Annotated in this window: 58 protein-coding genes and 2 tRNA genes (2 of these 60 running past the window's edge); 35 read left to right on the top strand and 25 right to left on the bottom strand. The window is 60.4% G+C overall.

All coding sequences use genetic code 11. From position 1 onward, the window contains the following. The 9 genes from METLI_RS10230 to METLI_RS10270 all read left to right on the top strand — a co-directional run. Positions 1 to 84, top strand: the 3' portion of a protein-coding gene (locus METLI_RS10230; RefSeq protein WP_004040138.1) for a V-type ATP synthase subunit I. 1,893 nt of this gene lie to the left of the window's left edge; the window shows 84 of its 1,977 coding nt (coding positions 1,894-1,977); its start codon lies off the left edge, out of view; its stop codon occupies positions 82 to 84. Positions 85 to 87: 3 nt separating this feature from the next. Continuing rightward, positions 88 to 345: a H+transporting two-sector ATPase C subunit gene (locus METLI_RS10235; RefSeq protein ID WP_004040139.1), complete on the top strand. Its 258-nt coding sequence runs from the start codon at positions 88 to 90 to the stop codon at positions 343 to 345. A 14-nt stretch (positions 346 to 359) separates the two neighbouring features. Beyond that, complete coding sequence (locus METLI_RS10240; protein WP_004040140.1) at positions 360 to 938, top strand: V-type ATP synthase subunit E family protein; 579 nt, start codon at positions 360 to 362, stop codon at positions 936 to 938. A gap of 12 nt (positions 939 to 950) precedes the next feature. Continuing rightward, positions 951 to 2,006 carry a V-type ATP synthase subunit C gene (locus METLI_RS10245; RefSeq protein WP_004040141.1) on the top strand — a complete coding sequence of 352 codons (1,056 nt, stop codon included), beginning with the start codon at positions 951 to 953 and terminating at the stop codon, positions 2,004 to 2,006. After that, positions 2,007 to 2,312: a V-type ATP synthase subunit F gene (locus tag METLI_RS10250; RefSeq protein WP_004040142.1), complete on the top strand. Its 306-nt coding sequence runs from the start codon at positions 2,007 to 2,009 to the stop codon at positions 2,310 to 2,312. Continuing rightward, complete coding sequence (locus METLI_RS10255) at positions 2,303 to 4,075, top strand: ATP synthase subunit A (RefSeq protein ID WP_048103812.1); 1,773 nt, start codon at positions 2,303 to 2,305, stop codon at positions 4,073 to 4,075. Before METLI_RS10250 ends, METLI_RS10255 begins: the two co-directional genes overlap by 10 nt. After that, positions 4,072 to 5,466, top strand: a complete 1,395-nt coding sequence (locus METLI_RS10260) for a V-type ATP synthase subunit B (protein WP_004040144.1) — start codon at positions 4,072 to 4,074, stop codon at positions 5,464 to 5,466. Before METLI_RS10255 ends, METLI_RS10260 begins: the two co-directional genes overlap by 4 nt. 6 nt (positions 5,467 to 5,472) lie before the next feature. Continuing rightward, on the top strand, positions 5,473 to 6,102 hold the full coding sequence (locus tag METLI_RS10265) for a V-type ATP synthase subunit D (RefSeq protein WP_004040145.1): 630 nt from the start codon (positions 5,473 to 5,475) through the stop codon (positions 6,100 to 6,102). A gap of 381 nt (positions 6,103 to 6,483) precedes the next feature. Next, positions 6,484 to 7,698: a phosphoglycerate kinase gene (locus METLI_RS10270; protein WP_004040146.1), complete on the top strand. Its 1,215-nt coding sequence runs from the start codon at positions 6,484 to 6,486 to the stop codon at positions 7,696 to 7,698. A gap of 31 nt (positions 7,699 to 7,729) precedes the next feature. Here METLI_RS10270 and METLI_RS10275 read toward each other — a convergent pair whose 3' ends face one another. From METLI_RS10275 to METLI_RS10305, 8 genes are all read right to left on the bottom strand, one after another. Further along, positions 7,730 to 7,927 (bottom strand): hypothetical protein, encoded by a 198-nt coding sequence (locus METLI_RS10275; RefSeq protein ID WP_157203266.1) that lies wholly within the window; start codon positions 7,925 to 7,927, stop codon positions 7,730 to 7,732. After that, positions 7,914 to 8,135, bottom strand: a complete 222-nt coding sequence (locus METLI_RS13230) for a hypothetical protein (RefSeq protein WP_157203267.1) — start codon at positions 8,133 to 8,135, stop codon at positions 7,914 to 7,916. The genes METLI_RS10275 and METLI_RS13230 overlap by 14 nt, the downstream gene beginning before the upstream one ends. A 178-nt stretch (positions 8,136 to 8,313) precedes the next feature. Beyond that, a complete protein-coding gene (locus tag METLI_RS10280; RefSeq protein ID WP_004040148.1) occupies positions 8,314 to 9,513 on the bottom strand; it encodes an ABC transporter permease in 1,200 nt (399 codons plus the stop codon). Positions 9,514 to 9,520: 7 nt separating this feature from the next. Continuing rightward, entirely contained in the window at positions 9,521 to 10,720 is a 1,200-nt protein-coding gene (locus METLI_RS10285; protein ID WP_004040149.1) for an ABC transporter permease, read from the bottom strand. Further along, positions 10,717 to 11,394 carry an ABC transporter ATP-binding protein gene (locus tag METLI_RS10290; protein WP_004040150.1) on the bottom strand — a complete coding sequence of 226 codons (678 nt, stop codon included), beginning with the start codon at positions 11,392 to 11,394 and terminating at the stop codon, positions 10,717 to 10,719. Before METLI_RS10290 ends, METLI_RS10285 begins: the two co-directional genes overlap by 4 nt. Further along, positions 11,387 to 12,550, bottom strand: a complete 1,164-nt coding sequence (locus METLI_RS10295) for an ABC transporter permease (protein WP_004040151.1) — start codon at positions 12,548 to 12,550, stop codon at positions 11,387 to 11,389. Before METLI_RS10295 ends, METLI_RS10290 begins: the two co-directional genes overlap by 8 nt. A 100-nt stretch (positions 12,551 to 12,650) precedes the next feature. Further along, positions 12,651 to 13,982 carry an FAD-dependent oxidoreductase gene (locus METLI_RS10300; protein WP_004040152.1) on the bottom strand — a complete coding sequence of 444 codons (1,332 nt, stop codon included), beginning with the start codon at positions 13,980 to 13,982 and terminating at the stop codon, positions 12,651 to 12,653. Positions 13,983 to 13,989: 7 nt separating this feature from the next. Further along, a complete protein-coding gene (locus tag METLI_RS10305) occupies positions 13,990 to 14,928 on the bottom strand; it encodes a hypothetical protein (RefSeq protein ID WP_004040154.1) in 939 nt (312 codons plus the stop codon). Between the two features lie 183 nt (positions 14,929 to 15,111). Here METLI_RS10305 and METLI_RS10310 point away from each other — a divergent pair, with 183 nt between their 5' ends. Then, a complete protein-coding gene (locus tag METLI_RS10310) occupies positions 15,112 to 15,858 on the top strand; it encodes a DUF128 domain-containing protein (protein ID WP_157203268.1) in 747 nt (248 codons plus the stop codon). Here METLI_RS10310 and METLI_RS10315 read toward each other — a convergent pair. Next, positions 15,849 to 16,622, bottom strand: a complete 774-nt coding sequence (locus tag METLI_RS10315; protein WP_004040157.1) for a TrmB family transcriptional regulator — start codon at positions 16,620 to 16,622, stop codon at positions 15,849 to 15,851. The genes METLI_RS10310 and METLI_RS10315 overlap by 10 nt on opposite strands. 101 nt (positions 16,623 to 16,723) lie before the next feature. On the opposite strand from METLI_RS10315, the gene METLI_RS10320 reads away from it, so the two are divergent. Beyond that, positions 16,724 to 17,974, top strand: coding sequence for a COG1361 S-layer family protein (locus tag METLI_RS10320; RefSeq protein ID WP_245529363.1), 1,251 nt, complete (start codon positions 16,724 to 16,726; stop codon positions 17,972 to 17,974). Then, a complete protein-coding gene (locus METLI_RS10325; RefSeq protein WP_004040161.1) occupies positions 17,974 to 18,720 on the top strand; it encodes a glucose-6-phosphate isomerase family protein in 747 nt (248 codons plus the stop codon). Before METLI_RS10320 ends, METLI_RS10325 begins: the two co-directional genes overlap by 1 nt. Here the strand turns inward: METLI_RS10325 and METLI_RS10330 are convergent. Together METLI_RS10330 and METLI_RS10335 are read right to left on the bottom strand one after the other, a co-directional pair. Next, on the bottom strand, positions 18,677 to 19,411 hold the full coding sequence (locus METLI_RS10330; RefSeq protein ID WP_004040163.1) for an NAD+ synthase: 735 nt from the start codon (positions 19,409 to 19,411) through the stop codon (positions 18,677 to 18,679). The genes METLI_RS10325 and METLI_RS10330 overlap by 44 nt on opposite strands. A 110-nt stretch (positions 19,412 to 19,521) precedes the next feature. Then, positions 19,522 to 20,433, bottom strand: a complete 912-nt coding sequence (locus METLI_RS10335) for a TIGR00269 family protein (protein WP_004040165.1) — start codon at positions 20,431 to 20,433, stop codon at positions 19,522 to 19,524. Between the two features lie 33 nt (positions 20,434 to 20,466). On the opposite strand from METLI_RS10335, the gene METLI_RS10340 reads away from it, so the two are divergent. The 5 genes from METLI_RS10340 to METLI_RS10360 all read left to right on the top strand — a co-directional run bounded on the left by METLI_RS10340 (position 20,467) and on the right by METLI_RS10360 (position 26,797). Further along, the gene (locus METLI_RS10340; protein WP_004040168.1) at positions 20,467 to 21,324 is read left to right on the top strand and encodes a serine/threonine-protein kinase RIO2; all 858 of its coding nucleotides are present in this window, start codon (positions 20,467 to 20,469) and stop codon (positions 21,322 to 21,324) included. After that, positions 21,321 to 23,285, top strand: a complete 1,965-nt coding sequence (locus METLI_RS10345; RefSeq protein WP_004040169.1) for a DUF460 domain-containing protein — start codon at positions 21,321 to 21,323, stop codon at positions 23,283 to 23,285. Before METLI_RS10340 ends, METLI_RS10345 begins: the two co-directional genes overlap by 4 nt. Beyond that, positions 23,278 to 24,138, top strand: coding sequence for a thiamine-phosphate kinase (thiL, locus tag METLI_RS10350; protein WP_004040171.1), 861 nt, complete (start codon positions 23,278 to 23,280; stop codon positions 24,136 to 24,138). The genes METLI_RS10345 and thiL overlap by 8 nt, the downstream gene beginning before the upstream one ends. Positions 24,139 to 24,189: 51 nt before the next feature. Then, positions 24,190 to 26,304, top strand: coding sequence for a KAP family NTPase (locus METLI_RS12875; protein WP_004040173.1), 2,115 nt, complete (start codon positions 24,190 to 24,192; stop codon positions 26,302 to 26,304). 292 nt (positions 26,305 to 26,596) lie between these two features. After that, the gene (locus tag METLI_RS10360; RefSeq protein WP_004040196.1) at positions 26,597 to 26,797 is read left to right on the top strand and encodes a hypothetical protein; all 201 of its coding nucleotides are present in this window, start codon (positions 26,597 to 26,599) and stop codon (positions 26,795 to 26,797) included. Between the two features lie 63 nt (positions 26,798 to 26,860). On the opposite strand, the gene METLI_RS10365 is transcribed toward METLI_RS10360, so the two are convergent. After that, complete coding sequence (locus METLI_RS10365; RefSeq protein WP_048104219.1) at positions 26,861 to 27,547, bottom strand: TIGR00266 family protein; 687 nt, start codon at positions 27,545 to 27,547, stop codon at positions 26,861 to 26,863. A 231-nt stretch (positions 27,548 to 27,778) separates the two neighbouring features. Between METLI_RS10365 and METLI_RS12525 the strand changes: the two genes are divergently transcribed. Next, complete coding sequence (locus METLI_RS12525; protein WP_004040198.1) at positions 27,779 to 31,552, top strand: lectin like domain-containing protein; 3,774 nt, start codon at positions 27,779 to 27,781, stop codon at positions 31,550 to 31,552. Between the two features lie 59 nt (positions 31,553 to 31,611). Here METLI_RS12525 and METLI_RS10375 read toward each other — a convergent pair. The 4 genes from METLI_RS10375 to METLI_RS10390 all read right to left on the bottom strand — a co-directional run bounded on the left by METLI_RS10375 (position 31,612) and on the right by METLI_RS10390 (position 34,084). After that, positions 31,612 to 31,683, bottom strand: a tRNA-Ala gene (locus tag METLI_RS10375). Positions 31,684 to 31,820: 137 nt separating this feature from the next. Next, positions 31,821 to 32,831 carry a transcription initiation factor IIB gene (locus tag METLI_RS10380; RefSeq protein ID WP_004040199.1) on the bottom strand — a complete coding sequence of 337 codons (1,011 nt, stop codon included), beginning with the start codon at positions 32,829 to 32,831 and terminating at the stop codon, positions 31,821 to 31,823. Between the two features lie 327 nt (positions 32,832 to 33,158). Beyond that, positions 33,159 to 33,815, bottom strand: a complete 657-nt coding sequence (locus METLI_RS10385) for a histidinol phosphate phosphatase domain-containing protein (protein WP_004040202.1) — start codon at positions 33,813 to 33,815, stop codon at positions 33,159 to 33,161. Then, a complete protein-coding gene (locus tag METLI_RS10390; RefSeq protein ID WP_004040203.1) occupies positions 33,812 to 34,084 on the bottom strand; it encodes a signal recognition particle subunit SRP19/SEC65 family protein in 273 nt (90 codons plus the stop codon). Before METLI_RS10390 ends, METLI_RS10385 begins: the two co-directional genes overlap by 4 nt. A 54-nt stretch (positions 34,085 to 34,138) precedes the next feature. Here METLI_RS10390 and hypB point away from each other — a divergent pair, with 54 nt between their 5' ends. Then, complete coding sequence (gene hypB / locus METLI_RS10395) at positions 34,139 to 34,786, top strand: hydrogenase nickel incorporation protein HypB (protein ID WP_004040204.1); 648 nt, start codon at positions 34,139 to 34,141, stop codon at positions 34,784 to 34,786. An 86-nt stretch (positions 34,787 to 34,872) separates the two neighbouring features. After that, complete coding sequence (locus METLI_RS10400) at positions 34,873 to 35,250, top strand: 30S ribosomal protein S8e (protein WP_004040205.1); 378 nt, start codon at positions 34,873 to 34,875, stop codon at positions 35,248 to 35,250. 22 nt (positions 35,251 to 35,272) lie between these two features. Here METLI_RS10400 and METLI_RS10405 read toward each other — a convergent pair whose 3' ends face one another. Then, positions 35,273 to 35,611: a DsrE family protein gene (locus METLI_RS10405; protein WP_004040206.1), complete on the bottom strand. Its 339-nt coding sequence runs from the start codon at positions 35,609 to 35,611 to the stop codon at positions 35,273 to 35,275. Between the two features lie 168 nt (positions 35,612 to 35,779). Between METLI_RS10405 and METLI_RS10410 the strand changes: the two genes are divergently transcribed. After that, positions 35,780 to 36,205, top strand: a complete 426-nt coding sequence (locus tag METLI_RS10410; RefSeq protein WP_004040207.1) for a hypothetical protein — start codon at positions 35,780 to 35,782, stop codon at positions 36,203 to 36,205. Next, on the top strand, positions 36,202 to 36,663 hold the full coding sequence (locus tag METLI_RS10415; protein ID WP_004040208.1) for a DUF2240 family protein: 462 nt from the start codon (positions 36,202 to 36,204) through the stop codon (positions 36,661 to 36,663). The genes METLI_RS10410 and METLI_RS10415 overlap by 4 nt, the downstream gene beginning before the upstream one ends. Positions 36,664 to 36,671: 8 nt before the next feature. On the opposite strand, the gene METLI_RS10420 is transcribed toward METLI_RS10415, so the two are convergent. Both METLI_RS10420 and infB read right to left on the bottom strand, forming a co-directional pair. Beyond that, on the bottom strand, positions 36,672 to 37,070 hold the full coding sequence (locus tag METLI_RS10420) for a 30S ribosomal protein S6e (protein WP_004040209.1): 399 nt from the start codon (positions 37,068 to 37,070) through the stop codon (positions 36,672 to 36,674). Positions 37,071 to 37,140: 70 nt separating this feature from the next. Then, positions 37,141 to 38,949, bottom strand: a complete 1,809-nt coding sequence (gene infB / locus METLI_RS10425; protein WP_004040210.1) for a translation initiation factor IF-2 — start codon at positions 38,947 to 38,949, stop codon at positions 37,141 to 37,143. Between the two features lie 204 nt (positions 38,950 to 39,153). On the opposite strand from infB, the gene METLI_RS10430 reads away from it, so the two are divergent. Further along, positions 39,154 to 39,226, top strand: a tRNA-His gene (locus tag METLI_RS10430). Positions 39,227 to 39,311: 85 nt separating this feature from the next. On the opposite strand, the gene METLI_RS10435 is transcribed toward METLI_RS10430, so the two are convergent. From METLI_RS10435 to METLI_RS10445, 3 genes are all read right to left on the bottom strand, one after another. Continuing rightward, a complete protein-coding gene (locus tag METLI_RS10435) occupies positions 39,312 to 40,502 on the bottom strand; it encodes an MFS transporter (RefSeq protein WP_004040211.1) in 1,191 nt (396 codons plus the stop codon). Positions 40,503 to 40,591: 89 nt separating this feature from the next. Then, positions 40,592 to 42,901 carry an efflux RND transporter permease subunit gene (locus METLI_RS10440; protein WP_004040212.1) on the bottom strand — a complete coding sequence of 770 codons (2,310 nt, stop codon included), beginning with the start codon at positions 42,899 to 42,901 and terminating at the stop codon, positions 40,592 to 40,594. A 43-nt stretch (positions 42,902 to 42,944) separates the two neighbouring features. After that, positions 42,945 to 43,289, bottom strand: coding sequence for a hypothetical protein (locus METLI_RS10445; protein ID WP_217178678.1), 345 nt, complete (start codon positions 43,287 to 43,289; stop codon positions 42,945 to 42,947). A 484-nt stretch (positions 43,290 to 43,773) separates the two neighbouring features. Between METLI_RS10445 and METLI_RS10450 the strand changes: the two genes are divergently transcribed. The 6 genes from METLI_RS10450 (at position 43,774) to METLI_RS10475 (ending at position 49,312) form a co-directional block, all read left to right on the top strand. Then, positions 43,774 to 44,520 (top strand): TrmB family transcriptional regulator, encoded by a 747-nt coding sequence (locus METLI_RS10450; protein ID WP_004040214.1) that lies wholly within the window; start codon positions 43,774 to 43,776, stop codon positions 44,518 to 44,520. A gap of 71 nt (positions 44,521 to 44,591) precedes the next feature. Further along, the gene (locus tag METLI_RS10455) at positions 44,592 to 45,248 is read left to right on the top strand and encodes a nitrite/sulfite reductase domain-containing protein (protein WP_004040215.1); all 657 of its coding nucleotides are present in this window, start codon (positions 44,592 to 44,594) and stop codon (positions 45,246 to 45,248) included. 85 nt (positions 45,249 to 45,333) lie between these two features. Continuing rightward, entirely contained in the window at positions 45,334 to 46,140 is an 807-nt protein-coding gene (locus tag METLI_RS10460) for an FHA domain-containing protein (protein ID WP_004040216.1), read from the top strand. Further along, positions 46,130 to 47,407: a serine/threonine-protein kinase gene (locus METLI_RS12530; RefSeq protein ID WP_004040217.1), complete on the top strand. Its 1,278-nt coding sequence runs from the start codon at positions 46,130 to 46,132 to the stop codon at positions 47,405 to 47,407. The genes METLI_RS10460 and METLI_RS12530 overlap by 11 nt, the downstream gene beginning before the upstream one ends. Positions 47,408 to 47,522: 115 nt before the next feature. Beyond that, positions 47,523 to 47,783: a hypothetical protein gene (locus METLI_RS10470; RefSeq protein ID WP_004040218.1), complete on the top strand. Its 261-nt coding sequence runs from the start codon at positions 47,523 to 47,525 to the stop codon at positions 47,781 to 47,783. An 83-nt stretch (positions 47,784 to 47,866) separates the two neighbouring features. Next, positions 47,867 to 49,312, top strand: a complete 1,446-nt coding sequence (locus METLI_RS10475) for an aldehyde dehydrogenase family protein (protein ID WP_004040219.1) — start codon at positions 47,867 to 47,869, stop codon at positions 49,310 to 49,312. Here the strand turns inward: METLI_RS10475 and METLI_RS12535 are convergent. Continuing rightward, the gene (locus METLI_RS12535) at positions 49,301 to 51,541 is read right to left on the bottom strand and encodes a PAS domain S-box protein (RefSeq protein WP_004040220.1); all 2,241 of its coding nucleotides are present in this window, start codon (positions 51,539 to 51,541) and stop codon (positions 49,301 to 49,303) included. The two genes, METLI_RS10475 and METLI_RS12535, sit on opposite strands and share 12 nt — an antisense overlap. Before the next feature lie 231 nt (positions 51,542 to 51,772). On the opposite strand from METLI_RS12535, the gene METLI_RS10485 reads away from it, so the two are divergent. Then, a complete protein-coding gene (locus METLI_RS10485; RefSeq protein ID WP_004040221.1) occupies positions 51,773 to 52,141 on the top strand; it encodes an HIT family protein in 369 nt (122 codons plus the stop codon). A gap of 37 nt (positions 52,142 to 52,178) precedes the next feature. Here the strand turns inward: METLI_RS10485 and METLI_RS10490 are convergent, their stop codons facing one another. Together METLI_RS10490 and METLI_RS10495 are read right to left on the bottom strand one after the other, a co-directional pair. Further along, entirely contained in the window at positions 52,179 to 52,415 is a 237-nt protein-coding gene (locus METLI_RS10490) for a DUF3795 domain-containing protein (RefSeq protein WP_004040222.1), read from the bottom strand. Next, positions 52,412 to 52,816, bottom strand: coding sequence for a winged helix-turn-helix transcriptional regulator (locus METLI_RS10495; protein WP_004040223.1), 405 nt, complete (start codon positions 52,814 to 52,816; stop codon positions 52,412 to 52,414). Before METLI_RS10495 ends, METLI_RS10490 begins: the two co-directional genes overlap by 4 nt. Positions 52,817 to 52,990: 174 nt before the next feature. Here METLI_RS10495 and METLI_RS10500 point away from each other — a divergent pair, with 174 nt between their 5' ends. From METLI_RS10500 to METLI_RS10520, 5 genes are all read left to right on the top strand, one after another. After that, positions 52,991 to 53,179 carry a tautomerase family protein gene (locus METLI_RS10500; RefSeq protein ID WP_004040224.1) on the top strand — a complete coding sequence of 63 codons (189 nt, stop codon included), beginning with the start codon at positions 52,991 to 52,993 and terminating at the stop codon, positions 53,177 to 53,179. After that, positions 53,176 to 53,691 carry a nitroreductase family protein gene (locus tag METLI_RS10505; RefSeq protein ID WP_004040226.1) on the top strand — a complete coding sequence of 172 codons (516 nt, stop codon included), beginning with the start codon at positions 53,176 to 53,178 and terminating at the stop codon, positions 53,689 to 53,691. Before METLI_RS10500 ends, METLI_RS10505 begins: the two co-directional genes overlap by 4 nt. 12 nt (positions 53,692 to 53,703) lie before the next feature. Next, positions 53,704 to 54,270, top strand: coding sequence for a flavin reductase family protein (locus tag METLI_RS10510; protein ID WP_004040228.1), 567 nt, complete (start codon positions 53,704 to 53,706; stop codon positions 54,268 to 54,270). After that, positions 54,234 to 55,061 (top strand): nitroreductase family protein, encoded by an 828-nt coding sequence (locus METLI_RS10515; RefSeq protein ID WP_052311195.1) that lies wholly within the window; start codon positions 54,234 to 54,236, stop codon positions 55,059 to 55,061. The genes METLI_RS10510 and METLI_RS10515 overlap by 37 nt, the downstream gene beginning before the upstream one ends. An 84-nt stretch (positions 55,062 to 55,145) precedes the next feature. After that, a protein-coding gene (locus METLI_RS10520) for a nitroreductase family protein (protein WP_004040232.1) crosses the window boundary here: on the top strand, positions 55,146 to 55,960 show its 5' portion. 64 nt of this gene lie beyond the right edge of the window; 815 of the gene's 879 nt are visible here — the first part of the coding sequence; it begins with the start codon at positions 55,146 to 55,148; its stop codon lies off the right edge, out of view.

Below are 55,960 nucleotides of genomic sequence, written 5' to 3' on the forward strand. Positions count from 1 at the left end.
GTTGAGTTCTTCACCAAGTTTTACAATGGTGGAGGAAAGAAGTACAATCCATTTGGAATGATCAGGAAATTTACGGAGGATTAAATTATGGCAGATCCAGTAGTTGCAGAAATGACTCTTGAAATGGTTCAGGCATCGCAGTTCGGACTTAAGGCAGTTGGCGCAGGTCTGGCTGTCGGTCTTACCGGTATCGGCAGCGGTATTGCCGAAATGGGTATCGGCGCCGCTGCAGTGGGTGCGACCGCAGAGAACAAGGACATGTTCGGTCTTGCACTGCTCTTCACCGTTATTCCAGAAACAATCGTCATCTTTGGTCTTGTGGTCGCTCTGCTGGCGCTCTTCTAAGCACGGAGTAGACGATGGGACTGGAAGCTGTCGTTGGAGATATCAAGGAAAAGGGCAAAAGAGAGGTCGCCGCCGTTCAGGCGGAGACCCGGGCAGAGGTGACGCGCATCCTTACGGAGGCGCAGGAGCGTGCAGCAGGGATCAAGCAGCAGGCCAGCGAGGAGGTGGAGCGGGACGTCCAGCGGATCATCAACCAGGAGGTCTCGGCCGCCAACCTTTCGGTCAAACGCGAGATGCTCAATGCTGAGAAGGACACGCTCGGACGGGTCCACGACACCGTCGTCACCAGGATCGCCGGTATGCCTGCCACCTTCCATGAGATGGCCCTTCGCGCTCTCCTTCCGGAGGCGGCTGCAGCCGTCGGGGGTGGCGTGGTATATTGCAACGCCCGTGATATCCCCACCGTAAAGAAGATCCTTGCCGAGAGCAAGGAGCTGGCAGCGTTCTCGATCGGCGAGCCCATATCAGTTGAGGGCGGAGTCGTCATTGAGAGCGCCGATGGCAGGATGAAGATCGATTATAGCTACCGTACGTTCCTGGAGACGGTATGGGAGTCAGGGCTTAAGGATGCGTCAGATATCCTGTTTCCCTGAGGAGGCCGGCAGATGGCTGACGTAGGGGGCCCTGCCCCATATATTTACGTCTCAACGCGCATGCGTGTGCGCAAAGCAAAGTTGATCCCGCGGGAGGAGTACCTGCGGATGCTCAACATGAGCCTGCCCGAGATCACCCGCCTGATCGGGGAGACCGAGTATAAACGGGAGATCGACGAGCTTTCCTCGTCCTTCTCCGGGATCAACCTCATCGAGGTTGCCCTTTCGTGGAACCTCGCAAAGGAATATCAGGAGATCCTGAAGATCACCCCGTCCGGACTGATGCGGTTCGTGCAGATTTACCTGCGCCACTGGGACATCCAGAACGTCCTCACCATCCTGCGCGGGAAGGTGCAGGGCATGAAGCCCGGAAAGATCAAGGAGGTGCTCATCCCTGCAGGTGAACTCGACAGAGCCACGCTCGACCATCTCCTGAACGAGGACTCCCCCGAGCGGATCGTCGATTCGCTCAAAGACCGCCCGTTCGGAGCCGTTCTCGCTGCAGGGATCACCGAGGCGCTGGAGACCGGTTCGTTCGCAAACCTCGAGAACGAACTCTACAAGAAACTCTATGCCCGGATGATCGCCGAAGCGAAAGAAGGGATCAAGGGAGGCTACGAGTTCCTCGGCTACATCCAGATGGAGATCGACCTGAAGAACCTCATCAACCTCTTCCGGTTCCGTGCGCAGAACGCCGGCGAGGAGGTCAGGGAACTGCTCATTCCAGGCGGAAAAGCATTCACGGTCGACGAACTCCAGAGGATGAGTGCCATCGAGGACCTCAACGAGTTCATCGATGCTGCCAGGAAAAAGACACGTGACCCCGAGCTGAACGCACTCTTCGATGAACTCGGCCAGAAACGCCCGGTTCATGAGGTCGAGGTGCTGGTGACGAAGTACCAGCTGAAGCAGATGGAGAGGCTGTCCAAGCTCTACGTCTTCTCGGTCTTCCCGATCCTGGCATATCTCGAGATGAAGAAGTACGAGGTGACAAACCTCCGTGCGATCGCGCGCGGTAAGGAGTACGGCCTGCCAAACGAACGCATTCAGGGATACCTGGTGATGTAAATGGTCGAGATTGCAGTTGTTGGCCAGGCTGAGTTCGTCATCGGGTTCCGGCTTGCAGGCATTCAGAAGACGATCGCTGTCGGAGACGACGAGGCACTGAAAAACACCGTTATAAACGTCCTCAAGGACAGTTCGGTCGGGATTCTGGTGCTGAGCAGCAGCGATATGAACAGGCTCCCTCTAAGGCTGCGGAACCAGCTCGAGGAATCCGTAAAACCGACGGTGATCGCAGTCGGCGAAGAAGAAGGAGGACTCTCCATGCGGGAGAGAATAAAGAGATCGGTCGGTGTTGATCTGTGGAAGTAAAAGGAGAATCGAAAACAGGCACTTCGACAGGGGTGCTCAAGAGAATTTCAGGCCCGGTGGTGACGGCCGTCGGTTTCAACGCCCACATGTACGATGTGGTCAAGGTGGGCAACGAGAAACTGATGGGCGAGGTCATCAAGATCACGGGCGAGAACATCATCATTCAGGTCTATGAGGCCACCGATGGCATCAGACCGGGCGAACCTGTGGAGAACACGGGCATGTCGCTCGCGGTCGAGCTCGGTCCCGGGCTGCTGAAGAGCATCTACGATGGGATTCAGCGCCCGCTCGAGGTGCTCATGGAGAAGATGGGCAGTTTCATCGAGCGTGGTGTGACCGCACCCGGCCTCGACCGCGCCACGAAGTGGGACTTTGTCCCGGTCGTGAAGGCGGGCGACAAGGTCGTGCCCGGCAGCATCCTCGGAACGGTGCAGGAAACCTCGTCGATCCTCCACAAGATCATGGTCCCGCCCAATATGAAGGGCGGCGTGGTCAAGGAGATCAAGGGCGGTTCCTTCACCGTCGAAGAGGTCGTCTGTACCCTCGAAGACGGAACGACGCTCACCATGATGCAGAAGTGGCCGGTCCGCGTGCCGCGCCCGGTGACCGAGAAGATGAACCCGGACATTCCGCTGGTCACCGGCCAGCGCATTCTCGACGGGCTCTTCCCGATCGCAAAGGGCGGCACCGCGGCAATCCCGGGGCCGTTCGGCTCGGGCAAGACGGTCACCCAGCAGGCGCTTGCGAAGTGGTCTGACGCACAGATCGTCGTCTATATCGGCTGCGGCGAGCGCGGCAACGAGATGACCGAAGTGCTGACCGAGTTCCCCGAACTCGAGGACCCCAAGACCGGCAGGCCGCTCATGGAGCGGACGGTGCTCATTGCGAACACCTCGAACATGCCGGTGGCAGCACGTGAAGCCTCAGTTTATACCGGGATCACGATCGCGGAGTACTTCCGCGACCAGGGCTACGATGTCTCGCTGATGGCCGACTCCACCTCGCGGTGGGCAGAGGCGATGCGTGAGATCTCCTCCCGTCTTGAGGAGATGCCCGGTGAGGAAGGGTATCCTGCATATCTCTCCGCCCGTCTCTCAGAGTTCTACGAGCGCGCGGGGCGTGTGACCACCCTCAGCAACGAGAAGGGCTCGGTCACCGTCATCGGCGCCGTTTCTCCGCCGGGCGGCGACTTTTCCGAACCGGTCACCCAGAACACCCTCCGTATCGTGAAGGTCTTCTGGGCACTGGACGCGAAGCTCTCGCAGCGCCGGCACTTCCCGGCGATCAACTGGTTAAACTCGTACTCCCTGTATCTCAACGTGCTCAACCCCTGGTACGACAAGAACATCTCCCCTGAGTGGAACCCCCTCCGCAACTGGGCGATGGCAGTCCTCCAGAAGGAGTCCGAGCTTCAGGAGATCGTGCAGCTCGTCGGTTCCGACGCCCTCCCTGAGGAGGAGCAGATCACCATCGAGGTTGCCAGGATGCTCCGTGAAGTGTTCCTGCAGCAGAACGCCTTCGACCCCGTCGACACCTACTGTTCCCTCGAGAAGCAGTTCGACATCATGAAGGCGATCCGTCTCTACGCCGACCTGGCCGCCACGGCCCACACCGCCGGCGTGATGCCGGCCCAGATCCTGGCAATCAAGGCGAAGAACGACCTGCCGCAGATCAAGTTCACGAAGGACTACAAGCCTGAACTCGAGAAGGTCCTCGCGCAGATGAAGAACGAGTTTGCCGGACTGAAGGCGGGTGCAGCATGAAGGAATATCGAACGATCAAGCAGATTGCAGGCCCGCTCGTCTTCGTCGAGAAGACCGAGCCGGTCGGCTACAACGAGCTCGTGAACATCGCCCTCGCCGACGGCTCGATCAAGCGCGGCCAGGTGCTCGACACCTCTGACGACCTCGTTGTCGTCCAGTGTTTCGAGACGACGGCCGGTATCGGCCGTGACTCCGGGGTAAGATTCCTGGGCGAGACGATCAAGATGCCGCTCTCGAAGGAGATGCTCGGCCGTATCCTCTCGGGCGGCGGTAAGCCGATCGACGGCGGCCCGGAGATCGTCCCGGAAAAGCGGCTCGACATCATGGGCGCTGCGATCAACCCGTACGCCCGTGCGTCGCCGGCCGACTTCATCCAGACCGGTATCTCCACGATCGACGGGACGAACACCCTTGTGCGCGGTCAGAAGCTCCCGATCTTCTCGGCAGCCGGTCTGCCGCACAACGATGTCGCCCTGCAGATCGCCCGTCAGGCAAAGGTGCCGGGCTCGACCGAAGCGTTCGCCGTGGTCTTCGCCGCGATGGGTATCACGAAGGAAGAGGCCAACCATTTCATGGCCGACTTCGAACGCACCGGCGCCCTCGAGAGCGCGGTCGTCTTCCTGAACCTTGCAGACGACCCGGCCGTAGAGCGGATCATCACCCCGCGTCTTGCCCTCACGACCGCCGAGTACCTTGCGTACGAACTCGGCTACCATGTGCTCGTCATCCTGACGGACATGACCAACTACTGTGAGGCGCTCCGTCAGATCGGTGCTGCCCGTGAAGAAGTGCCGGGCCGCCGCGGCTACCCGGGTTACATGTACACGGACCTGGCCTCGATCTACGAGCGTGCGGGTATCGTCAAGGGCAAAAAGGGCTCTGTGACCCAGATCCCGATCCTGACGATGCCGGGCGACGATATCACGCACCCGATCCCCGACCTGACCGGGTACATCACCGAGGGTCAGATCGTGGTTTCCCGTGAGCTGCACCGGAAGGGTATCTACCCGCCGATCAACGTCCTGCCATCGCTGTCCCGTCTGATGAACCTCGGTATCGGCAAGGGCCACACCAGAGAAGACCACAAGAAGGTCTCCGACCAGCTCTACGCGGGCTATGCAGAAGGCAACGACCTGCGCGGCCTCGTGGCGATCGTCGGTAAGGACGCCCTGTCCGAGCGTGACCGCGGTTTCCTGGAGTTCGCCGACCTCTTCGAGGGCAGGTTTGTCACCCAGGGCATCGACGAGAACCGGACGATCGAGGACACCCTCGACCTGGGCTGGGAACTGCTGGCCTCGCTGCCGGTGGAGCAGCTCGTGCGTATCGACCGCGACCTGATCCAGAAGTACCACCCGCTCTACCGCAAGGGCGCAAAATCTGCAGGGGTGTAACCGTCGATGGCGCTTAGAGATGTCAAGCCGACCCGTTCCGAGCTGATCAACATCAAGCGCAAGATCAAGCTCTCCGAGCGGGGCTACAACATCCTCAAGATGAAGCGCGACGGGCTGATCCTTGAGTTCTTCAAGGTGCTGAAGGAAGCGAAGGACACCCGGGGCGAGATGCTGCGCAAGTTCCAGCACGCCCAGGAGATGATCGCCCTTGCAAACACGGTCGAGGGGACGATCGGGGTGAAGGCTGCGGCCTTTTCCGTGAAGGAGAAGCCCGAGATCACCCTGAAGTCCAAGAACATCATGGGCGTCGTCGTGCCCGAGATCGAGGCCTCGAAGGTGAGGAAGAGCCTGGCCGAGCGCGGATACGGTGTGCTCGGCTCCCGTGCGGTCATCGACGAGACGGCCGAAGCCTACGAGGAGCTGGTCGAGGCGATCATCGAGAGCGCCGAGGTCGAGACGAAGATGAAGCGTCTCCTCGACGAGATTGACCGGACGAAGCGGCGTGTGAACGCCCTTGAGTTCAAGGTGATCCCCGAACTGAAGGAAGGCGCGGCCTTCATCAAGATGCGCCTCGACGAGATGGAGCGCGACGAGCTCTCCCGTCTGAAGCGGATCAAGGCGAAGAGTGCGGAGTAGATCCGCCTTCTTCTCCCGTTTCTTATTCCTCTGTTTTCAAATAAAGGCGATTTCCAGACTCTCAGGGATAAAATCAGGATGATGTCCGGGTCGACGCCCCTCCAGGCAGCGTCTTTCCCTATCACGGAGTCATGTCTTCCGGCGTCGGCGCGTCTCGGCAGGGGGAGGGCGGTGATCCCGGTGACCGTGCAGGAGCCCCCTTCAACAGGCGCCGCTCTATGAAGAGGGTGGCAGGTTCGTCCATGCTCAATGGTTCAGGACGGCGCCGACACTCCGCCCTGCGGTGATCCGGTCATTTCCCCACCCCGGATGACAAACAATATCATTTTATGTCTACAACCGTCTAAGGGAAATATACCCTATACGGCGGCAGGTTGTCCTATGACGATTGGAACACTCACTGATCTCGATATCTCCGGAAAGACCGTTCTTTTGCGCGTCGACTTCAACTCTCCGATCGATCCCGCATCAGGCGAGATCCTGGACGACAAACGCTTCCGGGAGCATCTCCCCACGGTCAGGGCGCTGGAGGATGCCCGGTGCGTCATCCTCGCCCACCAGAGCCGGCCCGGAAAGAAGGACTTCACCACGCTCCAGGCCCATGCCGACAAACTGGAGCACCTCCTCGGCCGTCAGGTCACCTATATCGACGACGTCTTCGGGCGTGCAGCACGGGACGCCGTCTCATCCATGCGTGCCGGCGAAGTGCTGATGCTTGAGAACGTACGCTTCAATGCCGAAGAAAACCTGACGCTCTCGCCTGATGCGGCGAAGGGAACACACATCTGCCGGATGCTCTCGTCGATGGCCGATGTCTTCGTCAACGACGCCTTCGGCACCGCTCACCGCTCGCAGCCGACGGTGGTGGGCCTTCCGATGCTGATGCGCTCGGCCGCAGGTCTGTTGATGGAGCGGGAGGTCGCCACCCTCTCGCGGGTCTTTACCGGCGCACCCCGTCCGGTCACCTTTATCCTGGGCGGGACGAAGGTGGACGACTCGGTGGCGGTCGCCGAAAACGTCCTTGAGAAGGGTGTCGCCGACCGGGTGGTCGTCATCGGCGTCGTTGCGAACGTCTTCCTCATGGCGGCCGGCCACGAGATCGGAAAGCCCTCGACCGATCTGGTCGCCCAGCTGAAATACATGGGCGAGGTCGAGAAGGCGAAGGCCCTCCTCTCGCGGTTCGGAGAGAAGATCGTCATGCCCGACCAGGTGGCGGTGCGGGAGGCCGGCGGCCGGGTCGAGTACTCCCTGGACCGGATCCCCGCAGACGCCCCGGTGATGGATATCGGGACCGGAGCGCTCGGCGCGGTGAACGAGGTGATCAGGTCCTCAGGCACGGTCGTCCTGAACGGTCCTGCCGGCGTCTTCGAGGACGCCGCCTTTGCGGTCGGCACCCACGAGATCCTCAGGACCTCCTCGAAGGTGCCGTTCTCGGTGGTCGGGGGCGGGCACACGGCGGCAGTGATCGAGAAGATGGGGCTTGAGTCGGCGTTCACCCACATCTCCACCGGCGGCGGGGCATGCATCGAGTTTCTGACCGGGAAAAAACTCCCGGCCGTCGCCGCACTCGAACGCTCAAAAGAGATATTTGGATAGGCCGGTTTTGATTGCCTGACCCGAAGAAATCTCAGTCTTTTTTCTTCATCTCAACAGATTTGAGGCGTTTTAAGATCTCGACGGCCTCCGCCTCGTGTGTTTTTTCAAGACGCCTGAATATCTCCCTTATATCGTGGTCCGAAGAGTTGAGGACGGTGCAGACCTCCTCAAGGTCGGGATTTTTACCGAGGTACTCTTTCAGGCGTTCAAACCCCTCAGATTCGATCATCATAGCTGTTATGATCACTCCCAGTAAAAACATTTTCTTTTAATAGTTCCGAGTATTTCCCCCCTTTATCACTATAATCATCATTTTTTTCAGATTTGTTGTCCCGCTCTTCGATAAACGCCTTCAAAACTTCCATCGAAAATTTGATATTTTTTCGGTGGAAACGCGGCGCCCGGAGCGATAGTCCGGATGTCCCCTTCTCTGCCATTCGTCCCCCCCAGGACTCTCTGACACGATGATGGATGATGCGATCACTATTATATATTGGTTTCTACTCCCCGGTAAAATGACTTTTTTCCAGGATCAAATAGATATTTTCGACCAATATCGTAAAATAAAAATATACTGCAACAGAGCAGGAACGAAGAGGGTCCGGAAGGGAAGGGTCATTCATAACGCAGCGCATCGATCGGGTCGAGATGCGCCGCCTTCCATGCCGGATAGATCCCTGAGAGAACGCTGGTCCCGATGCCGAAGGAGATCCCGAGCAGGATCGCCCTGAGCCCCGCAGGATCGATGCCTGCCGGCGTGGTGCCGAAGCCTGCGAAGATCGTCTCGGCAACCAATCCCGAGATCGCATACCCGACGCCGATGGAGAGGAGGCCGCCGACCAGACTCCCGGCAAGGCCAAGGACCAGCGCCTCGTACAGGAACATGCTGAGGATCTCGCTGCGCAACGCCCCCAGAGAGCGCATGATCCCGATCTCGCGGGTGCGCTGGGTGACCGAGATGATCATCACGTTCAGGATCGAAACCCCTGCGACAAGGAGGGCGACAAGGCCGATGCCGAGGAGGAAGACCGATATGGCGTCGTAGGTCTGGTAGTAGAGTTCAAGGATCTCCCGCGAGTCCAGCACGTCCACCACCTCTTTTTGTCGGTTCATCTGCTCCTTCACCGCCTCCTTCACCGCCGGGATCTCGTCGAGGACGGCGACCTTGATCACCACCCGGTCATAGTCCTCCTCTCCCCGGCGATCGGTATACCAGTCCCGCGTGACGACGACGGCGTAATCGGGATTGATATCGATCGCCATCCCCCGGTCCTCAAGTACGCCGGCCACCCGCACCTCCTCCCCGTCGAGACCGATCCGCCCCCCGGCCCTGATATCGAACTCTTCGGCAAGGAGGGCACCGACCAGGACGCTGCTCCCGGTGGGAAACGCGCCCTCGGTGACGGTGAGGAGGAGGGGCATATCGCTCCGGCCAAGGACGATCATCGGCACATAACCACCGTCCCTCCCTTTTTTCATCAGCACTGCCGTTTGAATGAGGGGGATCGCGGGGTTCGCCCCTGCAGCCCGTGCAATTCGATCCGCGTCCCGCTCCGAGATCCCGGCGGCGAGGGCAGACCTCGGGTCGAAGGGGTCTCCGCTTGCGGCGGCAAGATGCGGACTGACGACGACCGTGTCCGAGACATCGGCGACGAGGCCGGAGAAGAGAATGATCAGGTTCGATCCGAGGATGCCGAGCGAGGCGATTGCGAGCACGCCGATGACAATCCCGAGCGCCGCAAGCCCTGACCTGACCGGATGGCGCCGCAGGTTCCTGAGGGCGAAGACCAGAAACACTCCCCGCAGCGATCGCATCCCTCTTTCACCCCCGCAACGCGTCGATCGGCGCCATCCGTGACGCCTGCCATGCCGGATACAGCCCCGCTGCCACACTTGTCACCATGCCAAAGCCCATCGCAAAGAGGATATAGGCGATAGAGAGCGGGTCGAAGACGGTCGCCCCTTCACCAAAGGTAGTCCCGGCGGTGAACACCTGCAGGGCGGCGACGCTGATGAGATAGCCCCCGATAAAACTAAAGGCCCCGCCGACCAGGCTCCCGACAATCCCGAGGACGAGCGCTTCGTATATGAACATCAACAGGATCTCGCGGCGCAACGCCCCGATGGACCGCATCACCCCGATTTCTCGGATCCGTTCGGTGACCGAGATGATCATCACGTTCAGGATGGAGACGCCAGCGATCACCAGGGATATCGCACCGATACCGAGGAGAAACCAGCCCATCGCGTCATAGATCTCGTTCACCTGCCGCAGTATCTCTCTGGAGTCCACAACATCCACGGTCTTCTCCCGGCGGTTCATCAGGTTCTCGACCGAACCCTTCACGCCCTCGATCGCCGCCTGGTCGGTGACCTTGATGACGACGTAGTTGTAGCCGACCTTCTCAGGGAACATCTCAAAAAATCGCTCTTTTGTGACGACGATCGCGTAGTCCGGGTTGATGTCGAAGGCAAGACCTCGCTCCTGAAGGACGCCGGCGACCGGGACCGTCTCGCCGTCGATCCCGATCCTGCTCCCGGCCCGAAGGTCGTACTCACGGGCGAGATATACCCCGACCAGACAGGAGCGGGAGCCGGGTCTGAGGTAATTGCCCTCCGAGAGGGAGAGGAGCGGAGGGACGGCATCGTAATCGAGGCCGATCACCAGGGCGTAGCCCCCTTCCTTCCCTGCCGTCAGTTCGGCCGCCCCTTCAAGCACCGGCACCGTCAGGTAACCCCCGGCCGCCCGCCTGATCCGCTCCACGTCCGCCTCAGGGATCGTCGCCGCCACCGCCGTCCTGGGATCGCCGACGATCCCGAGATCGCCGAGGGCGGTGTGCGGGGTGATCACCACCGTGTCGCCGACATCGGCGATCAGGCCGGCGGCAAGCAGATTGATGGCGTTGCCCATCACGCCGAGGGAGGCGATCGCAAAGACCCCGATCACGATCCCGAGGGTCGCCAGCAGGGAGCGTGCCGGGTGCCGCCTGATATTCCTGAGGGCGAACGAGAAAAAGATCATGCAATCCGACCGTCGACGATGTTGATCGTTCGCCGGGCGTATTCGGCGATTCTGGGGTCGTGCGTGACCATGATGATCGTCTTGCCCCGCCTGTTCATCGCCGTGAGGAGTTCCATGATCCCGGTCCCGGTCTTTGTGTCGAGGTTTCCCGTCGGTTCGTCCGCAAGGAGGATCTCGGGGTCGTTGACGAGGGCGCGGGCGATCGCCACCCGCTGCTGCTGTCCGCCCGAGAGTTCGGCCGGGGTGTGGGTGAGGAGTTCGTCCTCAAGGCCGACAGCGCGGATGACGTCCCGGCACGTCTCGCTGCACCCCCCCTTCCGCTCCTTTAAGAGCCTGGGGAACTCCACGTTCTCGAGGACGTTGAGGAGGGGGATCAGGTTGAACTGCTGGAAGATGAAGCCGATATGGTCGCGCCGCAGGGCGGTGAGTTCATCGTCAGAGAGTTTTCCGATCTCTTTTCCCTTGATGGAGAGCGTTCCCGAGCTCGGGGTGTCGAGGCAGCCCATCAGGTTGAGGAGGGTAGACTTGCCCGAGCCCGACGGCCCCATGATCGCAAGAAACTCTCCGGCCGGGACGTCGAGGGAGACGTGGTCGAGGGCGACGACGTCGCCTGCCGGCAGGGGGTAGACCTTGGAGACGTCCACAAATCTGATGATCGGTTCCTGTTCAGTCATGGCGCAGCGCCTCGATCGGGTTCAGATGCGATGCTTTCCAGGCCGGATAAAAGCCCGAAACAATGCTCGTCCCGATGCCGAACGCCATCCCATAGAGGATGTAGACGAGGCTTGATGGGACGAAAAGGTATGACGTATCTTCCAGCATGATGATCACGGCGATATAGCCGCCGATGAAACTGAGGACGCCTCCAATGGCGCTCCCGATGAATCCAAGAATGAAGGACTCGTAGATGAACATGCGCAGCACCTCGCCCTGCCTGGCCCCGATCGAACGGATCACCCCGATCTCGCGGGTCCGCTCGGTCACCGACATCATCATCACATTGAAGATCGAGACGCCAGCGACAACAAGGGAGATCCCGCCAATGGCGACGGTGAACGTCGAGATCCGGTTGAAGGTCTCTATGAGGGTCTCCAGAATCGCGCGGGTGTCCAGCACGTTCACCACCTGCTCTCTCCGGTTGAGTTGCTCATCGATGGCGGCCCTGACCGTGTCGATCTTATTGAGGTCCCTGACCTTGACGATCACCATGCTCCAGTCATCGTCGCCGTAGAGGTCCCGGTAGAAGGCGTCTGAGACGACGACGGCGAAGTCCGGGTTGATATCGAAACCGACGCCGCGCTCCTCCAGGATCCCGATCGTCCTGAGCCGCACCTCCTCATCGCCGATTGCCACCCTGCTGCCCACGATCAGGTCGTATTCGTCGGCAAGACTCGATCCGATCAGCGCTGTTGTCGAGCCTCGCAGGTAGACCCCGTCGCGGATCTCGAGGAGTTCAGGGATCTCTGACGGCCGCATCCCATAGATCTGGGCGGCGCCGATCTCACCGCCGATGACGATCCGGTCGCCACCTGAATAGAGCGGGATCACCACGTTCGAACCGGCGGCCCTCTGGATCTCGATCACCTGCCGATCGGTAATGCCCCTGGACGACACCCCGCCGAACCCGCCCCCGCCCCCACCGGCATGCGGGGTGATGACGATGGTGTCGCCGACGGTGGTCAGCGAGTCAGAGATCGAGAGGACGAGACTGTTGCCGAGGATGCCCATGGAGGCGATGGCGACGACTCCGATGACGATCCCTATGACGGCGAGGAGGGAGCGCAGGAGGTTCAGCCTGATGTTCCTTCGGGCAAACTCAAAAAAGATCATGTCCCATGCTATCCTTGCGGGAAGGACTATATAATAAAATTGGCCGGAGAAGGGGGAGAAAGGACAGGGAGCGCACCTCCCATCCCGGCAGAATACGGTTCTACTCTTTCGGGTGATCCCGCAGCCACGAGGCGGCATAGCCGATCAGCCCGTGGACCCCGTCGGGAATGGGATGGACGTCCAGGAGGCCGTCGAGGTCGTGGACCGTCCGGCGGTGGCGGATGGCGTCGGCCATATAGGTGGCGATGATCCCGGCGCCCGGCGATGCGGCCCAGACGCCGCGGACCTCACCGCTCTCCCGGTCCACACGGATCTTTCCGATCCCGGTGTCGCCTGACGGGACCGACCAGAACGAGCCCGGACCTGCAGGAGCGGGCACGGAGAACTCAACACCGTCATCGTCCCCTGCAGTGCAGAAAGCGAGTTCGTTTGCGAGGCTGATGCTCTGCGGGACGGCCGCAGGATCGAAACGGCGGTCGATGCCCAGGATGTTCTCGGCGGCGACGACCCCCTGCAGGCGGGCGACCGGGGTGAGGAAGGGGCCGCCGGTCACGTCGCCGGCGGCATACACACCCTTCACCGAGGTCTCCATCCGGTCGTTCACCCGCACCTCCCCCTTCAGACCTTTCTCGACCCCTTCGATCATGGCGGCGTTGGGAACAAGCCCGGCCGCAAGCAGGACGGCGTCAGCCCTGCAGGTCTCGGACTCGTTCCCGCCGTAAGAGACGCTTTCAACCCGTTCATTGCCGTTTACGCCGTTGAGTGCGGCACACTCCTTGATATCGACGTCTTTGAGCTCTTTCAGGGCCAGACGGCGGAGACGGGGATCGAGCCCTTTCAGAAAGGCACTGCGTGCGAGCACGGTCACCCGGCTGCCAAGCATCGAGAAAATATAGGCGAACTCGGCCGCCTGGACACCGCCGCCGACGATAACGAGATCTCCGGGCAACGTCTCCATGCGCGGGAGCGTGTGGGCCGTATAGACGCCGGGGAGAGAGATCCCTTCCACCACCGGCACTGCCGGCACCGAACCGGTCGCGATCACGACGGCCTCTGCCTCGACCTCTTCACCGTCGATGAAGACCTTGCGGCCGTCGAGCCGCGCCGTGCTCCCGTAGAGGATCTCGACGCCGGCGTTTTTCGTCTCCTGATCAAGCACGGCCCTGATCTTCTCCTGGACGCGGTCCATGCCCCCCAGGAGGGCCGGGAAATGGATCTCAGGAGCACCGTCCAGGATACCGGCGGCGGCGAACTCCCGGTTCCGCTGCATGTGCCGGGCGGCATCGTTGAGGGCGCAGACCGCCATGCACCCGTAGTTCAGGCACTGGCCGCCGATCGCCCCTTTTTCGACGAGCAGGACCTCACGTCCGGCATTGCCGAGCCGGACAGCCGCGAACCTTCCTGCGGGGCCTCCGCCGATGACGAGGATCATGGACGATCTAGAAGACCTCGACGCCTTCGTCCATCGGCATGGTGAGAATCTCTCCAGTATAGGCGTTCACCTCGACGATCTTGTCCCGCGCCTCGATTTCCCAGACCGGGACATAGACCAGCGTCACCTCAGTCGTGATATTCTTTCTATCCGGCTTGAGCGTCTCCTCCTGGTAATAGATCGTGTCGCCCTCTTCGCGCTTGATACGCACGCGCTGGGTGAGGTTCTCGACCATTGCGGCGACCACCTGCACCTCTGCGTCCTCCTTTCTGATCTTCGGCGTGAGCACCTCGCAGTTCTCGGGCATGCCGGTGTCGACGGCTTCGGAGACCTTCATGTCCATCGTGGAGCCGTTGATGGCGTTCAGCCCCCCCCACTGGTCGGCTTCGAAGGAAACCCGGTGGTTCACCACCGTCTGGGATCCGGTGCTGGTGCAGTGGTAACACCAGTACGGAACGAACCTGCACCGCACCGACCCTCGCTTCCCTGAGATGATCATGGCATTCTTCTCGCTGATCTGAACAGGAAGATGGAGGATGGCGATCCCTTTTCCCCCTCCAGACCGGGGAGCCGCCCGGGCCGGTTGCGCCACCAGTCCGCTTTCGAGTGCGATCCTGCGCCCAAAGATACCGGCAACCGCCGCTTCACCGGCATATCTGGCGATCTCCTCCTCGCCCCAGACGGTGCAGTTCGGTGCCCTCGCACGGGTGAAGGTCACCAGCACCTTTCTGCACTCCTGGACGCCATCCTCTCGTTTAAGGCGGAATTTTCTCGTGTCGAAGCGATCAATCTCATCAGGATTGTCCGATATGAGCACCACAATCCCGTCATCGTCGCCGACACCCGAGAGATCAAATGGCTCGTCGGCGCATTCGACCTCGTATCCCGCGGCTTCCAGGATCATCTTCACAAGATCCTGCGCCCGCTCCCTCAGAACGCCTTCCATCTCTTTTTATATCGGCGTGAGGTATAGAACAATTTTGCTATCTGCACCAGCAGACTGGCCCGGGGCAGCAGAGAGCGGTACGGGTGAGATGAGGAAAAACCGTGCGTAGCCTTCTGGCTGACGTCTGCACACCGCGCCGACCTGCATGGAATGATTTTTCTCTTTCTGTGGCAAGAGTATGGTGTGAATAACCCCCTGAAATTTCTCAACCACCTGATCGAAGAGGAGGCGATGCAGGTGACCTATGACCCTGCGGAGAACGAGGGAAAGGTCATTTACAATCTCTCTCTTGTGGATGCAGACGATCTGGATGCTGTGATTGCAATCATGAAAGAGACCTACAGGGCAGGCATCAGCCCGAGCGGTCTGGTCCAGATCTTTCAAACCGGAGAAAAGGCCGGAGGTTACGCCGTTCCGAAAGGAAAGGCAGGGATCTGCACCATATGCTCGATCACCCTTGACGGCGTGATGATCAGGCGAGGCGCCCCCCTCCATCCGATTGGCGGGGGCGTTGTGCAGATCGAGAATGGAACTCCACGGCGCTTCACCGATATGGTGCTCTATGATGCTACGACCATCGACCCTCTCGAACTGCTTGTGTCCCAGGAGATCACCAACGTCTCAGGGGTCATTGCGACAGGGCGGGGAAACGTCCTCGCCAACCTTCGGGAGTGCCACATGGAGGCCGAGTCCACCGTTGCGGCCGTCATTGAAGACCTGGAGCGGAGCATGATCGCCGGCGTGCTTGAGATCGGACCGCCGAACGCCCCCATCCTCGGCTTCACCTGTTCACCCCAGTATTTCGGCATCGCAATACTCGGCGGGACCAACGTAATGGCAGCGGTAAAAGAAGGCGGATACCATGTCGAGATCAACTCGCTCAAGGGCCTGATCGACGTTTCCAGCCTCGAACCGATCCATCACTTCTGATCCGGGATCCCGCCATAGCCCCGGATCAGGGACCAGTACCGGGAAAAAAAACGGTAAAACCCTTCAGACTCCGAGTACAGGGCGATTGGCATCTCCCCCTCCGAGCCCATCACCACCATTACCTTTGAACCGTCAACAAAGAATATTCCTGCCCTCTCATTGCTCCCCATCTCCTTATGCCAGATCGGCGGGACGATGGCGCTGATCAGAATGCCAGGGAGCAGCGACTCCTCACAGCGATCGGTGATCACCTCCACCCTGACCCTGCCCGCCGCCATGGAGAGGGGTTCGCCGAGATCCTCGATGAGATTCCAGTTCCCCAGCACATCGACCCGATCAGTTGCCTGAGCCATGAGATCCCGGATCCTGCTGATAATGTTTGCATCGCCGGTGATGGTCCAGACCAGTTCCTGGCCGCCCCCATCGGGTGTTTTTCTCCGGTCGTAGAGTTCCTGGAGCGTTTCTTTTGCATACGACGCTTTTTCGCCTATCCCCCGCATGAGGGAGTCAACCGCCTCCGTTGGAGGGAGGGCCGAGAAGCGTTTCGGGGCGGTATGGGAAACCGTCACCAGATTTCTCTGGATGAGCCGGTCGAGGACAGGGTATGCCGATGCGCGTGGCACGCCTGAGAGTTCATGGATCTCGGTCGCCGTTGCTCTGGTGACCTGGAGGAGGGCGACATAGACGAGCGCCTCATATTTTGTAAGTCCAAGCGTTTTAAGGGCATCTGTAATCGTGCCCGAGGATTCCGGAGAGGGGTGCATCACATAACTATTAATAGGATCTGCAGATAAATGTTGTTACAACAATAACAACACGGTGAACCTACATGGATATCAGGAAATTACTCTTTCTCAGTCTTTTTATGGCTGTGCTCACCGTCCCTGCTCTGGCCGGGGTGGAGTCTCTCTACGGCAGTCCGGATCTGTCTGCAGCCGTTTCAGGCACCAATGAGTTCGCTCCCGGCGACGAGGTCACGCTCCAGGTGATCGTCTCGAACACCGGCCTGAACACGGTCATCCAGGTGACATCGTCCACAATATCCCCGCCAGACGCCCCGAACCTGGCTAAACTCGTGCAGGCAGGGCTTTCTGCGGGAAGCGCCCCCTTCACGATCAAATCCGAGCCCCAGCAGATCGGCGATATCGCCGGCGGGACGAGCAAGACCGTGAATTTTGTTGTGAAGATCGACAGGAATGCGCCGGCAGGCTCCTATGACCTCCCGCTCGGCCTCACCTACACCTATGCGGACTGGACCGACTCCGAGAGCGGCACCCTCATCAGGACCGGTTATCTCAAAAAGACCGAAACGATCAACATCCCGGTAAAGGTGACCTCCGATGTGAACCTCGAGGTCGTATCCGCCTCTACTGAGTACCTCAACGTCGGCACCGAGGGCTACCTTCACCTCACGCTCAGCAACACCGGCCATGAACAGGCGACGAAGGCCGTCGCGACGCTGGTGCGGGACAGTTCCAGCCCCCTGATCCCGACCGACGGGAGTGTCTATATCGGCGACTTCAACCCCGGCGATGTCGCCACGGTCACCTTCAAGGTCTCGGCCTCGAGCAATGCCGGGGCCCAGACCTATCCTATCGGCGCCTATGTAGAGTATAAAAAGAGCAACGGTGAGACCTCAAAATCAGATACTGAGACCGTAGGGGTACCAGTCGGCGGCAAGATCGAGTTCGCCGTCGTCTCGGAGGCACCGGTCGTCCGTCCGGGTGAGAAAGCCACCCTGGAGGTCACCTACAAGAACACCGGCGCCGCAATGGCGTATAATGCCCAGTCCAGGATCAGCTCAGTCGATCCCTTCACCTCCAGCGACGACACGGCGTACCTCGGCGACCTCGCCCCTGGCGAGACGGCGGTCGCCCGCTACTCTGTGACTGTCGACGCAGGAGCGACGATCAAGCAGTACGGCCTCGACACCGAGATCAGGTACCGCGACGCCCTTGACAACAGCCAGATCTCCGACACGATGAAACTGCCCGTCTCGGTGGAAAAAACCGGTTCGGCCACAGATATCTTCTCGAACCCGATCGTAATCGTCCTCATCGCCGCCATCCTGATCGGGGCAGGGTATTATATCTTCAAAAAGCGCAAAGCCGAGTAATGTTTCACTGGAACGGACCACTGCCAGAGCCTCACATCCGCACTCTTGCCGATATGAAGGGTGTTCTGGCGGCACCCGACATAGGGGCCGACGATCCCGACCGCCCCCTCTATTTTATGTATAGGGATCTCGCCCTGAATGAAGAAGACCGTTTGTGGCTTTCTGCCCGGTCCCTGCGATATGATATGACCGTGATCCCGCCGGGCGTCATCGGCCCCGAGTTTGTCAAGACAAAAGGTCACTATCACCCGGAAAACCCCGCCGGCGTCAGATATCCCGAAGTCTATGAGGTCATAGAAGGAGAGGCGCATTTTCTGCTCCAGAGGCCCGACGCCTCTGATGTCGTGCTGGTGAAGGCCGGGGCCGGAGATGTCGTGGTGATCCCGCCGGGGTTCGGCCATGTGACGATCAACCCGGGAAATGTCGACCTGGTGATGGCAAATCTGGTCTCGACCGCCTTTTCAAGTGACTACGCCCCCTATGCGGCGATGGGCGGGGCCGCATGCTATGAGATGGCTGACGGCACGTTTGTCAAAAATCCGCGGTATCCAGGCACCGCCACGGTACGGATGGCGGCGCCCCTGCCGGTGCCGGCCTTCTGCACGGCGCCGGGCACGCCGATCTACGGCCTTGTCGGAAGAGAGCGATGTCTCAGCTTCCTGAACCGACCTGAGGAGTATATCGAGGCGTTTAATGCGTGCCTCAGAGATGTGGGGGAGAACTGCGTTTGTGCTCCGAGGCCCTGACCCTTCGGAGCACCCGCTCTTCTACCTCGTTCCCTGCCTTCCAGCCTGAACGCTCCAGCGACTGCAGAGCAGCGTCTATCTCCGGGTAGGTGAGACCCAGCTCGCCCTCGTCGGTTTGCCCTGCCCAGAGCCCGGCCGAAGGCGGTTTTTCGAGGATACGTTGCACGATGCCCATCGCCCGCCCCACCGCAAAGATCTCGGTCTTGTAGAGGTGAAGGATCGGCTGGATATCTGCGGCGCTGTCGCCGTGTTTTGTGCAGTAGCCGAGCATGTACTCGGTCCGGTTCGACGTGCCGCAGACGAGCCGCCCTTCCCGGTTCGCGATCGCATACAGGATCGCCATACGCGTCCTGGCCATCAGGTTGCCGGCGAGGTACGGCGTATCGGTGAGCCCGGGATAGCCGCGGTAGGCCTGGAGCACCGGCTCGATCGAGAGTTCCCGGCACTCGATCCCGATCGATCGGCAGAGTGCCTGTGCGTCTTCGATATCCTCCGATACGGTCACCGCACTCGGGAGGCAGACGCCGACGACCCGTTCGGGTCCGACGGCCCGCGCCGCAAAGGCGGCGGCGACGGCGGAGTCGATCCCGCCGCTGACCCCGACGACGATGCCGCTCGCCCCTGCACTCCAGACTGCATGGCGGATCATCTGATCCACCGCCTCCATCTCACATCCGATTGCTCTCTCCATTGCAACGGGCTCCTTCGCCCTCCACCTCTGGCGCATAGGGGTTAAGATTTTTTCCTATGTATGTGCTCTGGATCCCCGGCACCTCCGTTTTGAGGGCGGAAAAGACCTGCTTATTCTCCCCGCGCCTCCCTGACCAGACTGCAGGAGCGGCAGGTGTCGCCACAGGGCTCCCCGCACTCAGGGCAGACTCTCAGCCGCGAAGGGGTGTCCCCGCAGATGGCGGGCAGGTGCTCGCCGAGATTTTTGAGGGCATATTTTGTGGCCGGGTGGCGATAGGCGTAGTCGTTGAGCAGGGTCCGCACGTCGGCCCTGAGGGCGTTATGGGCGTACGGGCACCCCTTCTCAGTAAACCCGCCGAAGCGGAGGATGGCATAGAGCGCCACCTCCCGCTCGGGGACGGCGGCGAAGGGTTTGATCCGCGGCACGACGCCCGGCACCGGCGCCGACGTCCTGACCATCCGTTCGGCATCCCCCCGCAGGGCATTCATCAGCACCGACTGGGCCTCGTCGTCGAGGTTCATACCCATGGCGAGTCTGGTGGCGCCAAGGCTCCGCGCCGCCGTGTTGAGACAGTGACGGCGGATAACCCCGCAGTAGGTGCAGGAAAGGGCGTCGCCCAGCCTCTGCACGATCTGATCGGTGGTGGTGCCGACGATCTCCTCGAAGGAGACGCAGTGCCAGGTTACGCCGCACTCCTCCGCGATCCGGCGCGCCGCAGCGGTATCCCGATATCCCGCGATCCCTTCGTCCACGGTGAGGGCGATGATCGAGAGGTCACGGCGCTTGCCAAAGGTCTTTGTGAGAAAATAGAGAAGCGCACTCGAATCCTTCCCTCCGGAGAGGGCAACGGCGATCACGTCGCCCGAAGCGATCATCCGCCTCTGTCTGATCTCCCGTTTCGCTTTCGCCTCAAGGTCGGCGATGAAATGCTCGCGGCAGAGATGGAGCCCGGAATAACGCTGCCAGATGATCGCCTCACGTCTGCATTTCGAACACTGCATCGCATCAACCCGGTCATACATTTATCCGTTTGCCTGATATAATCTGTAGTATTTATGCCACTTTCACCGGACTATATCAGGTTACTCCACAAATATGACCTCCGCATCCTTCAGGCCCTTGAACGGATGATGCAGCGTTACGAATGGGTGCCGCTCGACGTCCTGAAAGGGGCGACGAGGCTCTCAGACTCAGAACTCGAGTACCGGTTGCAGCGGTTGATCGAGTGGGACATGGTCAGATACGATGCCGTGCCGTACCAGGGCTATGCCCTGATCTTTCCGGGCTACGATGCGATCGCCCTCCATACGCTCAGCCAGCGGGGGACGGTCTCGGCCCTTGGTTCACTTATCGGGGTCGGAAAAGAGTCCGAGGTCTATGCCGGCCTCGGCCTGGGGCCCGTGGTGCTGAAGTTCCACCATATCGGCCAGCAATCGTTTCAGGCGGCCAGAAAAGACCGCGGCTATATGCCCGAGGCCGGGCACTGCCCCTGGATCTTCGCCTCGGCCCGCTCTGCCGAGCAGGAGTATCTGGCCCTGCAGCGCCTCTCTCCCGATGTCTCGGTTCCGGTGCCGATCGATCGGTCCCGCCATGTGCTCGTGATGTCCGAGGTGCCGGGCGCAAACCTGAACCGCTGTGTGCTCGAGGACCCGGCCGGGGTGCTCGACGAGGTCCTCCAGAACGTGCGGCTGGCGTACCGGAAAGACATCATCCACGGCGATCTCTCTGAGTTCAATATCATGGTTGGGGAGGAGGGCGTCTGGATCATCGACTGGCCGCAGTGGATCTGGACCTCGCACCCGAACGCCGATGCGATCCTCCAGCGCGATATCGAGAATGTGCTCAGGTATTTTAAGAGGAAATACCGGATAGACTATCCCACCGTGGAGGCGGTGGGTGTGGTGGTCGGTTGAAGGTCTTCGGGATCGATATCATCAGGGGGTCGGTTCGGTCGCGGACCCGCCGCCCTGTCTATGCACTGGTCGTCATCGAGGACGGTCAGGTCGTCTCCACCGCGCAGATGACGGCGTTTGCACTCTCCAGACGGATCGCCGCAGAGGAGCCCGATATTCTTGCCACCGACTCGGTGCAGGAACTTGCTCCTGACCAGCACGACCTGGTTTCGTTCATGCAGACCCTGCCGACCGGGACCATGCTCGTCCAGGCGACCGGCGGCGAGCGCAAAGAGACCCTCCAGAAGGTGGCCGCGCGCTACAACATCCAGGTTGAGCGGACCGACCCCTTTGCCGAGGCCGGGGCGGCAGCACGGATCGCCTACCTGGGGGGCGGGGCGGCGGTGATCGCCTTCGAGAAGACGACCGAGATCACGGTTTCACGCCACCGTTCGCCTGGCAAAGGGGGGTGGAGCCAGAACCGCTATATCAGGAAGATGCACGGGGCGGTGCGGGAGCGGGCCCGCGACGTGGAGGGGCACCTGGTGGCGGCCGGTCTCCGCTACGAAAAGACCGAACGCCTTGCCTTCGGCGGGTTTTCCCGCGTCCACTTCACGGTCTATGCCTCCCGCGATGCGATCCCGGTGCGCGCCTCGACCGCGGCAGACGTGCAGGTGCGCATCGAGGGGCGGAGACTCGACCGGATCAGGTACGAGCCCCTGACGAAAAGGCCCAGGTACCTGATCGTGGGCATCGATCCCGGAACCACGACCGGGATCGGGGCGGTGGACCTGGACGGCGAGGTGGTAGAACTCTTTTCTTCCAGACAGATGGGGACGGCCGAGGTGATCGAGCATATCACCGGCATCGGAAAACCCCTGATCATCGCATCCGACGTGCAGCCGATGCCTGACGCGGTGGAGAAGGTGCGGCGGGCCTTCAATGCGATCGCCTATGTGCCCCCACAGGACCGGTCGGTGGAGGGGAAACTGGAACTGACGGCTGGGACCGGGTATGCCAACCCCCATGAACGAGACGCCGTTTCCGCCGCCCTCGACGCCTACCGCTCCCTGAAAAACAAGTTCCAGAACATTGCAAAACGGGTGCCGCCGGGCATCGACCTCGATGAGGTGCGGGCCGGGGTGCTGCGGGGACGGTCGATCGAGGCGGTGCTGGCCGACCTCTCGGGCAGGCAGAAGCCCGCGCCCGCACCGCCGGAGTCGCCGCAGCCCCAGCCGACGCCGCCTGCACAGGCCGACGATCGCCTTGTCCAGCTCGAACGGCAGGTCCGCCGCCTGCAGGCGTTCGTGCAGGAACTTGAAGAGGGGATTGCCGGGAAGGACCGCGAGATCGCGAGCCTGAAACGGCAGATCAGGTACGAACGTTCCGAACGGGGGAAGACGCTCCAGCGGGACACCGATATTGCCACGCGGGAGGCGATCATCGCGAACCTCAGGACGCTCCTGCGGAAGGAAGAAAAACGGAATAAGAGCCTCAGGAAACGGATCGAACGGATGCGGCGGGTCGAGGAATTACAGATCGGCGAGGGGCAGGTCGCTGTGAAGGCGATTGCGTCCCTCACCCACGACGCCGTCCGCAGCCTGGCCGCCGACCTCGGTCTTGTCGAGGGCGATGTGATCGCGGTTGCGACGACCGGCGGCTGGGGGCGGAGCGTGGTGCGGGAGATCGCCGATGCGAAGGCGGCGGCGGTGGTCGTTCCGGGCAAGAGCCTGGAGGGGCTGGACCCGCACCTGATCGCTGCGGCGCTTGCCGCCTCCCTGCCCCTGGTGGCGGCGGGGGCGATCGGGCTACGCCTCTCGGGAAAGATCGGGACCGCCGACGAGGAAGGGTTCGCCGCAGCCCTCGCCGCATGGGGGGAGCGGGTGGAGGAGCATGAACGGGAGAAGAGGGCGGCGATGTTAAACCAGGTCTTCAAGGAGTACAGGAGCGAGCGGGAGAAGGAGGTGCGGCGGCATGGATGAACGTTCGCTGATCCGCTCGCTCGTTCCCGTCCTTGGGGCGGCGGCGACGGCCGACGACTGTGCGACAATCCAGCACGGCGGCGAGTGGCTCGTCCTCTCCACCGATATGCTCCACGAGACGACCGATTTCCCGGCCGGGATGACTGACCGGGAAATCGGCTGGATGGCGGCGGCGGTGACGATCTCGGATATTGCGGCGATGGGGGCGCGGCCCGTCGCCCTGCTCCTTGCGACCGGCCTCGACCGCCCAGAACGCCTGGCCGGGATCACGGCGGGGGCGCTCGAATGCTGCCGGGCCTATGGCTGCGACCTTGCCGGGGGGGACACCGACGCCCACACCGAACTGACGATCGTCTCCACCGGCCTCGGGACCGCTCTGCGGCCGGTCAGGCGGAGCGGCGCGGGGATCGGGGACCTGATCTGCGTCACTGGCTACCTGGGCGGGGCGCAGGCGGCCCTTTCCGGCTATGACCAGTTCTGGGAGCGCTTGATCGCGCCCGAACCACGCGTCGCCGCGGGCCTCGCCCTCAATGCCGGTGGGGCGACGGCGATGATGGACGTCTCGGACGGGCTTGCGATGTCCCTCCACGACATGCTCGGCGTGAACGACTGCGGTTTTACGGTGGAGACGGTCCGTCTCCCCATACCGGACGGTGTCCCTGCGGAGGAGGGTCGGGATTTCGCCCTTTTCGGCGGCGGGGACTTCGAGCTCCTCTTCACGGTCCCGCCCGAACGGTTCCCGGTGGCGGGAGTGGAGGCGACGGCGATCGGGCGGGTCGTGGCGGAGCATGGTGTCTGGGCCGACGGCGCCTCCCTTCCGGCGCGGGGATATGTGCACACATGGACAAAATAAAGTCGCAATCAAAATGCAATCTTAATACCTCATCCTCTCATAATGCCGTTTATGGAGATTTGCTATTCTAATGATGCCCCTCTCGAAGATCCCGCAGATGATGCTCTTGATATTGCTCCATTTGCGAAAAATCTTGCAGATGCTATCCCGGCAATGTTCAATCCTCAGGGTTTTGTGGTTGCAATATATGGGGAGTGGGGATCTGGAAAAACAACCCTCCTTAATTTTATAAAATATTACATTGGACAAATACCTGAATCAAATAAACCATTGATTATTGATTTCCACCCCTGGTGGTTCTCTGGGAGGGAAGATCTCATTCGGAGTTTTTTTAATCAATTTGCCGGGAGTGTAAGCAGGTGGTTTGGAAAGTCTGCAGAATGTGCAAAATTATTAGCGCAATTTGCTGATGCTCTTTCTCCAGTTAAGATCCCTATTGTTCAGACGGTGAATTATATTGCAGATAAGGCAGATCCTACGAAACGCGATGTTCCTGCTTTGAAAGAAGAGATCAAGAGATCTCTGAAGCAGAAGAATCGGCGGATCCTGATCGTCATCGATGACATCGATCGGTTGAGCTCGGAGGAGATACGGTTATTATTCATGGTGATTAAAGATATTGCCGATTTTCCAAATGTTGTTTATCTACTCGCGCTTGATAAACATATCGTAAGTGGAGCATTAGATCAGATCCATGGTTTTGATGGGACGAAATATCTTGAAAAAATCGTTCAAACAGGTTATGATCTTCCTCATCCTGATAAAAAATTACTGAGAATGATTCTTTCCAAAAAAATAGATAGTATTCTTGAAGGTACTCCTAAATATTTATGGGATAAGACCCGCTGGCAAAATATTTACTTTGATGGTATCGATCATTTTGTAAAATCTCCGCGAAATGTGCAACGCTTCTCTAATGCATTATTATTAACGTATCCTGTGGTGAAAGGAGAGGTGAACCCGGTTGATTTTATTGCAGTTGAATATCTGAGACTGTTCTGTCCCTCTATGTATCATTTTATTCAGGGATCTGGAGAAATCTTCGTTGGATCTGTTGATATTCGCTTAGATCCTGATCCTGATAAAAGAATAAAATTAAGGCTGGATACCCAACTTGAACAAATTCCTGAGCAAGATCGAGAATCTGTCAAAAAATTGCTCTTCAGAATATTTCCCAAAACCAATTATTATTTTGGAGGCGCGTCATATGGGAGTGATTGGCTCCCTGGTTGGAGAAATAGTCTTCGAGTGTGTACCTCTGAACATTTTGACACATATTTCAGATTATCTTTGTCCCAGGGTCAGATGTCCCAAACAGAGATTCAATCGATCCTTGAATGTATAGATAAACCTGAGGTTTTTGAACAGACATTGATAAATCTGAATCGTCAAAAACAAAGAAACGGCCTTTCGAACCTATCATATTTTTTGGAATGCCTCTTAGATCATGCCGCTCTCGATATCCTAGAGGGTGCAGCAATCCCTTCTATAATCTCCACATTTTTTAAGGTCGGTGATGATCTCCTCTGCCTGGAAGATGATGAGCAGCGTTTCTCAATTTACGGTAACGATGATCGGATCCTTAGGATTGTATGGAGACTTTTTGATCGTTTGGACGAGGCAAAACACTTTTCCTTGTTAGAAGATGCAATCCGTAGAGGAGATTCTATCTCTTTAATTGTGAAACTGATCACGATTTATGGCAGACAGCACGGAAAATATGGCACAAATGAGGAAACTGATGGAGAACGGATCATAAGCCTTGAACATCTGAGAGTACTTGAGGAGCTTACATTGGAAAAAATCCGACAGGCTTCTCAAGAGGGTTCTCTTATTGATACCCCACTTCTGTGGCGTGTTTTATTTTTCTGGAAAGAGAATAGACATGATGGAGAAGTCAGGTCATGGGTAGAGGAAACAACCCGTAATGATGATAAGTTACTGCTTTTTCTGGATCAGTTTATATCGGCAACATTCACTCAGTCCGCTGATGATGTAATCTCGGAACAACATTGGATTCTTGCTTCAAAGAGCATCAGTGCGTTCATTAATCTGGATGAGTTAAAGGGTCGTGTTCAAAATCTTATTGAATCCAAAATTGATCTAACGGAACGTCAGAGGGAGGCATTGACTAATTTCGTCAGTGGAGTTGAAGAGCCTCTCTGAGGGTGTTGTAATCAGTGAGATTTTGGTGACAATGACCGGTGCTCTGATATGGGCCATAATTCTGACTCTGGCATGCAACAGGAAGATCTTTCATGGCATGTCTCTGTCGGGATGGGGTTGTACCCCCTCCCATGCCCACACCCGCCTGCGATTGGGGCCGATAGGGATCATGCAGATCCGCAGGTTAAGGCATGGCTGTTCCATGATTTGTTTTGAGGGGCGTGTTTAACCATATCTACGAGCATTGAGGGTGCGCAGTTATTTCTCACCTTCCCTCCTAGGTAGATTCGTGATGTACCATCTCTTCAGAAGAGATATCCTCGTCCTCTTCGTCGCAGTCATGGCCGGCATCGCTGCCGGAAACTATGTCAGGGCCCTCTACGGGAGCAGCGTCCTTGCCGTCCTCGCCTCGGCGGCGGCGATCGTCGCCGTCGGGGCCGCGGCTGAGTACCTGCTCCGGCGGTTCTGCAGCCCCATGAGAGAGGGGGAATGACCGGCGCTCCTTCCGGGTTAAGAAAAAAAGGTTGGATCGGGCCCAGATCATGAACCCGCCGTTTCACTTCCCCGACGTGTTCTGGGGGAGGAACGGGATCAGGGAGGAGGCGAGTTTTGCGATGTCCATCGACTGGAGGACCACCTTGCCCGGCCCGGTGAGAGTGGTCAGGAAGAGCCCTTCGCCGCCAAAAAAGACCGTCTTCACGCCCCCGGCCATCTGGATGGAGTAATCCACCGTGGCGTCGAAGCCGACGACGAGCCCGGTCTCCACCTTCACGACCTCCCCCGCGGCCAGGTCCATCTCGATGGTGTCACCGCAGCAGTGGAGGAAGGCGGTCCCCGAACCCGAAAGGCGCTGGAGGATGAAACCCTCGCCGCCGAAAAAGCCCGATCGGATCTTTTTGGTGAAGGCGATGTCGAGGTGCACGCCCTGTTCAGAGCAGAGATATGCGTCTTTCTGGGCGAGGAACTCCCTGCCGGTGACGTCGACCGGGAAGATCCGGCCCGGAACGTTCCCGGCGAAGGAGACGAAACCGCTCTCCCCCTGCGGCGTGAACTCGGTCAGGAACAGGCTCTCGTTCGTGAGCGCCCGTTTCAGACCGCCAAGCAGCCCGCCCTTCAGGTGGGAGTCCATCTGCATGTTCCCGCTCATGTTCACCATGGCGCCGGCCTCGGCATTGACCCGCTCCCCCTGCGCGAGGGTGAGTTTCACCATCTGCAGGTTGTCACCGATGATCTCGTATTTCATGGTCAGTTCCCGGGGAATATTCGATGCCAGGAGGATATCACCCTTCCCCTTTTGATCGGGCGAGAGGAGGCCAGGGAAAAAAGCCAGATAAACCAGATTATTGCACTTTTTGAATCCAGCATGCATGTAAAAAATACAAATCAGATATATTTGTAAACTAATAGATACGATTTATTGATATATCATATCTCAATCATAATTTTCTGAACGCACTCCCATCAGGTGTTCTCCATGAAAAAAAAGACACGATATTATTCTCTGATGCTCTGCGCCCTGATCGCCCTGCTTGCCGTCCCGGGCATATCAGGAGCGACGATCGAGGCCGCACCGCTCAACCCTGCCTTCCTGGAATACCTCGAAGGGCAGGAGGCGGCGGCAGAAGGCGCCATGCAGACCTGCAGTATTGCCTCGTCCCCTGATGAATTCAGATATCCCCTGACCGGTCTCTGCCCGGCCCCTGCAACACCGATCTGGTCAGGGCAATCTGTCGATCCGGTCGGCTCGAGCGCCCTCCCTGCATCCTTCGACTTAAGGGACGAGGGGAGGGTCACGCCGGTGCAGGACCAGGGGAAGAGCGGGACCTGCTGGGCGTTCGCCACCTATGCCTCCCTTGAGTCGAACCTGCTCACCAGGACCGGCACGGCATGGGACTTCTCCGAGAGCAACATGAAGAACCTCTGCTCGAACCTCTACGGAGGTTTCGATTGTGGTCCAGGCGACGGCGGTCAGGCCTTCATGTCCACCGCCTACCTCACACGCTGGTCCGGACCGGTGAACGAGACCGACGACCCCTATCTCCTGCCCGTGCCATCGAACGACTCGCCGACCGATCTTTCGCCGGTGGTCCACGTCCAGAATATCACGTTCCTCCCGCCGCGGGATGGACCGCTCGACAACGGCCTGATGAAGGAAATGATCCGCGAGGAGGGGGCCCTCTGGGTGGGGTTCATTGTCAACTGGTCCTGTTTTGCCGACAACTACCTGACCTACTACCGCCCGGATGACGGCACCTATGAGAATGAAGGCGGTCATGCCGTGGCCCTCGTCGGCTGGGACGACAACTACCCGGCGGAGAACTTCAGTGTCACGCCGCCCGGCGACGGCGCCTTCATCGCCAAAAACTCCTGGGGTGAGGGGGTCGGCGACGGCGGCTACTTCTACATCTCATATTACCAGCCAGAACCTGGCAGGTTCTGGGACAGGAACTCCACCTTTGTCGGGGACCAGCGCGACTACTGTTCGGTTCTCTTCACCGGGGAGGCCGCAAATTCCCTGGGACACGCCTACCAGTACGACCCCCTCGGCTGGACGAACAGCCTCGGCGCAACCGGCTCCACCACCATCTATGGTGCGAATGTCTTCACGGCCGGAGACTACGAGGACCTGCGGGCAGCAGGTTTCTACACCCGTGAACCCGGCACCGACTACACCGTTTCCGTCTTGCGCTCCATCAACACCCCGACAGGCGCCACCCCCGTCCCCGTGGCGCAGGTCACCGGCACCGCCGCCCTCCCGGGCTACCACACCGTCCCGCTCCCCGACCCGGTCTTCCTCTCACCGGGCCAGACCTTCTCGGTGGTGCTGGAGGTCGACGCCCCGACCGACACCCACCCCCTTGTCGTGGAGATGCCGATCGCGGGGTATTCCTCCAATGCCACCGCAGCGCCCGGAGAGAGTTATGTGAGTCTCGATGGCGAGCAATGGGCCGACCTGACCGCGATCTTCCCTGACACCAACGTCTGCATCAAGGCATTCACCACCGACGCCATCGTGGTGCCGCGGGACTACCCCACCATCCAGGCGGCGATCGACGCCGCCGATGACGGCGACACGATCGTCGTGGAGAACGGCACCTATGATGAGCACCTGAACGTCACAAAATCGGTCACGATCGTCGGCATTGGCATGCCGGTCGTGAATGCTGCCGGGAGCGGGTCGGCGATCACGGTCACCGCCGACGGGGTGCACCTTTCCGGCATCGCTGCAACGGGCGCGAGTCCGGTCTTTGAACCGACCGCCTACAATGCAGGCATCCGGGTCTTTGGGGACGACGCCCTCGTCGAGAACTGCTCATCATACCAGAACGGTGCATGCGGCGTCTTTGTATCGGATGCCGCGGGTGCGGTCATCCGGGGCAACGAGATCTCTGAGAACCCCTACGGCATGATCCTGTGGAACTGTTCCAGGGCCATCATTGCCGCCAACAGAGTCCATGACAACGACCGGCTTGGCATCGAGATCGATGAGACCGACGGCGCCATGCTGGAGGGCAACACCGTCCAGGAGAGCGACGGGCAGGGGATCGGTCTCTATTATACCGCCAATACTACGATGCAGGGCAACGTAATGGAAGGGAACGCCTGGAACTTCGTGTATTATGGCGACGACCCGGCGCCCGGGAACAGTGTCGATACCTCCAACACCGTTGACGGACGCCCGATCGTCTACCTTGAGGGGGTCTCAGGGATGACGATCGATCCCTCCAGCAATGCGGGTGCGGTCTGCTGCGTCGGTTGTGACTCGATGAGCATTGAGGGTCTCGCCCTTCAGGAGACCGGTTGCGGCATCAGCCTCCTCTCGACGCGGGAGAGCAGCATCGAGGGGTGCGCCATATCCAACGCCTATGACGGGATCCATCTCTCCAATGTCAGCGGGATCGCCATCGAGGACTGTTCAATCACCGCATCGAGGGTGAACGAGTGGTTGATCAATATCGACAGGGCAGAGAACTGCAGCCTCGTCGGCACCACGCTGACCGGCCTCGGCGAGTCCGGCATGGGGATGTACAACGTCTCAGGGGCTGAGATCACCGGGAACACCATCAATTTCACCTCGACCGGCGGCCCTCTGAGGAGTGTGGATATCAGTTCGCTCACCAACAGCACGGTCAGAGAAAACCTGCTGGATCTCTCCGGGATAGATCTCTCTGTGGACGGCCTCAGAGGCAATCTGGTCTACCGCAATAACATCGTCCTTCCGGCACCGGTTCCAGCAGTTCTGTCCTCTGCTCTGTCCCTGCAGGAAAGATCCCCTGGTTATGCCCGCATCAAGCCAGTCTCCGACCTCCTTGACCGAGATGCCCAGGGTTCAAGCGTTTCTTGTGCGTCCGCAGCAGCCGTCCAGGCCGGGAACACCTGGCATTCGCCAGATCCGATTGCCTACTGGTACCGCGGGATCGGGCAGACGAACTTCACCGGAAACCACTGGAGCGCGTATGGCGGCACCGATGCAAACGGCGATGGTATCGGTGATACGCCGTTTGTAATCGCGGCGGATGAGACCGACCCCTACCCGCTGACGGAGCAGTTCGAAGCATATTCGACCGCACGCCCCTCAGATGGCAGTGAATCCTCCTCAGACGGCGCATCCGGTGCCTCAGGCAACCTGAATCCAGGGGAAACCGCATCGTTGCACTTTTCAGGCTCGGCGGTGACCGAAATCAGCATCGCGGCAGGGCAGCGGATCGACGGGATCATGGTGACCATTGCCCCGGCGTCCTCCGGGCCTGCCGGTCTGGACGCACCTGTCTACCAGTATCTCGTCGCAAACCTCACCTACACCACCGACGATGCAATTGCAGGGGCAGTCTTCACCTTCGAGGTATCGACAGCCTGGCTGGAGGAGCAGGGGCTCTCACCCGGCGATATCAGCCTCTGGCGCTACCACGACGGGGCATGGGCAGCGCTCCCGACTGAGGTGCTCAGGGAGGAGGACGGCCGGGTGTACTTCCGTGCGACCTCGCCCGGGTTCTCGTACTTCGCGGTGGCCGGTGGCCGGACCATGACGGTGGAGCCGGTCGGGACGGTTCCGTCAGAGGAGCCCGGCGATGCAGGAACGGTCAGGAATGTAACGGCAACAGGGAGCGCGATCTCAGGCACACCGGTTTCGACGACCACTGAACCAGGAACACCGACCGAAACGACGCCGCAAAAGAGCCCGGTCTGGTGGGGAGCGGCGCTTGCGGCGGTCGGAGGGATGGCGCTCGGCCTGAAGGGGAGGCGGTGAGCCCCTTCATCTCATTTTTAAGGCTTCACGCTCTCGATTTTTATACTGCAAAAAGCGAGTGGACCCGGCGGGAATTGAACCCGCGGCCTCATCGTTGCGAACGATGCGATCTTCCCCTGATCTACGAGCCCGCGACCGGCACAATGCCTGATCCTGCCTGATAATGTTGCCCCCGTTCCTTTATATCCCTTCCTGATGGTGACATCCGGGCGGTGCAGGTTGATGGGGAGCGCGGCGTACACGCGCGCACGGGCGATAAAAAAAGAGATCAGAGAATGATCTCGATATCGAGTTTCTCTGCGAGTTCCTTGTACCGGTTCCTGATGGTGACCTCGGTCACCCCGGCGACCTCTGCGACCTCGCGCTGGGTCCGTCGTTCTCCCGAGAGGATCGAGGAGATGTAGATAGCGGCGGCCGCAACGCCGGTCGGCCCCCTGCCGCTCGTCAGCTCGCGCTCGCCGGCCTGGCGCAGGATCTCCACGGCACGGCTCTGCACCTCCCCCTTTAAGGTGAGGCCCGAGCAGAACCGCGGAACGTAGTCGATCGGCGAGGTCGGCAGGAGTTTCAAGCCCAGTTCACGCGAGATAAACCGGTAGGTGCGCCCGATCTCTTTCCTGGATACCCTGGACACCTCGGCGATCTCGTCGAGGGTTCGGGGCACCGAGCACTGCCGGCATGCGGCATAGAGGGCGGCGGCGGCGACCCCTTCAATGGACCTGCCCCGAATCAGGTTCTTGTCCACGGCGTCGCGGTAGATCACCGCAGCAGTCTCCCGCACGTTCCTTGGAAGACCGAGGGCCGAGGCCATCCGGTCCAGTTCGGAGAGGGCGAAGGCGAGGTTCCGCTCGGTGGCGTTCGAGACCCGGATCCGCCTCTGCCACTTGCGCAGACGATAGAGTTGCGCCCGGTTCTTCGACGAGATGGCGCGGCCGTAGCTGTCGCGATTGCGCCAGTCGATCATCGTCGAGAGACCTTTGTCATGGATCGTAAAGGTCATCGGAGCCCCGACACGGGAGCGCTTCACCCGCTGGTCGTGGTCGAAGGCACGCCACTCAGGGCCACGGTCGATGAACTCCTCGTCAATGACCAATCCGCAGCTCTTGCACACGAGTTCGGCCCGTTCATAATCATGGACGAGCTGGCGGCTGCCGCACTCAGGGCATACATTTTCCGTCGCCTCCTCGCGCTTCTTTACCTGCTCCGTGACCGCGGTACGCGACCTTTTTTTGAGGGCCTCGCGCTCGCTCTGAAGCATTTTCAGTTTTTCGATTTCTGCCATTTCCCGTCACCTTTTGTATAGAGTTTCTCTCCCAGGCGCCCGCTGCAGCCCCCTCTGCAGGAGACTGCAGCATATGGCGAGGATACATTCCCGAAGATATCCACAACCTTTCCAACTGGCTTGAGGCGCCTATCGAGCACGTCACCATAGAGGCGGGGCAACTGCGCAGCGTCGCATCTGAGGATCAGCGTATGAGAACCGCAAATTTTAATAATGGGCCCCACCAGTTTCAATAGAATACCCCATAAGAACTCCCCCTCAGGTGGAGTGATATTTATAAATGGGAGTTATCAATATTTAAAGATATCGACAAAATATAAATACGGATCATCTCCCGAGTAAATCCGAAACAATTTTTAGGGATAGTGATCTCGTAACTTCTTCCTCTGTTAGCCCTGCCCCGCGTGCTACTGCCACTTTTGCCTCTCGGCCGAGAAGGTCGGAGGGCGCATGGGCATCCGAGTCCACCACGATCATGCAGCCCGCCTCCCGCGCCGCCACCGCCACATAACCGTTCGTCCGGTTATGCCCGTTTCGCGAGGTGATCTCAAGAGCGACCCGGTTCTTCGCGGCGAGACGTGCATCCTCAGGGGTGATGAATCCCGGATGAGCAAGGATGTCCACATCGGCACAGGAGCAGGCGGCATGATTTGTACCCGGGGCGACCGGTTCCACCGGCGACTCGCCATGCACGACGACAATGTCTGCTCCCTCATCGCGTGCATAGGCTGCGAGTTCGGCGATCTCCTCCGGGGGGACGTGGGTGATCTCCACCCCGCTGAGGAGACGGACGCCATAGCGCGCGGCGCTCTTCCTCAGGCATGCGGTGGCGGCGATCACCTGCGCGATATTCGTGCAGTCGACGTGATCGGCGATGGCGACGATCTCGTAGCCGAGCACGCTGAGGCGGCGGACCAGCTCGATGGGGAGGAGTTCGCCGTCGCTCATCGTGGTATGGGTGTGCAGGTCGTAGAGCCCGCTCATCGCTTCACCTCAATGGCCTGCGCCACCTTCCTTATGACCTCGCCCTTCGGTTCAGTGCAGGTCACCGCCACCCGCCCCTCACGTTTGTGCCAGTGTGCCGGGTGGTGTTTCTCCTCGACCCGGTAGGGATAGCCGCATTTTTTCAGTGCTGCTTCGAGTTCCATGAGAGTGAGGCTCTTTACGGCTCGGCCCCGGGGGACGCGCCGCCCCTCAGCCCGCTTCAGCCCGGCCTGAAAATAGCAGGGATAGAGGATGCACAGACGTTCCATTGTTCATTAGGTAGATGGTGAATCTATATAGCCATCTCCCTCATACCCATCTGTATGCACCACATCGACGTCAGGATCGAGAAGGATGTGTACGCGGCGAACGACCGTCTCGCCGCTGCCAACGCTGCCCACTTGAAGGAACACGGGGTCAGGGCGTTCGACCTCCTCGGTGCGATCGGATCGGGGAAGACGGCCCTGATCGAGCGGCTTGTGCCCCTCCTCGCCGCCCGCGGCCTTGCAGCCGGGGCAATCGCCGGCGATGTCTATGGCGACGACGATTTCAAGCGGATCGTGGCCCTGGGCATCCCGGCCGTCAACGCCAATACCGGGACCGAGTGCCACCTCGACGCCCACCTCGTCGAGCACGCAATCGACCACCTGCCTCTCGACAAAATCGACGTGCTCTTCATTGAGAATGTCGGCAACATGGTCTGCCCGACCGACTTTGCCCTCGGGGCCGAGAAACGGATCGTCATCGTCTCCTCGACCGAGGGCGACGATGTGGTGAACAAGCACCCGATGATGTTCCGCGGCGGTTCGATCGGCGTCATCAACAAGACCGACCTCGCCCCGCTGGTTGGCTGCAATATGGACCGAATGGAGGCGGACATGCGGCGGTACAACCCGGAGATGAAGGTATTCAGGACAAATATGAAGACCGGCGAAGGCGTTGCCGCTCTTCTCGACGCCATTATCGAGTGATCGGATTTAAATCCGATGAGCCAGAATATATATAGCACTCTGATAGGGATTATCGGTCTCACAGAACGAACACCTGAGGTGATACTATACAGTGGCAAGGTAGATCAGTCCGGCGCCTGACCGGCGGAAGGAACCACCTGGCGAGCGGCAAGAAGCGCTTTGAGCGCGGTCGCGCACCGGCGGAAACACATGTAGGCGAGAACAGGAACCGGCTTATGCGGGTTCACGGCGGAGACGTGAAGGTACGGGCGCTGCGTGCGAATGTCGCCGCAGTCTCGAGCCCCTCGACCGGCGAAACAAAGAAGGTCGCCATCCAGACCGTAGAGGCAAACCCGGCAAACATCAACTATGTGCGCCGGAACCTCCTCACCCGCGGTGCGATCATCAGGACCGAGATCGGGCGCGCACGGATCACAAGTCGCCCCGGACAGGACGGCGTCGTCAACGCGGTCCTGATCGAATAACCCTTTTTTTGTTTCGCTACTTTTATGGCCGGATATAGGCGTAGCCCTCGGCCTGCCGCCGCACAATCTCCCCGACACCAGAGGGCACCACCCGGATCGCCCGCGGAAAATCATCCCGTGTAAATCCAAGCGCCCGCATACTGTTGGCGCATACCGCAAACTGGACACCCTGCTCCACATATTCACGAAAAAGGCCGGCGTACTGTCCGGTGAGAAGAAAAGCCTTCACCCCTTCGCTGTTCGCCACCACTTCGACGACAACGGATCCGCCGAGGTCATCGAGAAGGTTCCTGACATTCGCAAAGACAAGGGGAACCTTTGCCAGCTCGTCGAGATGGAAGATCGTCCGGTAACCGTTCATGCGTCAGTTCACTCCCGTGGCCGCCGTGCCGGCGGCAGGTCAACGTCCACCCCTACCATGCCGCCCCATATCCACCTTTCGCTTCGTCGGGGTTGCGATGCCTTCCTGGTGGCTGACTCCTGTGCGGACGATCAGCAGAGATTATCTGATCCTGTTGCCCATACGTGTATGATGCGCAGAGTATACTACCGGTTTCCCAGCCGTTTCGATCTGAACTTCACCATCGGCGAGCCGTTCGCACGGGCGATCGGGCGGATCGCCGCCCTTCACCGCACCCATACCAACCAGAGACGCGGCGCCGACCTTTACAAGCACGATATTCTTCTCGAGATCGCCGACGATCGGACACGCTTTCTCCCGGTGGACCTCCTGCCGCGCCTTGCCGACGAGGTGACCGAGTCCGCGGATTTCAGGATCTCGATCCACGAGACGCTTCTGCGGGCCGAAGGACGTCGCCCGGTCTCAGAGATCGTCTTTCTGGTCAGGATCGTCGATCGGGGGGCGCAGTCAGAGGTCTTTGTCGTCAAGGAAGGAACAGCCGGTTCGATGGACGCACTCGGCCTGAAAGATCTCCTGAAGGGTGCCTGCGAGTGAGCCTGAAGGTCACGGTCGCCGCCCCTTTCAAGCAGATGCACCGGGGCGATCTCGACAAAAACCAGTTCGTTTTTTTCCTTGCTCTGGACAGGAAATGGATGAATGTCGATCAGGCACATACGGTCTTGCGTCTTGCCGCGTCTGCAGGGCTTGTCAGGATTGAAGGGGGGAAAATATCGCCGCTCTTCGATGTCTCCTCGGTTTCGATCCCCCTCGGCTTCAGGCCGGGAGAGGAGATTTTCGCCGCCCCAGATCCCTGTAGCGACCTCGTGGCGCGGATCGCCAGGGAGACCGGGCAGAAGGAGCAGGAGGTGGTTGCCGCGATGAACCGGACGATCGAGGAGTTTGATGGGAACCTGAGAGTGGAAGCTGCTGCTGTGCTGCTGGCGCGGACATACGGGGTCGGGTGGTCCGACCTCCTGCCTGCACTCCGCGAGAATCTTCTCAGGGAAAAATAGGATATTTTTTAATTTTCTGCTGCTTCGGCCTTGCCGAGGAGTTCGTCCATGGACTTTTCGCCATAGGCTGCGACGACCGCGTTGATCTGGACGAAGTCCTGCGTGATCTCGTTACCGCGAATAGTCTTTCTCCTCCGCTCACCCTCATGCTCAGGGTGGAAGCCGAACCCCTTCGAGAGAAGGATCTTCCTGCGGCCTGCACCCGGCAGGTCTTTGCGTGCAGCGATCCCGGTCCGGTCGGATCCCCCGGTAATCTGAAGGCTGTATCCGGCAAGGCCGAGAGCCGCGCCCTCGACCTTGTCCCCGATCTTCTTTCCGACGAATGCTGATGCTGCCGCCCCGCTCGCCTCAATATTGTAGGCGCGGCCAGCTTTTCTGTCAGATACGACAACTTTGAAATCGACCATTATCTCTGGCTCCTTCTCGACCTGATGCTATCAGACGTGTCTATAAAATTGGGTACTCGTATATTAAATACTACTTGCCCCAGAAGGGCTCGTCCTTCCTCCGCATCGCGGTGTACTCCTCGAGCACCTCGCGCATGCCCGGCTTCAGACTCCCGAGCATCTCCTTTTCCAGCACTTTTACGTGATGTTCCGGGATATCCGCAAAGAGTTCGTCATTCTCACTGATCTGCCGCCCGATCGTCGGGCCCTCGATGGAAACTGCAACTTCCGCTCCAGCCTCCGCTTCAGAGACGTTTTCTCCCCGGACCTGAATATTCTTCAGCTGCCCGATCCGTTTGCCGTCGCGGCGCACCAGATAAACGCCGTTCCTCAACTTGCCGCCGAGCACCCTGACACCGACGACCGCCGGGTTGCTCTGGCGAAAGACACAGCCCTCGAGGATGGATATTTTCGCCGGCAGCACGATGTGTTCGAAGCGCTGGGCCTCGATCCGGCGCTGCTGCTCCTTAACCCATTCGGTGTAGTCTTCGATGAGCCGATAAATGATGTCACCCGAGAAGAGCGTGACCTTGTTCGAGGGGTCTTTGAGGATCTCGACGGCGTCAGGAAGGATCGGCGTATTGAATGCGAGAAGAACAGCGTGGAATGGATCCTTCACGGTCCCGACCTCAATCAGGTCGTGGCGCGAGACCGGACCAACCTCGGCTTTCCTGATCCCGATCCCATGATCTTCGAGCTCCTTTGCAAGGGCTTCAAGGGCGCCGATGGTGTCGGCTTTGATGAAGATCCCCTCATCGACAAGATTGACGTGGATCTCCTCGACCTCGCGGCGCACCTCCTCGTTGATGGCGTCGCGCCCTGCCGGGTCAGGAATCACCCTGAGGGGAGAACCTGCGATCACGCCCTCGAGGTGGGGAGCAGAGACTTTGATCCCGGCAGCGGCCGTGACGGACTTCACCCGTTCGAACTTCTCCTCAACAAGGATCTCAGACATCGGTCTCGGTTTGAGGAGCGAGCGCACCTTCGGGTTGATCACTCCTTCGGCAGTGGCGACGGCGATCTCGTCGCCGACCCCGATCACGCCGTCGTACAGGATCACGTCGAGGGTCATGCCAAGCCCGCGCTCCTCCTTCACCTCGAGCACCGTACCAATACCGGGACCGTCGACCGATACTGCAAGGGCATCGGTCATATAGCGCTGGGCGAGACCGATGAGCATCATCAGGAGGTCGGGCACCCCTTCGCCGGTGATCCCCGAGACCGGGACGATGGCGATATTCCGGGCGAAGTCGCTCACCCGATCGAAGCGTTCGCAGTTGAACCCCATCTCTGAGAGTTTGCCGATCAACTCGTAGGTCCTGGTCTCGAAGACCTGCTTCACCCGATCGCCCTGGGTCGCAAATGTGGTCTTGAAGGGTGCGTTCTGGTTTACCCGCCAGCCGTGGATACGGTCGATCTTGGTGGCGGCGACAACGAAGGGCGTACGGTAGGTGCGGAGAATCTCAAGCGCCTCGATGGTCTGGGGCTGGAAGCCCTCGTTGATGTCGACGACCAGGATTGCCATGTCTGCAAGGGCGCCGCCGCGTGCCCTGAGCGTCGTGAAAGCCTGGTGGCCCGGGGTGTCGATGAAGAGAAGGCCGGGAACATTGATCTGGAGGTTCTTGAGGGCTCCGCTCATCCGCGCAATGGCATCGAGCGGGACGAGCGTCGCCCCGATGTGCTGGGTGATCGCCCCGGCTTCGCCGGCAACGACCGAGGAACCCCTGATCCAGTCGAGAAGGGAGGTCTTCCCGTGGTCGACATGGCCGAGCACACAGACGATCGGCGTCCTGATCTTCGAACCTTCACTCTCTTTCTCTGCCTTTTTCTTCTTTGCCATCTCCCGCGCCCCCTTATCTCCGGGCCCCGATTCCGGGAAATCCCGTGTATGTGCTGATCTATTAGGGTATGCACCCCTATTAATGCTCTCCCGTGCCCGCGCGGGGCTGCCGGATGGGGCATCAGGGGCCTGATTTCGCCTGCGTGCCCCCGGTTCATCCGATAGGTTAATCTGTGGAGTCATACAACATTTTAAGAGTATTTTGCCGGGGTGGGGTAGTTGGTCATCCTAGGGGACTGTGGATCCCCCGACCCGGGTTCGAGTCTCGGCCCCGGCCCTCTTTCTTTTTGAAAATTCTGTTGAATCCGATCGCTCTGTTCTTTGCCCCGGTATCATCAGATTGTCTGGTCTGGCGTGCGTATTCAGCGCCTCCCCGCTTCCATCATCTGTTTCGCCTGGAAGAAAACGGGCAGGGCCAGGATCTGCGCCCCTGCAGCGAAGCCGATAACGAGCGGAATTGAGACCCCATAGGCCCATCCGAGAACGACGCTGCCCAGAAACCACCCCGCCCCATAAATCGTGTTGAAGATCCCATAGGCCAGAGCGCGCTTTGAGATATGGGTGTAATCGGCGATTGCCGCACGCATTACGGTTTCCTGGATGCCCATTGAGGCCCCCCAGAGGGCGGCACCGGCGAGCGCCCATAAAGGAGAGAGACTGAAGGCGAGAAAGGGGACGGTGATGCCGATCAACGGGACGGCAGCGAGCACAGAGAGACCGACACGGTCGTAGACCCGCCCTGCGGCGAGGGCGACCACGGCGTCGACACCCATCGCAACGGCATAATACAGGGGGATCTGCGCTCCCGGGACGATGCCGGTCGTCGCAAAGTGGTAGGCGACGAGCGGGAAGGCGACAAAGCCGGCCATGGTGAGGGCGGTGAAGATCCCGTAAGGGACGAGGGCCCGGGTGGGCGGGGCCTGCGGCGCCGGTCTGGTTGCAGTCTCGATCGCCGCCGGTGCCGGCGCCCTGCTCCTGGTGAGGGTAAGGGCGAGCATCATCATGGCGAAGGGGATGAGCAGGAGGGCAAATCCGACCCTGTAATCGCCACGCAAAAAAAATGCGGTTGAGAGGATGACAGGACCGATGACCGCACCGATCTGGTCGAGGGCCTCGTGGATGCCAAACCCCCAGCCCCGCCCGATGCCTGCCGTCACGTTCGAGAGGATCGCATCCTTTGCCGGTGCCCGGATCCCCTTCCCGATTCGTTCAAGGATGAACAGGAGGGCGGCCACCTCCCATGAACCGGCAAGGGCAAGGAGGGGCACGGCGATCAGCATGCCGTAGCCAAGGAAGGTGAACGTCCAGTAGCGGCGTGTGGCGTCGGCAAGGCGGCCTGAGACAAGGCGGAGAGCGTAGCCGAGAAACTCCCCCAGCCCTGCCACGATCCCAACAACAAGCGCCGATCCCCCGAGGGCAAACAGGTACGGGCCGGTAACGCTCCGCGCCCCCTCATAGATGATATCACCGAAGAGGCTTACAAGGCCAAAGAGCAGGATGATCAGATATGCCGCCCTCCGATCGAAGGGCGCGGGCGGCGTGGCCTGTGTCATGGTCAGCAGAGGGGCATTCTGCCGGTCTTACATAATAAATACGTCTGCTGATCGGCGACCGCAGCCCCTGCCACCAATAAAAAAAGGAGTTATGCCGCCGGGATCTCAGCGGCGTTCACTGCGTGCGGATGGGAGAAGCGGTACATTACGGCGAGCACGGCCGGCATCACCAGGATCGCACCCACAAGCGAGAACCCGACGGTGATCACCGTCACGATCCCGAAGTTCGAGATGATGTTGAAGGCAGAGAGGGTCAGCGCCGAGAACCCGAAGACCGTCGTCATGCCGGATACGGTGATCGCCATCCCGATCTTCTGGACGGCCGTCTGGATCGCCTCATAAATATTAAGACCGCGCGCAAGCTCCTCCTCGCACCGCTCCATGATCAGGATCGTGTACTCCGAGGCGACGCCGATGGTCATCGACCCCAGGGTGGCGGTCATGGGAGTGTAATCCAGACCGAGCAGATACATGATCGCCCCGTTCCACCCGACGATCATGACGATCGGGATTAAGGGGGTGACGGCGTTGAATTTCCGGTAGACGAGCAGGAGAAAACCGAGGATCAGGACGAAGCCGGCAATGACCATCGTCGTCTTCGAGTTGGTGATGTCGTCCATGAGGGCGGCGAACATCTCGGTGCTCCCGGTCACCCGTACCGTCGTCCCTGGCGGGGCCGGATACCAGGCCGCCTCTTTTACCAGGTTCTCGATCATGGAGCGTGCGGTGTCCATCTCCATGTCCACGGTAGAGAAGAGGATCGCTGCCTCCATATTCCCGTTGAGGTAGCGCCCTTTCGAATCCTCCGGGATCGTTGATAGGACATCCCTCACGCCTGCTTCGGTATCGGGGATCACGCCGTTGTTGTACTGTTTGATCAGGGTTACGATGCTGCTCGCCCCGGTGATCTTGTCGTTTCGTTCCAGTTCGTAGGTGGCGAATCCGTCGATCCACTTCAGGGTGTCGGCGCTGAGGACATCGTCTCCGGTCACCATGACCGGGATCGAGGTGGTGGAGCCCATCGTCCGCGTCACCTTCTCCATGTCGAGAAGGGCCGGCATGTCTGAAGGGACGAAGGTGTCCTGGTCGGCGTTGACCGGGACGCGGGTGTCCATCTGGAACCCGACCAGGGCGACAAGGCCGAAGATCAGCAGCACCGGGACCGGATTCTTCGCGATCTTGAGGGCAACGCTGCCCAGGGCGCGGTTGTAATGTTCGGTCAGGGAGCCGCGGGAACCTTTTTTGTGGAAAGGTTCCGTCTCACACCCCTTCCAGTCGAGTTCGCAGGCCGCCACGTCGTCGAGTACTCCGGTCTTCTCCTTCACGCGATATTTTGTGATGATCCCGAAGAGCGGGACGATGATCAGGGCCGAGAGATAACAGCAGACCACCCCGATGACACAGGTGACTCCGAAGTCGGCGATCATCGGGATGGGAGCGAGAAACATGGCGATAAACCCGAGCGAGGTCGCAAGCATGGCGATCAGCACAGAAGGCCCGGAATTGGCGACGGTCGCCTTCACCGCCTGGGGGATGGTGCCGTGCTGCATCTCCTCGTCAAAGCGGGTATGGAACTGGATCGCATAGTCGATCCCGATCCCGATGAGCACCGGGAACGCCCCGATGACGGTCATGGAGATCGGAATCCCGAAGAGCCCCATCAGCCCGAAGGTCAGGATCACCCCGACGGCAACGATTGCGACCGGGAGGAGGCGGTACCTGACATGGGAGAAGAGGGTGGAGACGGCAAGGAGCATCAGGAGCATCGCCGCCATGATGAGGATGCCCATCGAAGACCCCATCTCCTGCCCCATCTCCTGTGAGAATGCCGGCGTGCCCGAAACGGTGACGGTGAGGCCGGGTGGGGGGCTGGAGATGCTGATGATCGTCCTGATGTTGTCCAGCACCTGCTGCTGGACGGTGCTCTGGATGCCCGGCTCCAGGGTGACGCCCGTGATGGTCATCATCGAGGACGGCAGATACCGCTCAAGCGTCGCCGCAGGGATCGCGCTCTTGATCGCACTCACCTCGGCGACGGAGGACGGCAGGACGCCGCCGTTGATCTGCTTCATCATATCGGTGATGCCCGAGGCCGAGTCGATATACCGCTCCCGCCTGATCGTCTCTTCAAGCCGGTCGATATATTTCAGGACAGCGGGATCGGTGACGTCGTCGCACTCGAAGATGAGCATGATGGCGTCTGAGCCATAGGTGTCTTTGTAGTGGGAGAGCAATGCGCCTCTCGGCGTGTCCTTATCGATATAGGTGTCGTCCCCTGTCTCCATCGTCACCATCGAGAGGCCAAAGAGGGCGATGAGAAATACAGCCATGGCCACGCCGAACACGACGGCGGTATGTGCGTTGATGGCGTCTGCAAGGCGTTCGTAGGGTGTTTTCATGGAAATCTCCTGATGATATGAAGTATTTTTGTGATCCCCGGGATCACGGGGATCTCTGATCGGGCAGATAATCAGCGATGATCGCCCTGGCGATCGCCCGCGCCACGTCTTCCAGTCTCCTGCCGGCGACAGGAACGCCATAGGCGATCGCTGTCCTGATCATCTCTTCCTGATCAGTAATGACACATTCCTCTCGCGACGTGCAGGGATCCTGCATTCTGGCAAGCATCTCATACGCAAGAGTTCTGAAGGCATCGTCCCCCGCATCCTCGGCCATGCCAAGATGATGGAGCAGTTCAACGCCCAGAGCCAGATATCCTGGCGGCCAGAATCCAGATTCGTCCCAGATGGCACAGGTCTCAAGAGGTACAGCCGATAGCGGGTACATTGCCGCATCCGGCCGGCAGACCCCTGTCCCGACGGATCGCTCTTTGCAGGGGGTTATTCCTTCTGTCTCTGTTCCCGAATCGGTCATTCGCCTCAGCCTGTGAGGATCAGATCTGAGGGTCTCTCATATATGGTTGGTGCAACTCGCAGGAGGATTAATCGCCGGTTTCAGTGGATCGGGTCGCGGATCCCGGAGACGACGGATCGGTTATGCTCAAGGATATCCCTGACCCGCCCGATTCTGTACGGAGAAGAGGTAGTGCCCTGCGGCAGTGAGGGCGACAGCGTCATGACAGAAAGGGTTCCCTTGCATCTCCTTGCGTGATCAGGTGATTGGATGGATGATGGTTGACGCCGTTCTCCAGCGCGGTATCCCGGAACCCTCTGTGTCTATCTCATCTCAGCGCCGCCCCCCCATAAATGTGATGCAACCATATAGGGTTGCAGTCGGCAGAATTATCGGCGCCATCTTCCCATGATGATCGATGACAGAAGATCTCATCCCCCTGCTCAAGAACCTCGGGCTCAATGAGTACGAGGCGAAGGTGTATTCCACGCTCGTAGGCCTGAGAAGGGCCACCGCACGGGACATTCACGAGCTCAGCCGGGTGCCGCGGGGGAGAATCTACGAGATCCTGAACGACCTGGCGCGAAGGGGTTTTATCGGGGTAGAGGAAGGATCCCCGACCTGCTATTATCTGCTCGACCCCGACGAGGTGATCGACCACATGAAGGAGGAATATCTCTGCACGCTGGAGAAGACGCGGCGGGCAATCAGGGAGGTTTCGTTCACCCTGCCCAGACCCCCACCGTCGTTTTATATGCTGCGGAGCGAGTGGGCGATCGATAACCATGTCAGGGCCCTCCTGAAGAAGGCGAAGAAACAGATCCTCCTGATATGCCATGACGATCTCTTCCTGAAACGGTATTTAAAAGATCTGAAGGGAGTCGGGAGGAGGGTGGACCTGTGCATCATCGTCCGCAACAGGGGCGATTTTGCCGGGCTGGATCTCCCTTTCGTCGAGGCTAACGGTATCGTTGCCGAACTGCTGGACGACACCGTGACCAGCGCTTCTCACAGCCACCACTTTGACGGTACGGTCATGTTCGTGGACTATGGCGATTTCTTTTTCGTCGCTCTCGGCGGTCAGGAAACCTTCGCGATGACCGGGTCTGCCTCTCCACTGATGCGCTACCTGCAGTATTCACTGGTGGATAACCTGCGCCGGTGAGGAGGACGGCATACCTTTATCTCCGGCACCTCCCAATGGCAGAACCGTTACGTAAGGGGGGGAACAGCACTATGGAAGACGGACCAAGAGGCGCGATTCTCCAGCGCGACCGGGAGACCTATGCGATTGTGCCGAGGACGCCGGCAGGCATCGTCGCACCTGAGGACCTGGAGAACATCGCCAGGGTGGCGCGAAGATATGCGATCCCGGTGATCAAGATCACCTCAGGGCAGCGGATGGCCCTTGTCGGGATCAAGGCAGAGGATGTCGAGAAGATCTGGAACGAGATCGGGATGACGGTCGGGGAGGCGACCGCACCGTGCGTCCATTATGTGCAGGCGTGCCCGGGCACGGCGGTCTGCAAGTACGGCGTGCAGGATTCGCTCGGTCTCGGGCTCGAGCTTGAGAAGGTGTATCAGGACCTGAACCTCCCGGCGAAACTGAAGATGGGGATCTCGGGCTGCCCGCGGTGCTGCGGCGAGAGTTATGTGCGGGACATCGGGGTGCTCGGGACGGCGAAGGGCTGGACCGTGACCTTCGGCGGGAACTCGGGAGGGCGGCCCCGCATCGGCGACGTGATCGCAAAAGACCTCGCAAAAGAAGACGTGATCGCTCTTGTCAAACTTCTTCTCGATTATTATATTGAGAACGGAAAGCCGGGGGAGCGGACGGCGAGGCTTGTCGATCGGGTCGGGATCGACGCGGTAAAGGCTGCTGTCCAGAGTTAGTCGGTGAGAGGTGGCGGGCGGTTCCGGCCCTCGCCTCTCTCGTGAGGCGGAGCCTTATCTATATGCCGCGTCTAATAGTTCCCTGATGAGGGACGGTGACGACGACAGCACCCTCGCCCCGGGACAGGACCTGGACTTTGTCGATGAACTCTCTGAGTATCTCGACGTTCTCAGCAGTCCGACCCGCCTGCGCATCCTGAAGATCATCGAGCGCCGACCCAGGGACGCGAAGGAGATCTCCCGCGCCGTAGGTACGAGTTACGAGAACACGAAAAAACACCTCAACAGACTTCTTCTTGCCGGTCTTATCAGGAAAGAGGCAGGCAGTTCGGCCGAGACGGTGACCGGCGTTCACCCGGTCTGGAAATACTCCCTTGTTCAGGGAGGCCTTGAGATGGTGATCCAGAACCTCGGGATCTTCGGGAACCTCGGGATCGCCGCGGACGGGTCAGGCGTTTCCCTCAGGCTGCGCGAGATGAAAGACCGTCTTTCCTCAGCTTTTTTCGGAGGGACGCCCATCATCCTCGTGGTAGGCGGCGAGGAGGACGGCCGCACCGTTCCCCTCAGGTATGAGCAGTATGCCGTCGGCAGGGCCGATGCCGCCGGAAGCCCTGCCGACGGCGAAACGATCGCGCTCGCCCCGTCATATGCAGCGGTGAGCCGCGTCTCACGCCCCCACTGCCTGCTGAAGCGCCTCGGCGGCACCTGGCATGTGAAGGACGCCGGGAGCACCGGCGGCACGATGGTGAACACTGTGCCGCTGAGAAAGAACGAGATGCGCCCTCTCCTGGACGGCGACCTGATCGACCTTGCCCGCGGGCCGCAGGGGGCGCGCCTCCTCTTCTCTGTGCCGCCGCCCGCGTCCGGGGAGGATGGATTGGATGAGACGTAGCGCGCTCTTCGGGTCGTTCGCCGCGGTCATCCTCGTGATCGCCCTCATAGCCGTGCCGGCGGCAGCGGCGCAGGGTCAGGAGATGAAGGACGCTCATGTCATGGCGAATAAGAGCGCTCCTGCATATGGGAACGACCGGGCGGCATGGCAGGTTCCGATCACGCTCCCGGCGACGGTAGCCGTCGATGATCCCCCTGTGACAACGACAATCGCCGCTGCATCGGAGATCACGGCGATCCCGGAGGCGGCGAGCACACCGTCGGTCACGGAGCAGGCCCGCTTCATGGGACCGAATGGCACCGGGATGCAGGGCGGCAGCGGCGACCGGACCGATCCGATCGTGCTCGCCTTGATCATCGTCGCCGTGATCGTCGCTGCCCTGTACGGTTATTTCCACCTCTCCGCCAGAGGCACGTCCATCGACCCGGACCATACCGTCATCTTCGGAGGGAAAGACCCGCATTCCGACGACGGCGGATTCCCTCCGGCCCTTTCAGCACGCTATACCGGCATCGTCCCCGTCGGGAGCGGCGGGACCGCCCGTGTGTTTCTGGCGACGAGGGTAAGAGACGGGCAGACCGTCGCCGTCAAGGTGCCGCTCAGGACGGACGAGGCGACCGGCCGATCGTTTCTGAAAGAGATCGGCATCTGGCGGGGGCTCGTCCACCAGAACATCGTCAGGGTATGCGCGGTGAACATCCTTCCTTCTCCGTACGTGGAGATGGAGTACTTCGACCGTTCGCTCAAAGACCTCGAAAAACCGCTCTCGCCGGCAAGGGCACGCAGTATCGTCGCCGGGATCGCCGAAGGGCTCGCTTACGCCCATGAAAAAGGTGTGATCCACCGCGATCTCAAGCCGGGAAACATCCTGCTCGCCCCGGACGGCACCCCGAAGATCGCCGACTGGGGACTCGGCCGGGTGCTTGCGGACGGCGACGAGACGACCGCTCCCGGGTTCTCTCTCCACTATGCCGCCCCCGAACAGCTTGCTCCGGCCCGCTACGGCCCTGCCGGTGCAGGGACCGATCTCTTCCAGCTCGGCGTGGTGCTGTACGAACTCCTGACCGGGGCGTTCCCGTATAATGGGGTCGGTCCAGGGGAGTATGCGGCGGCCGTCCTCAGCGACGATCCGGTCCCGCCCTCGGCCGTCGAACCTGCCCTTGCACCCTTTGATCAGATCGTCCTCCGCTGCCTGAAGAAGGATCCTGCAACGCGCTATGCTTCGGCAGAGGCGTTTCTCGCCGATCTCCGGGCGATCGAATGCTGAACCTCCGGGTTATCCTCTGGAACCGGGATCATGACCGTTTCTTATCTTTCCCGGTGCGGACGTTCTGATCAGACCGCCCGGCAGGATGCCGGGGCGGCAGTGAGGAGAGAACCAGATGAAAAGGAATTATGTCTCTATCGGGGCCGCCTGTCTTCTCTGCCTGGCCCTTGTGGCGGTGGTCCCGGCCGCCGCTCTTGGAGGATGGGAGAATGCAGGCGGGCAGCAGGCGACCTCTCAGTCAGGGTGCACCGAAAACCCGCAGGGAGAACTCTGCCGCGGGCCGGCGGCCTGGGCCTGCCAGCACGGCGCCGCCGCAGGGGCCTGCGCATGCAACCGGACCTGCGATCAGGTCCGTAACCGAACCTGCCAGGCATAACCTGCCCACAGGCCCGGAACACCATTTTTCATCTCAGGCGCGTCCGCGGAAAGTTCAATATCTCCGACCTGCCATTCTCCACCATGACCGAACCCAGACCATTCCTGGTCGGCGGGGAGTGGCGGCGGAGCGACACGGTAGAAGAGGTTCGTTTTCCCTATGACCACTCGCCTGTCGACACCTTCTGCCTCGCCAGAGCAACCGACCTCGAGGACGCTGTCCGCTCTGCGCAGGAGGGCTTCGGACGGACACGGCGGCTTCCTGCCCACGAACGCATCCGGATCCTCAAAAGATTCGCCTGGTTGATCGAGGAGCGAAAAGAAGACCTTTCACGGCTCATCACCCTTGAGGCCGGAAAGACGGCGGCCCTCGCCCACGCCGAGGTGGACCGGGCGAAAGAGACGATTCTCCTTTCAGCAGAAGAGGCAGGGCGGATCTACGGCGAGATCCTCCCCCTCGACCTGACTCCCGCGGCCGGGGGCCGGACCGGCTACCTCCGCCGGTTCCCGATCGGCACGGTGCTGGCGATCACCCCGTTCAACTTTCCTTTCAACCTTGCCTGCCACAAAATCGGCCCGGCCGTGGCGGCGGGAAACGCCGTCATTCTAAAGCCGGCCACAAAGACCCCACTCTCCAGCCTCCTCCTCGGATCGCTTCTGATTGAGGCCGGGTATCCTGCAGAGGCGGTATCGGTCCTCCCCTGCACCCCGGACCTTGCCGAATGGCTGGTGCGGGACGAGCGGATCGCCTACCTCTCGTTCACCGGGAGCCCTGGCGTCGGCTGGCGGCTCAAAGAGATCGCCGGGCGAAAACGGGTCGGGCTGGAGCTCGGCGGCAATGCGGCGGCGATCGTCCATGCCGATGCCGACCTTCCCTATGCAGCCGAGCGCATCGTCCAGGGCGGGTTCTCCAACGCCGGGCAGGTCTGCATCTCGGTCCAGCGGGTCTTCCTCCACCGGGATATCTATGACGACTGCCTTGCGATGATCCTCGAGCGCACCGGCGCCCTTGCGACGGGCGACCCCCGCGATTCCCGGATCGATATCGGGCCGATGATCTCCGAGGCTGCGGCGGCAGAAGCAGAGGAAAAGGTACGGGAGGCGGTCTTCGAGGGGGCGAGCGTTCTTGCCGGCGGAAAGCGTGAAGGGACGCTCTTTTTCCCGACGGTGCTTGCCGACACCGTCCCGACGATGCGGGTGAACGCCACCGAGGTCTTCGCCCCGGTGATCACGGTGACACCGTACGACACCTTCGAAAAGGCGCTTGCTCTTGCAAACGACTCAGTCTTCGGTCTTCAGATCGGCATCTTCACCGAAGGCCTCGACCGGGCCTTCACCGCCTTTGAGGAATGCGAGGCCGGAGCGCTGATGGTGAACGACGTCCCGACGTTCAGGGCTGACGCCATGCCCTACGGCGGGATCAGGGCCTCAGGCCTCGGCAGGGAGGGGCCGCGGTATGCGATCGAGGAGATGACGGCGATGCGGCTGATGGTCCTGAACCGCCGGCGGCCAGATCCTTCAGGGCGCTGAACGGCCATGGACAGACCGGGCGCGATCCTCTGCCGCGCGTCTGGCGTCGGCAGAGCACCGGTACCTGCCCCGGGGAATATGGATCTCGAAGCGTGCGCCTTTCCCGAACTCTCCGGTTTCCCTGATGCCAAGGCCGGTGATCGCCAGGATCTCTTTTGAGAGGAACATCCCGAGGCCGCTGTTTTTCCCGAACCCCCGCGTGAAGATCCGCTCCTTGTCCTCAGGCCTCACCCCGACGCCGTTGTCCTCCCAGAGGATCATCGCCCCGTCGTCGCTCTGACGCCATTCGACCCTGATCTCAGTCGCTCTCTCACCGTGACGCTCGGTATTGTCGAACAAGTTATAGAAGACCTTCTCGAAGAGGGGATCGGCGTAGACCTCAAGGCCGCCGAGCCCGGAGGTGATCCTGACACCGCACAGGCCAAGGTGGCCGATCGCCCGCTGCACATCGCACCACTGCGGCTCGCGCACCCCGAGATCCTGGTAGTCGCGGGTGAACTCGATCAACTCTTTGATATTCAGGGCAGAGCGCTTCACCCGGTGGAGGTAGGTGAGCACCGGCAGTCCTTCGGCCTCTTCCCCGGCAATATCGAGGTAGCCGAGGAGCACGGTGAGCTGGTTCAGGATGTCGTGGCGGGTGACCGAACTCATGATCTGGAGTTTTTCATTGATCAGGTTGAGCGACTCGGAAAAGTGCTTGAGTTCTGCGGCATGGTATTCAAGCTCCTTTTCCAGGACCGTACGTTCGGTGATGTCGGTGAGCACCAGGAGGACCGCATCTTCGTTCTGGTAGGTGAGGGGCGCTGCCCTGAGTATGACCGGCATTTCAGGGCCCTGACCGGCGATCATGATCTCAACCGGGGCGGCCTTTCTTCCTCCAATGGCGTCCCGGACATGCTCTCTAAAAGTCGCACGGGACTCAGGGGTCACAATCGAGGAGATCGCCTCCCCGACAAGGCCCCCCGTTTCGCAGCCGAGCGCACCTTCGGCCGCCGGGTTCGCAAAAACGATCCTGCCATCCCTCGTATGGACAAGGATGTACTCGGGCATGCCGGCGATAAGCTCCCGGTTCAGTCTCTCCTGCTCCCGTGCCCCGGCACTGGCGCGTTTCAGGTCGGTGACGTCCCGCAGCGAGAGGGCAATGGCTTTCTCCCCATGAAACTCGATGATCCTGCCGTGGGACTCGACTGTCCGTATCTCGCCGGCGGCTGTCAGTACGGCGTATTCTGCCGGAAAACGATCGATGCCCTTGCGAACGGTCTGCATGTCCCTGAGGACGTCATCGACCGAGTCCTGATGGACGAAGTCCAGCACGTTCCTGCCGATGGCATCGGAGCGCCCCCTGAACCCGATCATTTCACAGGCAACACTGTTCAGGTACAGCACCGTCCCCTCCATGTCGATGATGACGACGCTGTCCCTGAGGGCGTCGAGCAGCGTGGAGAAAGAGCGTTCCTGTTCCCTGAGGATTTGCTCGGTCCGGTGCCTCTCGGTGATGTCGACGGCGGTCACGATGATGGTGGGGCTGCCGGCAATCAGGGTAATATCTGCGCAGATGTCGAGGATACGCTCGTTGCCGTCTTTCCTCAGGACGCGCATGAGAGAGCGCTCAGGCTGGATCTCACCCAGGAGTCTTTTCCCGGCGCGGGCCCGCACGGCGGCCCGCTCTTCAGGGTGGACAAAACCCCACACATCCATGGAGGTCAACTCCTCCAGTGAATATCCGGATATCTCTTCGGCAGCCGGATTTGCGTAGATGATCCGTTCTCCCCTGTGCATCCAGATGCCGACCGCAGTCTTATCGGTGATCGCCCTGAAGATACCCTCGCGCTCTTCAAGGGCGGAGGTGAAGCGGTGCCGCTCGACCGCCACTTCGATCTTGTGGGCGAGATCGGCAAATTGTGCCCTGGGGTCACCGCCTTTCTGGACATAGAAGTCGGCACCGCCGTTCATCGCCGCGGCGGCCACCTCTTCCCGGCCCTTCCCGGTAAACAGGATGAACGGCGTGGTATTGCCCTGCCCCCTGAGCCTGCCGAGGAACTCGACGCCGTTCTGACCTTCCATCTCGTAGTCCGAAACGATGGCGTCGAAGGAACGATCCCTGAATAGATCGAGCGCTTCGGCTGCGGATGAGGCCGTCGTAACGGCAAACTCTCCATAGCGTTCGAGATATAGTTTGATGAGATCGAGCATTGCAGGCTCGTCATCGACACAGAGCAGGGAGATCATGCTGGCCAGGGGGAGACGTGTGTGCTTACTTTTTTTATGATCTGAGCGTGGATTAACATTCCCATTTCTTTTCGCAATTGTAAAAAAACAGATAATTTTACCCAGATACCTCTGCAGAGGCGGCACATCCCCCCATATCTCCAGAAACGCTCTCGCCGGTCAATCCCTCCCGTCGCATGAGGATCCGTCATCGCAGGGTATTTTCTCTGCGGGCGTCGGAAGATGGATCGTATGGTCTGTCCGTTCTGCAATCCCCATCCCGACTGCATCGTCACAAAAAACGCTCTGGCCTACGCACGCTTTGACGCCTTCCCGGTCACGCAGGGACATATCCTGATCATCCCGTTCCGCCACCTCTCCTCATTTTTCGACGCCACCGATGAGGAGAGGACAGCGCTCTTCGATCTCGTCGCCCGCTGCCGGGAAATCGTGGCTGAGCGATACCGCCCGGACGGCTGGAACATCGGGGTGAACGTCGGCCCGGCGGCAGGACAGACGGTGCCCCATCTCCACGTCCACCTCATCCCGCGCTACGGAGGTGACGTCCCGGATCCCCGGGGCGGGGTACGGGGCGTGATCCCCGAAAAACAGAAATATTGAGAGACTTCCGGGATCTCACCGGAGACACAGGGCCAGATCAGTCTTTCCCTGCGATATGCCTGCAGAACCCCTCTTTCACCGGCCCCTCTGCGGTGAGGGCGCACGGGAAGTCGGAGCAGGCGAAACAGTATCTCATCCCTTTCCGGTGGGCGCAGGTCGCAATCAAGCAGAAAGGGTTTTCCTTCGGGATGCATCCCACCCCGGGGCGGGGGCAGGTGCCGTCTGTCATCTTCGGGCAGACCTCGCAGGCGATGCCGCAGACACCGATCTTCATGAAGTATCGTCTGCAGGATCCTCGATAAACCCGGCGATTTCTTTCTGTGCTTTTCCGCCGCAACAGACCGGGAACGGGATCTCCGCATCGAGCATGTATTCTATGCCCCAGGCGTTCAGGGCGTCGAGGACCGGGGTGAGGGCCTCACCAAGGGGTGTGAGGGCGTACTCCACCCTGGGCGGGATCTCAGCGTGGGCGGTCCGGCCGACGATCCCGTCTTCCGCCAGTTCTCGCAGGGTTTTTGTGAGCATGCGGGGCGTCACGATCGGCAGGCGCTCCTGCAGTTCTGAAAACCGGAGAGGGGCGTCTCGAAGTTTCCAGAGAATCAGTGTCTTCCATTTACCACCGATGACGGCGACGGCCGCCTCGACCGGACAGTGGTAGGTTCCGTTTCGGGGCATGGTATCCTAAATGGTACTCTCTATGTTTTTTGTATCTATGTGCTATTAATATAGTTGCTTCTTATTGTATAGTAAAAGGAGATCATCATGCAGACACCACGTGAACTCATCGTCTACGCCCGCCCTGAACCGCGGCCGTTCGACCACTATTGCAGGGTGCCGGAGGCGATCTGAATGCCGGTCATCACCATGGACTCCGCCGCCCTTGCGCCCGGCGTGAAGAAGGCCCTGATCGGATCCCTCACCCGTGCTGCCGCGGAGGCGACCGGACTGCCTGAAGCGTCTTTCATCGTGCTCCTCAGGGAGTTGCCTGCCGACGCGATCGGTATCGGCGGCGTCCCTCTTTCGGAGAGGAGGGGATGAGTACGGACACCATCGAGGCGATCATGACCCGGCGGAGCGTCCGGGCCTACACGGCCGAACCGATCGGCGACGAGGAGATCGAGAGCCTTCTCAGGGCGGCGATGCAGGCCCCGTCGGCCGTGAACGAGCAGCCCTGGGAATTCGTCGTGATCAGGGACCGCGCCCTGCTCGACCAGGTCCCGGCCTTCTCGCCCTATGCGTCGATGGCGAAGAAGGCGCCCCTCGGCATCCTGGTCTGCGCCGACACCCGTCGCCTGGCGATCGAGGGGTTCTGGCCGCAGGACTGTGCGGCGGCGACCGAGAACCTGCTGCTTGCGGCGCACGTCCTCGGCCTCGGCGCCGTCTGGACCGGGGCGTACCCGATGAAAGATCGGGTGGATGGCTTCGCCCGCCTCTGCCGCCTCCCCGAGGGGGTCGTGCCTTTCTGCTTCGTCGTCGTGGGTCGGCCCGCACACAGGACAGCCCCGGCAAACCGCTTCCTGCCTGCACGGGTGCATGAAAATCTCTGGTGAGGTGAAAACCGAATGGAAAAGATCGGGATCGGGCCGAATGTCTTTCTTCCCATGCCCGTGGTCCTCGTCGGGACGGTGGTTGGGGGCCGGCCGAACTTCATGGCCGCCGGCTGGGCGTCGCGGGTGAATGCAAACCCGCCGATGCTCGCCGTCGGCATCAACCGGAACCATGCCACTCACGCGGGCATCCGTGAGACCGGCACCTTCAGCGTGAACATACCTCATACCGGGATGATGGAGAAGACCGACTACTGCGGCCTGGTCTCCGGGGAAAACACGGACAAGTCCGGGTTATTCGACCTCTTCTCCGGCGCTCTCCCCGGCGCCCCGATGATCCGGGCCTGCCCTCTTGCGATGGAATGCCGTCTTGTGCAGACCGTCGACCTTCCCACAAACACCCTCTTCATCGGCGAGATCTTAGGTGCCTATGCCGACGAGGACTGCCTGGTTGACGGGAGGCCGGACATGGAGCGGATCGACCCCCTGATCCTCACCATGCCGGACAACCGCTACTGGAGTCTGGGCGAGTATGCCGGGGAGGCGTGGAGTGCCGGAAAGCGCCTGAAGAAAGGGGCCTGACCGTGCCGCCCATCTTCGATGCCTCTCTCTGCACCGGCTGCGGGCTGTGCAGCCGCATCTGTGTCTTCGGCTGCATCTCGCCCTCAGACGACGGCCTGCCCTCTGTCCCCGACGGGGCGGCGTGCACCGGGTGCGGTCACTGCGTTGCGGTCTGCCCGGCGGGCGCCGTCTCTCTTCCCGAAGCTGGCACATCCCCCGTCGCCCCTTCGGCCGGGACCGGGACCGCAGAAGCGCTCGGCGGCTATATGCGGAGCCGCCGCTCGATCCGCCACTACCTGGAGCGGCCCGTGGACCGCCGCCTCTTCGAGGAGGTCTTCGAGATCGTGCGGTTCGCCCCCACCGCGGTAAACCGCCAGCCGGTTGCATGGACGATCGTCCACGACACCGGAAAGGTGCGGGCGCTCACCGCCCTCGCTGCCGACTGGCTGCGGGAGACCGCCGGCGAAGACCCCCTGTACCGCACCTTCCTGGATGCGTGGGAGAGGGGGTCCGACCTCATCTGCCACGGCGCCCCGCACCTGGTCGTCGCCCACGCGCCGGCCGACGACCCCCTCGCGCCGCGGGACGCTGCGATCGCGTGTGCACATCTCGACCTCGCCCTCCCGGCCTTCGGGCTCGGCGGGTGCTGGGCCGGGCTCTTCACTGCGGCAGCCGCGTCTCATCCGCCTCTCGCAGAGGCTCTTCGCCTCCCCGATGGGCACCGGCCCCTCGGGACGCTGCTCGTCGGCTACGCGCGGTACCGCTATGCCTCGGTCCCGCCGCGGAAACGGCCGGCGACGAGGTGGCTATGAACGCCGCATCGACGGATGCCGGCAAAACATGCCTGCCCGGCAAAAGGGCTTATCCATGATAACCAGACTGGAGATAGAAATCACATGACCACGCTGCTTGTTGACAGGGATCTCTGCACCCGGTGCGGGATCTGCTCGGAATCCTGCCCGATGGGGATCATCGCCCCCGCCGGCGAAACCACCCTCCCGCTCGTCCCCGAAGAAATATCCGGCCTTTGCATACGTTGCGGGCACTGCGAGGCCTACTGCCCCTCCGGTGCGCTCGTCCTGAACGTCCGGCCCGGAGAACGGGTGCTCCTGCCCGAAGGGGCCGGAGAGATCGCCCCGGAGGACATGACGTTCTATCTGAAAAAAAGCCGGTCGGTCAGGCGTTTCACCGGCGAACCCGTACCGCGGGAGACGATCGCCGCGCTCCTCGACATCGCCGGTTATGCGCCATCGGGCGGGAACGGTCACCCGGTGCAATGGATCGTCGTCCATGACAGGGAGAGGGTCGGGAGAGTCGCCGCCCTCACGGTGGAATGGATGAAGTCGCTTGTCGGCTCCAATCACCCGATGAGCGGCTATGTTCCGAAACTGATCGAGACCTATCAGAACGGCTACGACGCCATCTGCTGTAGTGCCCCGCACCTGCTCTTCGCGCACATCCCGAAAGACAACCCGGTCGCTCAGGTGGATGCGATCATCGCACTCACGCATTTCGATCTGGCCGCGCCGGCATTCGGGGTGGGCACGTGCTGGGCGGGCTTCGTGGCGATGGCGGCGTCCGTCTACGAACCCCTGCAGAGGGAGATCGGCATTCCTGCCGGAAGGAAGAGCGCCTATGCGATGATGTTCGGCCACCCGCAAAACAGGGTCTACGGCATCCCCCGGAGAAACATGCCGGAGGTGATATGGAT

This window comes from Methanofollis liminatans DSM 4140 (assembly GCF_000275865.1).
GTDB lineage: Archaea > Halobacteriota > Methanomicrobia > Methanomicrobiales > Methanofollaceae > Methanofollis > Methanofollis liminatans.

Bases quoted from the DNA above. Each gene is read 5' to 3' on its own strand.
- METLI_RS10235 (WP_004040139.1), top strand. From the start codon at position 88: ATGGCAGATCCAGTAGTTGCAGAAATGACTCTTGAAATGGTTCAGGCA.
- METLI_RS10240 (WP_004040140.1), top strand. From the start codon at position 360: ATGGGACTGGAAGCTGTCGTTGGAGATATCAAGGAAAAGGGCAAAAGA.
- METLI_RS10245 (WP_004040141.1), top strand. From the start codon at position 951: ATGGCTGACGTAGGGGGCCCTGCCCCATATATTTACGTCTCAACGCGC.
- METLI_RS10250 (WP_004040142.1), top strand. From the start codon at position 2,007: ATGGTCGAGATTGCAGTTGTTGGCCAGGCTGAGTTCGTCATCGGGTTC.
- METLI_RS10260 (WP_004040144.1), top strand. From the start codon at position 4,072: ATGAAGGAATATCGAACGATCAAGCAGATTGCAGGCCCGCTCGTCTTC.
- METLI_RS10265 (WP_004040145.1), top strand. From the start codon at position 5,473: ATGGCGCTTAGAGATGTCAAGCCGACCCGTTCCGAGCTGATCAACATC.
- METLI_RS10270 (WP_004040146.1), top strand. From the start codon at position 6,484: ATGACGATTGGAACACTCACTGATCTCGATATCTCCGGAAAGACCGTT.
- METLI_RS10275 (WP_157203266.1), bottom strand. From the start codon at position 7,927: ATGATCGAATCTGAGGGGTTTGAACGCCTGAAAGAGTACCTCGGTAAA.
- METLI_RS13230 (WP_157203267.1), bottom strand. From the start codon at position 8,135: ATGGCAGAGAAGGGGACATCCGGACTATCGCTCCGGGCGCCGCGTTTC.
- METLI_RS10280 (WP_004040148.1), bottom strand. From the start codon at position 9,513: ATGCGATCGCTGCGGGGAGTGTTTCTGGTCTTCGCCCTCAGGAACCTG.
- METLI_RS10285 (WP_004040149.1), bottom strand. From the start codon at position 10,720: ATGATCTTTTTCTCGTTCGCCCTCAGGAATATCAGGCGGCACCCGGCA.
- METLI_RS10290 (WP_004040150.1), bottom strand. From the start codon at position 11,394: ATGACTGAACAGGAACCGATCATCAGATTTGTGGACGTCTCCAAGGTC.
- METLI_RS10295 (WP_004040151.1), bottom strand. From the start codon at position 12,550: ATGATCTTTTTTGAGTTTGCCCGAAGGAACATCAGGCTGAACCTCCTG.
- METLI_RS10300 (WP_004040152.1), bottom strand. From the start codon at position 13,982: ATGATCCTCGTCATCGGCGGAGGCCCCGCAGGAAGGTTCGCGGCTGTC.
- METLI_RS10305 (WP_004040154.1), bottom strand. From the start codon at position 14,928: ATGGAAGGCGTTCTGAGGGAGCGGGCGCAGGATCTTGTGAAGATGATC.
- METLI_RS10315 (WP_004040157.1), bottom strand. From the start codon at position 16,622: ATGCACCCCTCTCCGGAATCCTCGGGCACGATTACAGATGCCCTTAAA.
- METLI_RS10320 (WP_245529363.1), top strand. From the start codon at position 16,724: ATGGCTGTGCTCACCGTCCCTGCTCTGGCCGGGGTGGAGTCTCTCTAC.
- METLI_RS10325 (WP_004040161.1), top strand. From the start codon at position 17,974: ATGTTTCACTGGAACGGACCACTGCCAGAGCCTCACATCCGCACTCTT.
- METLI_RS10330 (WP_004040163.1), bottom strand. From the start codon at position 19,411: ATGGAGAGAGCAATCGGATGTGAGATGGAGGCGGTGGATCAGATGATC.
- METLI_RS10335 (WP_004040165.1), bottom strand. From the start codon at position 20,433: ATGTATGACCGGGTTGATGCGATGCAGTGTTCGAAATGCAGACGTGAG.
- METLI_RS10340 (WP_004040168.1), top strand. From the start codon at position 20,467: ATGCCACTTTCACCGGACTATATCAGGTTACTCCACAAATATGACCTC.
- thiL (WP_004040171.1), top strand. From the start codon at position 23,278: ATGGATGAACGTTCGCTGATCCGCTCGCTCGTTCCCGTCCTTGGGGCG.
- METLI_RS12875 (WP_004040173.1), top strand. From the start codon at position 24,190: ATGGAGATTTGCTATTCTAATGATGCCCCTCTCGAAGATCCCGCAGAT.
- METLI_RS10360 (WP_004040196.1), top strand. From the start codon at position 26,597: ATGTACCATCTCTTCAGAAGAGATATCCTCGTCCTCTTCGTCGCAGTC.
- METLI_RS10365 (WP_048104219.1), bottom strand. From the start codon at position 27,547: ATGAAATACGAGATCATCGGTGACAACCTGCAGATGGTGAAACTCACC.
- METLI_RS12525 (WP_004040198.1), top strand. From the start codon at position 27,779: ATGAAAAAAAAGACACGATATTATTCTCTGATGCTCTGCGCCCTGATC.
- METLI_RS10380 (WP_004040199.1), bottom strand. From the start codon at position 32,831: ATGGCAGAAATCGAAAAACTGAAAATGCTTCAGAGCGAGCGCGAGGCC.
- METLI_RS10385 (WP_004040202.1), bottom strand. From the start codon at position 33,815: ATGAGCGGGCTCTACGACCTGCACACCCATACCACGATGAGCGACGGC.
- METLI_RS10390 (WP_004040203.1), bottom strand. From the start codon at position 34,084: ATGGAACGTCTGTGCATCCTCTATCCCTGCTATTTTCAGGCCGGGCTG.
- hypB (WP_004040204.1), top strand. From the start codon at position 34,139: ATGCACCACATCGACGTCAGGATCGAGAAGGATGTGTACGCGGCGAAC.
- METLI_RS10405 (WP_004040206.1), bottom strand. From the start codon at position 35,611: ATGAACGGTTACCGGACGATCTTCCATCTCGACGAGCTGGCAAAGGTT.
- METLI_RS10410 (WP_004040207.1), top strand. From the start codon at position 35,780: ATGATGCGCAGAGTATACTACCGGTTTCCCAGCCGTTTCGATCTGAAC.
- METLI_RS10420 (WP_004040209.1), bottom strand. From the start codon at position 37,070: ATGGTCGATTTCAAAGTTGTCGTATCTGACAGAAAAGCTGGCCGCGCC.
- infB (WP_004040210.1), bottom strand. From the start codon at position 38,949: ATGGCAAAGAAGAAAAAGGCAGAGAAAGAGAGTGAAGGTTCGAAGATC.
- METLI_RS10435 (WP_004040211.1), bottom strand. From the start codon at position 40,502: ATGACACAGGCCACGCCGCCCGCGCCCTTCGATCGGAGGGCGGCATAT.
- METLI_RS10440 (WP_004040212.1), bottom strand. From the start codon at position 42,901: ATGAAAACACCCTACGAACGCCTTGCAGACGCCATCAACGCACATACC.
- METLI_RS10445 (WP_217178678.1), bottom strand. From the start codon at position 43,289: ATGTACCCGCTATCGGCTGTACCTCTTGAGACCTGTGCCATCTGGGAC.
- METLI_RS10450 (WP_004040214.1), top strand. From the start codon at position 43,774: ATGACAGAAGATCTCATCCCCCTGCTCAAGAACCTCGGGCTCAATGAG.
- METLI_RS10455 (WP_004040215.1), top strand. From the start codon at position 44,592: ATGGAAGACGGACCAAGAGGCGCGATTCTCCAGCGCGACCGGGAGACC.
- METLI_RS10460 (WP_004040216.1), top strand. From the start codon at position 45,334: ATGAGGGACGGTGACGACGACAGCACCCTCGCCCCGGGACAGGACCTG.
- METLI_RS12530 (WP_004040217.1), top strand. From the start codon at position 46,130: ATGAGACGTAGCGCGCTCTTCGGGTCGTTCGCCGCGGTCATCCTCGTG.
- METLI_RS10470 (WP_004040218.1), top strand. From the start codon at position 47,523: ATGAAAAGGAATTATGTCTCTATCGGGGCCGCCTGTCTTCTCTGCCTG.
- METLI_RS10475 (WP_004040219.1), top strand. From the start codon at position 47,867: ATGACCGAACCCAGACCATTCCTGGTCGGCGGGGAGTGGCGGCGGAGC.
- METLI_RS12535 (WP_004040220.1), bottom strand. From the start codon at position 51,541: ATGATCTCCCTGCTCTGTGTCGATGACGAGCCTGCAATGCTCGATCTC.
- METLI_RS10485 (WP_004040221.1), top strand. From the start codon at position 51,773: ATGGTCTGTCCGTTCTGCAATCCCCATCCCGACTGCATCGTCACAAAA.
- METLI_RS10490 (WP_004040222.1), bottom strand. From the start codon at position 52,415: ATGAAGATCGGTGTCTGCGGCATCGCCTGCGAGGTCTGCCCGAAGATG.
- METLI_RS10495 (WP_004040223.1), bottom strand. From the start codon at position 52,816: ATGCCCCGAAACGGAACCTACCACTGTCCGGTCGAGGCGGCCGTCGCC.
- METLI_RS10500 (WP_004040224.1), top strand. From the start codon at position 52,991: ATGCCGGTCATCACCATGGACTCCGCCGCCCTTGCGCCCGGCGTGAAG.
- METLI_RS10505 (WP_004040226.1), top strand. From the start codon at position 53,176: ATGAGTACGGACACCATCGAGGCGATCATGACCCGGCGGAGCGTCCGG.
- METLI_RS10510 (WP_004040228.1), top strand. From the start codon at position 53,704: ATGGAAAAGATCGGGATCGGGCCGAATGTCTTTCTTCCCATGCCCGTG.